We start from the raw sequence: 57,671 nt of genomic DNA on the forward strand, positions 1-57,671 counted from the left end.
GCATATTTTGAAATTCAGTATATCCTCCGAAAAGTTTTGATTGTATAATGTGTTTTGTTATATTATTTTAGATTTTTCGACAAAAAACAACAAAAAATAGAAGACGTATTGGGAGAATGCATTATGTACATAAAACTATTAAAATCAATTACATCATTATCACTTATTGGTAGCGCTTTATTATATACAAATGTTGGTGAGATGAAAGCTGCTGAAGCGGGTACTTTTTCCGATGTACCAACATCGCACTGGTCATATACTGCGATTAAAGACTTAGCGAGCAAAAATATTATTTCAGGTTATGGAAATGGGATGTTTGGTTTTGGTGATGTTGCGACGAGGGAGCAAGTTGCAGCTTTAATTTATCGTGTGTTAGTACCGAATAAGCAAGGCGGTACGTTTAGTAATGATGCTGCTCGTTATGTATTACAAGATGGGTCTACTTTAAATAATCCGTATGGAGATATTCGCTCAGGTTCTACAATGTTTCCGGAAGAGGTTTTAACGTTAACGAAATTGGGGATTTTTAAAGGTGATGGAAATGGCGGTTTTAGACCGAAAGATTCTGTTAGCCGCGCAGAAATGGCGCAAATTATTAAAAATGCGTTCCAAGTTTCAGCTAAACAAAAACATACATTTAATGATGTTCCAAATGGATTTTGGGCAGAAAATGCGATTAGTGCGGTGCAGTCAAACGGGATTGCATCTGGTACAGGAGACGGGAAATTTGAACCAGCTAAAACGGTAACGCGTGAACAGTATGCACAGTTTTTATATAATGCATTGAAATATAAAAAGCCTGAGGTTGCGGTGCAAGATACAGGAGATGCGGCATTATTAGCAGCATTCAAAAATGAAGTACAAACGCGTATTAATACGTATGAAACGAATATTACACTTCCATATAAAACGAAAAACAGTAATACAAAAGAATTGATGAATACACTTTTCACCGCATATAAAGAAGTCGCAAGTAAAAATGAGTATACAAATTATAATAGATCGAATGTTTCGTACTCACTATCTGGATCGCCAGGGAATTATACGTTTACGCTAAATATTACATATCGTGAAACGAAAGAACAAACAGAATATGTGATGAAACAAGCGAAAGCGATCGTTTCTTCTATTATTCAAGTCGGGATGGATGATCATGAAAAAGTGAAGGCGATTCATGATTATGTTGTAAAACATGTTTCTTACGATACGTCTTATAAAGCGTATACAGCATATGAGGCACTCGCGAATCGTTCTGCCGTTTGCCAAGGTTACACACTATTAACCTATCAATTATTAAAAGAAGCTGGAATTGAGAATCATTTTGTAGTAGGAACTGGAGACGGTCAGCCTCATGCTTGGAATTTAGTGAAAATCGATAACAAGTGGTACCATCTTGATACGACATTTGATGATCCAGTGCCAGATGAACAAGGCCGCGTAACATATTCTTATTTCAACTTATCTGACGAGCAAATTGCAAGAAATCATGAGTGGAACCGCGTGGACTATCCGCAAGCTACAACAAACTATTATAGTACATTAACAAATAAAATTGCGACAGGTGGTACGAAAGCACCTGCATATCAGCAAATATTGAAAGATACAAAGTTAAATTATTTAGGAAATGAATATATCGCAAATAACTATAATGAATTCAAAAATAAAATGCAGCAACGTTATGGCACAAAGTCAGCAAAGATTGAAATTCTTTATAAACAATCAATGAATGGCGCATTGCAAGATGTGAAAAAAGTAATTGGAGAAATCGGTTATCCGCAAGGAGCGAACCGTGTTTCTTATAAAGCGGAGCCGTTTAATGCAAAAGAAGGGTATTCTTTGGTGACGATTACGTTTATGTATTAAAAACAACCTAGATCCATGAAGGATCTAGGTTGTTTTTTTATACCTTAATTTGACATATACAGTCGGACTGTATAAAATGAAACTATACAGTTAAACTATATAGTTTGGCTATATATTCATCGTTACATTGGAGGTCTTTATGAATAGAGATAAAAATTTACCATTAACGGAAACAACGTATTACGTTCTTTTAGCTTTATTAGAGCCAGCACACGGATATTTAATTATGCAAAAGGTTGAGGAACTTAGTAATCATCAAGTGAAAATCGCAGCGGGTACATTGTATGGTGCGGTTGAAAATTTATTAAAACAAGGGTTAATAGAATCGGTAAAAAGTGAAGATAAACGAAGAAAAGTGTATGTCATTACGGAACGCGGGAAGGAAGTATTGCACTTAGACTTTATGAGAATGCAGCACATTATTGGGGTTACAAAAAGCTTATTAAATGTATAGTTAGGGGGAAGCGAAGATGTGGAGATTGAAATTCTTTTTGGACTTTGAGAAAGAGGAAAAATGGTTAGAAGAGATGGCTTGGAAAGGCTATCAACTAAAAAGTAATACATTCGGTTATAAATTTAGAATCGCAGAACCGGAAGATGCGACAATTAAAATAGATTATAGAATATTTAATAGAAGAAAAGATTTTATTAATTACTGTACGTTATTTGAAGATAGTGGCTGGAAGCATATAGCCGGTAAATGGTGGGCAGGCACGCAATATTTTAAAAAGATAGATGAGGAAAGTGAAGATGACATTTTTTCAGATCAAATGTCACGAGCAGGGAAGTATAAACGTTTATCTAAGACATTTTTAGAATTAGCAATATGTTATTTTCCTCTATTAATGCTATTTATGTTTAATAATACAATTGATTTAGGAGTGATGTTAAATCCGAAAGGTCTATACTATACACCAGGATTATGGGATATGCACGGCGCAGCATTTTTAGGATCATTTTTATTTGAAACACCATTTGCATTAATGAGGGGCATTTCATGGTTGTTTATCCCAGCTGCGATTGGTATGTTTTTCTTTTTCTCATATAAAGCAAATCGATTGTATGAAGAGAGAAAATACTAGGAGGACCCCCTTAAAGCTGATGCTTTGAGGGGGATTCTTTTGAATTTGTAAATGGTGTACTTGGTTAGCTTGATGGGCATGGGGTAGAGTCAGGAAAATGCGGATTTACAACACTAAGAAAGTTTCAATGGTCTTAGAGAATCTAATGAGACCACTTTCTCTGAATTAAAATGGTATTCTCCTAGTAAATTGATATGTTCCCCACCTAAAGGTGACATATGATGCAATAAGTTCTCATTAAAACTACCTATCCGTTTTTGACATTTAACTGCTTTTGTTAGATGTAAAGTATTCCAGATACTGATGGCATTGATAATTAGGTTTAAGGCACTGACCCTTTGCAATTGATGCTGTATGGTTTGTTCCCTAAGCTCACCTTGTTTTCCGAAGAAAATAGCTCTTGCAAGTCCATTCATGGCTTCTCCTTTAATTCGAATGGTGGCAGCACCTTTTATTAGCATTGTCCCCTTGGTGTAACAAATGTTTTTTTGTAAATAATATGTTTGTTAAACAATTAATTAAGGGGGACTTGTATGCCACAGGATCGAAAAGCAGAAGTTCAAAACGATGCATACGAAGGAAAAGAGATCATGCCAGATAATCCACAATATCTACCGCGTCACGTGCAAATGGAGCTGCCTCACGAATTTTCTGTAAATCCTCTGTTTGCCCGCGAAGGAGAATCAGTCGTTCCGCGCTTTCACATGCCTGATGAAGGCATGTTACCAGAAACAGCGTATCAAATCGTCCATGATGAAATTGCTCTTGATGGCAATGCACGCTTGAATCTTGCAACATTCGTTAGCACATGGATGGAGCCTGCCGCAGAGCACTTATATGCCAAATCATTCGACAAGAACATGATTGACAAGGATGAATATCCACAGACAGCCGAAATTGAGGAGCGGTGTGTCCGCATTTTAGCAAACCTCTGGCATTCGCCCACCCCCCTTACGACTATGGGCGTTTCAACAACTGGATCGTCGGAAGCATGTATGCTCGGGGGGCTTGCGTTAAAAAGACGCTGGCAAAATGCACGCAAAAGCGAAGGGAAGCCGGTGGATCGGCCCAATATTGTGTTTAGTTCTGCTGTTCAAGTCGTGTGGGAAAAATTCGCGAACTATTGGGAGGTTGAACCACGCTATGTGAAGGTTAGCCCAGAGCATCCCCGATTGGATCCTCAGGGGGTCCTCGCTGCCGTGGATGAAAATACGATTGGTGTGGTACCGATTCTCGGTGAGACTTATACCGGGATTTACGAACCGGTTGCCGCCATTGCGAAAGCGTTGGACGATTTGCAGGAGAGGACGGGCCTCGACATTCCCATGCATGTGGATGCGGCTTCGGGGGGATTTATAGCACCGTTTCTTCAGCCAGATTTAGTCTGGGATTTTCAATTACCGAGGGTGAAGTCCATTAATGTATCCGGACATAAATATGGATTAGTCTACCCTGGATTGGGTTGGATAATTTGGCGGGAAGCTGAAGATCTCCCTGAGGATCTAATCTTCCGTGTCTCCTATTTGGGCGGGAACATGCCGACTTTTGCCCTGAATTTCTCTCGTCCTGGCGCACAAGTGCTCCTGCAATATTACAATTACCTACGTTTGGGGAAAAGTGGGTACTATGATGTCCAAAGGGCTTCTCAGAAAGTCGCTCTTTTTCTTAGCAAGGCGATTCAGAAGATGGAACCGTTCGAACTTTTGTCCGATGGTTCGGATATTCCGGTTTTCGCTTGGCGACTGAAAGATGGTTACACATTAAACTGGAATCTTTATGATTTATCTCGACAATTGCGTGTGTTTGGCTGGCAAGTACCCGCCTATCCATTGCCTCCAGATATGGAAGCGGTGACGATTATGCGCGTTGTGGTTCGAAATGGATTTTCCATGGATCTCGCGCATTTATTTTTGAGGAACCTCAAACAGACCGTTGCCTTTCTGGATTCCCTGGACGGGCCTATGCCACATGATACGAAATGTGATAATGGGTTTCATCACTAAATGAAAAAAAGCCTAATTTCTTCATATTTAATTGAGAAATTAGGCTTTTTAATATTGAAATTTCCTTAACGTTGTAAATCGGCATTTTTCTGACGCTACCCCATAAAGAAAAGACACCCATATATGAGTGTCTTTTCTAATAGTTTGTTTAGCAGAAGCAGCTAGCTCCAACTATGATTAATAAAATAAATAATACAACTAATAAAGCAAAGCCACCGCCACAACTACTACAACTACCACCAAAGCCCATAATAGTTCTTCCTCCTTTAGATAAGAGGAGAAAACAAGGTGTCACTCATGTATTTTAACGGATTCAATTTACTGTATGTTTTTACGCATGAATTGAGCAGGTCCTTTTGAAAATAAAAAAAGACACCCTAAGGTGATTTTCTTATGTAGGGTGGGAAGACATTGGGTTGCCATCAAGGGATTCAGCCGAGTTACGTATAAATTACATCAAAAATGTAAATCAGCATTTATCTGTTGTTGTCCTTTATTAAGACTTTGTCTTATAAATAATTCTGCAATGATTAAATTTGGCACCCACGCTAACCAAGCAATAACAGCATAACTAAGTTCGAAATGCTTCAGTCCAAATAGCAATACAAATAAAGGTAGCCAAATTCTTAATGTAACTGCCGCAAAGGTTAAGGAATAATTTCTGATCATCCAATTCCGATGGTCTTGAATTTTTTTATTCTTAGCTCTGTTTAATGCTTGATATGCCGATGTTAGCCAAAATACGGATAACAAACCGAAACCAAGCTTTCCTACTAATCCTCCCGTAGCGTAAAAGGATAAATAAAGTCCTGAAACGCCGCCAAGTAATACACCAATCATATAGATTTTTCCAATCATTCGATGGCGACTGATATTCTTTTCTCTAAATTTTGTGGATAATGTAAAAGGACCAATTACTAATGCTACTACACTAGTTGCAATATGTAGAAATAACATAGTGTACCAAAACGCACTCATTTTAGATAGAAACATAAGCTTCATTTGAACAAACCCTGCTTGAAATCCATCCATAATAAAATATTGGAAAACAGCATAACCAGCTACTAAAATAGCTAAAAAAGTAAATATAAACCGAGTTTTTTTATTCATAATTTCACCACCTCCTTGCAATATTTAAGGGAGCTAGAACATATATTTCTGTGTATCTAGGGTTAAAAGAGAACTTAATTAACTTCTTTTACTTCTTTCGGCAGGGCATCATGCTCAATCCAGTTTTCGGCTAAGCTATTAAACAGTTCAGGATTTGCTAAAGAAATTCCGTGATTAATTTTAGAAATAATACCACCTAATTAATCATACAACAAAAAAGGAAGTTATGGTTAATTTATCCATATGCGCCATATTTGTTATTAGCAATTATTTTCTCAATAATCAATTTAGGAGTAGGTGTCACGGTTCCAGTAATGACCGCAATAGTTATGCAAGCAGCAGGCCCATCTTATGCAAATATGGCTGGGGCAACCTTAAATGTAAATTGACACCAGATAATTGCTCGTTTAGTAGGGGTACTACCCAAAATAACAATAAAATCCTTCGAAAATTAATATAGTTTTTTAAAAATAGAGATGATATTATGGATAATCATACCATTTTTTCGCTTCATATATGATTTTACAGTAGAATACCTCTATATTAAGATAAAGTAAATAAGGGGATATATTAGTAACAGGGGGAGAATAATGAAAAAGTTATTACAAGAAATTATAAATTGGATCAGTATGACCGATGAACAGATTGTTATTGGCATTTCAGGACACGGTGCTGCCGGAAAAACAACGTTCGCCAATAAGCTCATAAACCAATTAAATCAAAATAAAGTGAGTTATATTAATACAGATCCATACATTGTTAGTTCAAATGTACGAAAGTATACAAATATCCACTATACATATCAGAATGAAAATCATTATGATAAAATGACAGCTTGTCATCCATCAGCCCATCATTTGTCTGCATTAGAAAGAGATGTTCAAATGGTAAGAGCGGGTTTAGATTTTTATACAATGGATACACATTATATAAAAAGTGAGTTAATTTCTTCGAAAAATAAGGTGACGATTGTAGAAGGAATGAGTGTCGCATTTATTAATCCAAATTTATTTGATTTGAAAATTTACTTCTATACAGATGGAGAAACAGAATTAATGAGAAGGTCTAGCCGTGATATTATTGAAAGAGGAGCCGATATTAATTACTTAAGGAAGTCTCATGAAGAACGTCGGATTCAGTATGAAGTGTTTATGCATCCGTATAGTCAACGTTTTGATATTATTATTAAAAATTCCAATGAAACAATATGTTTAGAAAAAAATACATTTGAGTTTTATAAAGTTTAAATGCAAATACTTTATTTACTAAAATAGCAAGTTAGTGAATAAATTGTTCATATTTTTTCGGAAGGAGGTTAAGCAATGAGAGCACCGTATCAAGTATTGATATTTCCTTATATAAAAACTGACGATTCCATTCAATATGCCATTTTTAATCGAAGTGATTATGGTTATTGGCAAGGAATAGCTGGTGGTGGAGAAGATGGTGAGACTCCTATTGAATCAGCAAAACGAGAAGCGTTTGAAGAGGCTGGTATTACAAGAGAAAGTCCATATATAAAACTAGATTCTGTGTCTTCACTACCAGTAGAGGATGTAGTTGGTGAATTTCTTTGGGGCGAAGATGTTTATGTAATAAAAGAATTTTCTTTTGGAGTTAAAGTTCCTACAAAAAATATTAAATTATCTAAAGAACACTTCAATTATAAATGGTTGTGCTTTGAGGAAGCCGTAACGCTTTTAAAATGGGATAGTAACAAAACGGCTTTGTGGGAATTAAACAAAAGGCTGTTAAAATAATTAAAGTGTTAGTTAACAAAGCCGATCGTGGAGCGAGAATTAAACAACTTAAAAAAGCTTTGCTACATTACCTATGTAGCAAAGCTTTTTTCTTAGCGTACGAAATTGCGTTTTGTTGGCGGCACCCCATGCCCATCAAGCTAAGATTATATAAGTTTATTCTCACGTGAGATTATTTCTTTTTTCTAAAGGTCCAGTGTAAGTTCTTTAAATATTTGCATACTAAATAAACCCTATCGGGTTATAATTTTTTTAGATTACGCTACTTGATTGTGGGACATAGAAAAGTTGTATACGACGCCTAAGATATCAAAGACTGTTTTCTTCTCATACCTATGGGGTTTTCGCCCATTTTTCTGTAGAAGATTGAACAAACGAAGTAGTATCTTTGATATCTCTTGAGTGTCTTTTTGTAAAGCTTGATAAAGAAGTGGAAAATAATCTTTGATGATATAAATCGCTTTATATTCACTCAACTCTCGTTTCTTCTTGGTGAGGAGTAATTGGCGCATTTGAAACATAGTGGAGGAACAAAGGAGGATACTAATTAACTGTCCGTATAAATGACACTCTAATCGTTCTAATTTTACAGAATTACAGTGATGAATACGAAAAAATGATTTCCATGTTTTAAAGATAAGTTCAATTTGCCACCGTAAAGAGTAAAAATCGTATACTTGTTCTTTTGGTAGGTATTCCGAAGGGATATTTGTAATGTAAAAGTTAATCGCACTAAGCAGTTTACTGCGTTCTTTATAGGTAATTTGCTTTTTGTGTTCTTTAGATGCTAAATCCTTTTGTCTACGTTTCATTTGCGTTTCAGTTAATTTATACAAAATTAGTCTTGCAGGAAGCTTTTGATACATTCCAATATAAATCTCAGGAATTTCATATGTTTCACCTGACTGTAATTGGTCAATGAATTGCTCCATATCTAATTGGATGTACTCAGAGTGCTTTTTTATTGTTCCATTTTGAAAGTATTCAGGCTCTTTATTCTTCTGATATATACGTGTATTGAACTTTAATCTTGAAATAAAATAAGCATTACACTCTTTTATCGTATGTAAGTCTTTTAAATCGAAGTATCCTAAATCACGTATACATACATCGTTCGGTTGAAGGGACGTTAAACAAGTAGAACCATACGTTTTATCATTGTGCTTTCCTGATCCTACATGAACATGTAGAAACTGACCACTTAGTAAATCATACTCTAGTTGAATTTTCACGCCAGCATTTTGACCACTACCACCTGAACCTTGATATGTAGAAGTGAATTTATCTGGAATCTGAAAATGTGTAGAATCCAATACACGAATACGTCGAAAATAGTTTGTATACAAAGTTGGAATCTTGCTAGAAGAACCAACTTGTTGGTGAAGTAAATATGCTAAGAGCTGTTGTAAAAACAGAACAGCCTGGGAATTAAAACGTTGATTGAGTCCTTCTGGACTCATAGAAATGCCTGTGTTAGCTTCTAACTGACTACATAATTGTGTCAATGAAGTATGGGCTATGTTTCGACTTAACCAAATACATAGGGCCACTAAATCTTGTGCGCGGTATTTACTTTTTCGTTTCACAAATCCTACATTTTTAGCTAATTGCTCTAAAGCATCAGGTGACATATATCGCTGCAACTCTTTAGAAAACAATTCTAGTTCATTAGAAATAGATAAGTTCATATCAAAAACGCCATCCTTTCCTATGATTCTACAGAAAGAATAACGTTTTTTCGTTTTATGGATACAATTTCTCTTTAGCTTGATGGTGATGTGGCGAGACCCCATATCAAGCAATATTTAGCGAATTTTCACCACAAATTATCTTTGTCTTCCTATTGGGGAGACGGTACCACTTCTTTGAAAGAGAAAAAACAGAAAATCTTGAGGTCTTATGTAGGCTGATGAGGCTCTAGAACATGAAAAAGTTCATTCGATTGTGTTTGATGAGTTACCTCCTCATTCGATTGTGATGCAGTTGACTGCAATAGTGTTATCAAATGCAGCGCTGTTGATTGTTGGAGGCGAAGGTGGTCTCGAAGGTTACGTAAAAGGAGTAGGGGTTGGTTAGCGCCTTCACCTATCCCACCCGAATAAGGCGGGAAATGGTTTAGTCCTTTGTTACAGAAGGCGGCTTTTTTATGACATCCGCATCATCACCTGTAACGTAAACTTGTACTGTTTCTTTTTTTAGCTTTTCCTTTATTTGTTTTATTTCTTCTATTTGACGTTTTGTAACCAATACTTTATTTACTTGCACGGGGTGTTTGTTTATTTCAATTTCTTCTTCTTTCAGAGGAATTCGAAGTTCCTCCTCATTTCCTGCTTCTATTACTAATACTTCACGCTTAATAGGAACAGTGAACGTTTTCTGTTCTTCGACGACTTCTTTATGAACCTTTACCTCCCCTATTTGTACTCGTTTTTTTTTTATTTCCAGTTGCTCTTCTCGTAATTGAAGCGTTTTTTCTTTAATTTCATTTGTTTTTTTAGTCGGTTTGTCGATGTTCCTTCTCGAATTCATTGTATAACTAATGCCGCCTACGATTGCTCCTATAACGAGTCCTGTTACGATTGTAAAACCTGTTACCCAACCGATTATGCTACCGATTATCACACCAATAGTAATATACTTTCCCATAGGACCTCCTGAAGTTCTTTTTTATATATGAGGATGGAAAGAAACCTACTTAACTAGAAGTTAAGTAGGTAGGCACAATTAGTCCTCTTTGATAATATCTGTATTACCATGCGATTCAACATCTGCAACTTCTTTACGAAGTACGTCGCGTACTTGTTCTATTTCTTGAACCGAACGTTTATGAGCAGAGACTTCACCAGTGACGACCGTATGCTTTTCTACATCAATTTTTTCAGCAGTTACTGGAATGTGAATCGTTTCTTCTTCTGTAATTGGTTCATCTGTTGGTTCGTGATCAACGGCTCTTTGTTCAATAACGACTTGATCATGTAAAACAGGGACATTTACTGATTGTTCTTCCTCAACAATGTCCTTATGAAGCGTCACATCACCAGTCTCCACACGGTGTTTGTCGATCTCCAATTCTTCAGCACGAAGATCAAGATGTACGTCTTCTGCTGCAAATTCTGTATCGGCAGAGCGATCTACTTCACGTACCTTTTTTCGAGTTTCCTTTTGAGTTCCTTCTTCGTTAAATAAATCAAAAAAGCCCATGATGAAAACCTCCTAAGGGATGTGTTTGGATCTTACAAGTACTAATGTTACCTGTGTGAGTGAAAATATGCGCTTGATTTGGTGCTTGTTTCTAAAAAGGCTTTACTTAGCCATTTGGTATTTACATCCAATTTTTTTGTTAGGGATATTTAAAAAAAATCAGAGTCGTTAGCCTTCATGCCTTCATCCTCGATTAACGTGCCCTATCGTACTATAAGGGGTCACCATACATGCCCATCAACTTAAGAAAAATAAACGCCCTAAAACGAAAAAAATGAGCTGACTTCTCAAAGTAACTACCTATAGGGGTACCGTCACATCGCTATCAAGCTAAGGTTTTATTACACCATCAGAACGAAATTTTTAGGCTTTCCTGTAATGAAAAAGCTTATTTATCGTTTTGGGGGTGACTTGTTTTCTTAGGTTGATGGCAATGTTGGTGCTACCCCATGCCCATCAAGTCAAGAATTTGAGATTGCCCTAAAACGAAGATTTTGAGTAAACTGTGCAAACTCCTTATTTTAGCCTGTCTATACATTCTTTGTCTTAACTGGAACATAGTAGTATATTAAGAAAAGGAGTTTACATTTTTTTTGTCGAATTTATGTCAAGATAACTACAAGAAAGGTGATTTAATTGAATATTCTATGGGATTTTGACGGAACCTTATTTGATACATATCCTGCTTATACGAAAATGCTCTCTTTAGTGCTAGGAGAAGCGGTAGACAAACAGGAAATTTATGAAAAGTTGAAAATTTCATATTCCCACGCCGTGGACTACTATAATATCTCTAGCGATCAGAAAGAAAAGATTAAAAGATTAAAGAAAAAATTGTCTCCAAAAGATATGAAACCATTTCATGGTGTGGAAGAGATCTTAAAGTTCGCGGATAAGAATGTAATCATGACACATAAACATAAAGATGGCGTTTTAGAAATTTTAAAATACTATGGCTGGGACAAATACTTTGTAGATATGGTTACAATTGATGATGGTTTTCCTCGCAAACCTAATCCAGCATCTTATATTCACTTGCATCAGAAGCACAGAATTGACTTAGCTATTGGGGACAGGGAACTAGATTTGTTACCTGCAAAAGAATTAGGAATTGTAACCTGCATGTATCAAGGACAAAGTGATGTAGCAGATTACCATTTACACGACTACTTGGATTTCTTTAATACGGATATTCCATCATCAAGACAAGTGCATAATCAACAATAAATGATATAAAGGGGGCACTGACGCATCACTATCAACCTAAGATAAATTTATATCCATAATTCACAGAAAGCGTTATTCTTTTTGTAGAAATATACAGGAAGGATGGCGTTTTTTATGAATCTTTCGATTCAAGATGAATTTCATTTGTTTGCTGAAGAACTACAGCGACACTTATCTCCCGATACCCTTCAACAACTTGCACAGGAAACAGGTTTTGTAAAACGTAAAAGTAAATATGTGGCACAAGATTTGGCTGCTTTATGTAAATACAGCTACACTTATGAGTCCAGGAGGGCTTAATCAACGTTTTAACCGATGCGCTGTTTTATTTCTACAGTGTGTATTTTCTCTTTTAATCAAAAGTAAATTAAACGATTCGTCTCAAATCTCAAACCAATACACCTCTTATTTTCAACGTATACGTATTTTAGATGCTACTATTTTTCAAGTACCCAACCATTTAGCTTCTATTTATCCCGGTTCTGGAGGATGTGCACAGACAGCTGGTATTAAGATTCAACTAGAGTATGATTTATATAGTGGAAAATTCCTCAATTTTCAAATGGAACCAGGTAAAAATAATGATAAAACCTTTGGTACAGAGTGTTTGGATACCTTATGCCCAGGAGATTTATGTATTCGAGATTTAGGATACTTTTCTCTAAAAGATTTAGATCAGATGGATCAACGGGGAGTATTCTATGTTTCACGGTTAAAATTAAATAATAGAGTATATGTAAAAAATGAATCTCCAGAATTCTTTCGGAATGGGACAGTAAAAAAGCAATCTTTATATGTTTTGCTTGATCTTGAAGATATTATGCATCAGATAAAACCAGGAGATACTTATGAAATTCAAAATGCCTATATTGGACAACAAAAATTACCCTCACGAGTTGTAATATATAGACTCACATCAACTCAAATTCACAAACGTAGGAAACAACAAACTTATGTTGAAAAGAAAAAAGGAGTTACATACTCTGAAAAAAGTAAACGTTTAACAGAAATCAATGTTTATATTACCAACATCCCATGGGAAATTGTTCCGATGGAACATGTTCACGAGATTTACTCTCTACGTTGGCAAATAGAGATTGTATTTAAAACATGGAAATCTCTTTTTGGTATCAATCATTGTCACAATATTAAGCGAGAGCGTCTAGAATGTCATCTTTATGGACAGTTAATCGCTATTTTTCTTTGTTCTTCCACTATGTTCAAAATGCGACAGCTGTTACTACAAGAAAAACAAAAAGAATTAAGTGAATATAAAGCAATTTATATGATTCAAGATCATCTGTACTTAGTATATGAAGCTATACAACAAGACACCCAAGAAGTATCAAAAATTTTCCTTCGTCTGTTTGACCTCTTACAGAAAAACGGACGGAAATCCCATCGATAGGAGAAAAAGACAGTCTTTGATATTTTAGGCGTTGTTTATCACACTGTATCCAATCTAAAGCAGAAAACTGCATAACCTTTAAAAATACACCTTATCAAGGTTTATTTCGAATGCGTATTTTTAAAAACAAATAAACAAAATATCAAGCATGTAGGCAACAAGAACGGAAGTTCATGGAATACCCAACCTTAGCTTGAGGGGCATGTGGCGATACCCCCTCTAGAAAATTATCATAAATTTCCGTAAATAAGCCTAGATTCACTGATAAAAAGGATCAAAGGGGGAGGGAATTATTTTTATGGAACGATAGAGCATTTCAGATACTGTTACACATTCATAATCGTTTCTGTATAAATATCTCATGATACGTTCTAATGCTTCAACTGTCTGAGATGTCTGAGAAAATTCGCTCCCATTCCAATCATGGAGTAGAATGATATTTCCGGGTTTAACCCCTTTTGTTATATATCTAGAAATTTTGCTAGCTGCTGGATTTCTCCAATCCTGAGGATCCTGATGCCATGACCATAGAATAACAAGTTTCCCATTCTGTATAGCTGTATTAATAATTAAATCATTGTGAAGGCCTCCAACTGGACGATAGAGAGTTGGTTTATAGCCAGTGATTTGCTTGATAATTTTATCCGTTTGATCTAATTCGGCAGTTAATTTAGCGGCGGTAATATTTTTATCATAAATATGATTATAAGTATGATTAGCAATTTCGTGTCCTTCTTTTACTTGCCTTTTTAAAATAGCAGGAAACCTTTTAACTTTATTACCTGCTACGAAAAAGGTTGCTTTCGCATTGTATTTAGCTAAAATATCAAGTATTTGAGGGGTGAAAATAGGATGAGGCCCATCATCAAATGTTATTGCAACTATTTTTTCCTTTGTGTTTACTTCCCAAATTACCTTCCCTGTTTTTTCATATGCCTTACGACTATCTGTAAAAGCATATATGGGTGTTTGTGTGGAACAAAAGGAAATGATTAAAAGAATGAGGACTATCCAATTTTTTTTCACGAATAATACACTCCTATGAGATACAAGTACGTTTAGTTTATGGAGTTATTATCAAATTATTTAATAAGAAATTAAAAAAGTGGAGAGAGGAAAGTGACATGGGTTGAAGGTTAGAAATATCATGCTCTCCTCAGTTGAGGGTTCAATTTTATATTGACGCTATTCATCGTATACACTCTCCTTTAATGGCACACTTCTCATATTGTAAATCCTCTACATTTTTGATTAAACATTTTATCATATCTCGGTTGCCACAACTTAACGTATAGGGGATTATCTAAAATTGTGTCTAAACGTACAATTTTCTTTTTTTGATATGGTGACCCCATGCCCATCAACTTAAGAATTTGCTTTACCCCCAAGTGTAAAAAAAACGCCATCCTTTCCTATAAGTCTATAGAAAGAAAGCGTATTTTTTCATTTTAAGGGGTATTTTATTTTGTTAGCTTGATAGCGATGTGGCGGTACCCCATTGCCATCAAGCTAAGATTTTAAAGTACTCCCTAAATTGAATTTTTTTATAGCACCGAAGTTCATTTTTATGATTTTTGGGGAAGAATGTGCTTCTTAACTTGATACCGCAAAAAAACAAACAGGAATGACTATTAAGTCATTCCTGTTCCTTAAAGAAACCTTCTATGGTACTAGTAACTTCCTTGAATGCTTCACCTTGGACACTAGAAATTGATAATCTTCCAATTATATTTTTCCACTGTGAATTTAAACTATCCCAGTTATCATCCCAATTTTCAGTAATATGCTTATAAGCTTTAAAAGGTTTATCACGACTTGGTGAAACATATTTTAAAGCATCTATCAACTCTACAAACTCCAAAACACTTCAGGCCCTTCTTTTAGAATTGGAGTTACCTCTTCGTTTCGAGATAAAACTTCCATTTAGGTGGTGCTATTAAATTTAAAAAGCTAAAACAAGCATAACCCCGTTCTAAATTTAGGACGGGGTTAAAATATAGTTGTTTAATTTCCGATATAAGATACTTCACTGTACTCAAAAATATAACAATAAAGTCGATTGATAATCTAAGGTTTATTCAGCAATAGCGCCGGATTGCGGAAGACCAAGAAAATGATTATGATTGCTGCTTATAGCTTGTTGAACTAACGCACACGTTACTTTAAGTGAATTGATTCACAATCTTACTGGGAATTTACCTAAAAAAGCTGAATTAACTTAATAAAAAAAGGACTCCCTTTTTGGGAATCCAATTCATTCAGTGTCACTTTGGTTAAAGTCTAATCTTCTCGGTTCGCAACACTGTCATTAGCCTCATCGGCACCTTCGCCGACTTTGTTACCCATCGCTCCTCCTGCAACAGCTCCTGCAACGGTACCAAGTGGACCAAGAACAGAACCCAAGGCAGCTCCAGCGACAGCACCGACGCCAGTTCCTACCGCTTCGCCAGCATCATTATCAACACGGTTACGTTCGTTTTTATCAGCCACTCATCTCACTCCTTATTTAGAATAGGCAAGTGCATTCCAGCACAATACCTTACATATTTTGACCTATAAGGACAGATTTATGCGAAGTGTTAGAATCCTGAGGATTTAGCAAACGGGCGCTTTACATAGCGATGATCTTGTTCTATGTAATTATTGAAATGTTTGATTGTAGAATGAGTAGTACTTTTATAAAAGTCATTCACCTTTAATTTTTTGAGTGAACAAAGTAAAGAAAGGGCCTTATCTGTTGTCAGAACCGTTGGTTCTCCAAAAGTTTGAACGAGTCGTTTCATAAAAGCATACGCAGATTGTGTATTCCGTTTCTTAAGTTGATGGGCATATGGCGATACCCTTTAATCGTAATCAGCATTATGATAATCGTTATTTAAGCTGGGCACTCTTCCATGGGGACGATATTCTATGTGAAAGGTATTATGTTATTACTTGTACTGAGGCTCTTCATGTTCAATTTGTTGAAGACGAGGATTTAAAGATTCAATAATTTCTTGAGTTTGTTGTGCTGCACCTTTATATAATTGTTTTGCTTGCTTGTTATCAGTATCAAGAACAAATCCTTCTAGGCATGCTTGAGCACCCTTTAATCCAGCGATAGTTTGTTTAAGTTTAGTACTTACTGTCATGTAGTATTCCTCCTTGTAAATGTACTTCAAAATATAGAATGCCTATTTTGTTATCATAATACGATTTCCAATTTTAGGGGTGTGCGAATGAGAAATTTTATAGTTAATCATTCAAAGGAGAATTTTTAGCTAATAGATGTATGGAATAGTTTTGTCCCAATAACAAAAACTAACAGAAATCAAACGATAATATATAAAGGAGATTAAATATGCTGAAAAAGATAGGAAGAATTTTCCGAGTATTCCTCTTTATATTTATCGGTGGATGTTTAGTTCTGTTTGTTTGGGGGGAAATTGACAGAACAATAGCCGAAAAAAATGGGGTATTTAGCCAGAATTCTAGTCAATACCCTATGCGTCAAAGTGATATTACTATGTATACAGATGGGAAACAGTTAAACAATCAATTATTCTCAGATATAGAGAAAGCAAAGCATTACGTGCATATTAACTTTTTTTCTATTGCTGATGATAAAGTAAGTCATCAGTTTCTAGAGCTATTGCGGAAAAAAAGTCAGGAAGGTGTAGAAGTATACTATGCAGTGGACAGGTTAGGTGGAATTTTACTAAAGAAAAAGGAAAGAGAATTATTAGTTAAAAAAGGAGTTCATTTTACATATTACAATAAACCTGTTTTCCCTTATCTTTTTTCTTCTTTGGATCATCGGAATCATCGTCGTATTTCAATTATTGATGGAAAGGTTGGTTACATTGGCGGATTCAACATCGGAAAGAAGTATTTGGGGGAAAAAGAAAAACTTGGTTATTGGAGAGATTATCATCTTCAAATACGAGGAGAAGGAGTTCAAGATTTAGAACACCAATTTGTATTAGACTGGAATAAAAACTCAGAGAAACCGATTCCGATACACAATGCGGTAAAGGAAAAGGGAGCAACCTCGCAACGATTTACTGCATATTATAGTGGAGAAAAACTTGGGCAAGATTATGCAATGCTGTTTCAACAAGCAAAAGAATCCATCATTATATTAACACCTTATTTTATACCAAAAGACAGAACTATTTGGAACGCATTAGTAGATGCAAGAAAGAGGGGAGTCCGTGTCAAAATTCTATTCTCACCTCATTCGGATGCACTATTAGTTAAAGAAGCAGCATATCCATATATCCGAAAAGCATTAAAACAGGGGATGGAAGTATATGGTTATAAAAATGGGGTGTTACACGGTAAAGTATTTTTGATTGATGAAAAAGTATTGATGGTTGGGACCGTGAATTTTGATTCACGCTCGTTTCATTTAAATGAAGAAATGAACTGTTATATTCATGACCCTATCTATATTTCGAGAATAAAACCAGTGATTAATGCAGACTTACAAAATTCAAAGCAAGTAACATCCTCTGACGTCAATCAATTATCTATAAAAGAAAAAATGAAAGAAAAGGTTGCAAAAATGTTTGAGTATTATTTGTAAAGACAAAGTATTTTTATATTAGGGATAGTTTCACATTGCCATCAAGATAAGAAATGCAAATACCCCATATCCATCAAGCTAACAAGGACGAGTTACTCCAAAACGATAAAAACGATCAACATGCATCAAAAAAACCACGCTAAGCAAAAATACAATAAGCTGTCCATATGGACAGCTCATTTACATAATTACCGTTATTGGAAGCTAATTTTTAATATTACAGCAATCCCCTCTCTTATTCAGAGATAAGTGTAATCCACACTACTAATCATTCTCACCTGAATACACTTTTAAATCTTCCATTGCTATGGCTATAGCATGTTTTTCTGTATCAATTAACGATATTCCCTGTTTAATAGGAGCCCAATACTCATATCCGTAATCCTCAAACCAAGCAAAAACTTCTGTAGTGAAAAAGCCATTATTTCGTTTGATAACTTGAACCTTGTATCTTTTGTTTGGGGAAACAATCTCTTTAATGATTTCTTTCATTGTCTTTCTCCTTCTACCCTTTATCCAGATTGTACCACATCAAGAATATAGATAATGAAAGGTATTTTGATTGCATAACGTCTCATTATCAGTAGCAAGAATAAGGAGGAACCCTAATCTCATAAGTAAATCTCCTTTTTTTGTTCTATAGATCTATGCATTTTTTTATACATTCCTATCCTGGCATGGTTTTTAGGTTACTGGATTAGCAGAAAAACTGTATAAAATCTTGTATACTCTTAGCCTGGTTTTTTTCCGAAATGCTGGCGGTACCCCTAATACTAATAACTGAGTTTCTTCAATAAGCAAAAGAAAAACAACACAATATAAGCCGTAAGGGCAACAAAACCACCAAGTAAAATAAACTTGGTGGTTTTAATATTTTATGTAGTGTTTCCTTTACTTTTTGTAAAGTTTCATATACTTTTTGTAAATGTATATTTACATTTTTACTTAAATTGGATAAAATAAATGTAACAAATTTACAAAAAGGAGAATTAGTGAATTTGGTTATAAACAAAGTAAAACAATACCGTGTTATTAGAGACATCACCCAAGAGCAATTAGCTTCCTCTGTTAATATCACCAGGCAATCCCTCATCGCCATCGAGAAGAATAAATACAACCCCAGCTTAGAATTAGCCCTAAAATTATGTGAGTTTTTTGATTGTAAAGTGGAGGACTTATTTCAATTAGATAAAACTGGGGAGGAATAACAATGAGAAATAAAAATATGGAAAGAATGACGTCTTATACTGTTCTTTGTTTAATAGGAGCTGTACTTCTCTATTTTGAAGGCGGGATTGAATTGAGTCTTCAGTATGTAATAGGATTTATTATCTTCTCAGCAATTTTCGGGCTTATAGGAAGATTGTTTTTTAAGAAGAAAAATGAATCTGGTGCTTATCCACTACCAGAAACGGACGAACGAATTGAAAGTTTAACTTTTAGAATTGTTTCTCAAATTTTCGCCCTTAGTCTTTTTATCGCCTTTGTCGTACTGTTTGTTTTGTATTTTATGAATAGAGAAGCTGTAATCCGAGTAGATTATGTTCTTGGTTATGTGTTCCTAGTTTTCTTTGTCGGGTTAACTTTTGGTCCAAGAATCGCAAAGAAAAGGGATCAATGATTAAAAAAAGGAATTATTCTTTTTATAATGATTCAAATAGTGAGGTGTTGATATTATGACTAAAATTCAAATAAGCGAACTTCCTAAATCTGTTCAGCGCGTACTTAGAGTAATGCGTGGCGAAGAAAAATTAACACAATGACAACGGATTAAGCCAGTAGACTTTCACTCTTATAAAGCTGAAGAGATATTTCCAAATAGTCCCGAAATGCAAAAATTCTTTAATAAACAAAAGAAAATAACCGCAAAATTATAAAGAAAAAGGGACCTGCTCAATTAATGCCTAAAAACATAAGGTAAAGTAACCTGTTAAAATACATGAATGACCCCGTGTTTTCCCCTCCTATCTAAAGGAGGAACTATTATGGGATTTGGTGGTAGTTGTGGTGGCTTTGCTTTATTAGTTGTATTATTTATTTTATTAATCATCGTTGGAGCTAGCTGCTTCTGCTAAAAAACTATTGGGAAAGACACTCTTATATGGGTGTCTTTTCTTTATGCGTTAAAAAGCCCACCTATTTCCGTAGGTGGGCTTTATCTTTATTACACAATACCAAAGTATACTCTCATTTTCTTGTAAACTTAATGCAATTATACATATTCGGTAAAATTACACCAAATAAATATTACATGTAGTAAAATATAACTTGTGGACACGTTCTATAAAGCAGATTCTTCGATTAGAAGGCGTAACACATCTCAACCATATAGATGTGGCGTTGCTTTAATCTAGCCAAACAAATGATCTCGATTCTCTTGTATTTGTACACTAACAATCTGATGAAAATAAATGATTCTGTTTTATAGGACGTGTTTGCTTAATGTCCAATACATATTATTAAAATTAAAGTGGTTCAAGTCGGAGGAAGGCACCTTAGGGTGTCTTTTCTTTATTACTTCAATTTGTAAATTAATAAAAAAAGACTAGCAGCATATACTAGTCATTCTAAATGAGGTATCGCCACACCGCTATCAAGTTAAGAAATACATTCTTCCCCAAAATGGACTAAATTTCTATGGACAACTATGAAAAGATGAAATTTTCGTTTTTTGGGTAGTTTTATTTTCTTAGCTTGATTGCGATGAGCGGTACCCCATAAAGGCCCCTGATACATAATTGATGTTCTGCCATTTGTAGAAAACAATCCACTTATACCATTTTAACAAGAAGAAATATCTCGTCCATGTTGTAATATTGGCTTACGTTAAGTTTGTGAAAAAAACATATTCATGTATAATACAATTGATGTATGATACATTAATTGTAGGAGGGTGACCTTTTTGAAAAGAGAAGATGCCTTAAAACTAAGAACAGATATTAAGAAAATGATTATAATAACTGGGGTTTTTGAATCTCAAAATTTGCCCAATGGACCATTTGAAAAACCTTTACCAACTTCTCAAATGATGGCGTTAGAGGAACTAGAGGTGGAAAAATTAACTGTTTGGCAACTATCCAATAAACTTAGATTAGAGACTTCAACTGTAAGTAGATTGGTAGATAAGTTAGTAAAAAAGGGGCTTATTTATCGTGAAGTAAATGAAAAAAATAGAAGAGAACTTTTTCTGCACCTCACAGAAAAAGGTCACATAACTGTTAATTGCTTAAGAGAGCAATCTATTACATTTTATCAAAGTATTCTCAATAATTTATCAGAATCAGAACAAAAAATAGTTGTGGATGGTTTTGAATTATTTATTGATTCTATTTCTAAGCCTTTTGATTAGAGTGAGGTAAATCATAACATTTGGAGGGTAAAATGAGTTTGGATTTTGAACGTCCTATTATTGAATTAAAAGAGAAATTTGATGAATTAAAGAAAATCATGAAAGAAAATAATGTAGATTTATCGCCAGAAATTCATGTATTAGAAAAACGTTTAAATAAAATGCAAGATAAAATTTATTCTAATATTACACCTTTTCAACGAGTTCAAATTGCAAGGCTACGTAACCGGCCCACGACATTGGACTATATACCTTTATTGTTTACAAACTTTCTCGAACTTCATGGTGATCGATTATATGGTGATGATAAAGCAATGATAGGTGGTATTGCAAAATTTAAAGGGATGCCCGTTACGGTTATTGGTCATCAAAGAGGTAGAAATACAAAGGAAAATATAGAAAGAAATTTTGGAATGGCACATCCAGAAGGTTATAGAAAAGCGCTAAGACTTATGAAACAAGCTGATAAATTTAATCGCCCTATTATTACATTTATTGATACAATAGGCGCCTATCCAGGAAAAGGGTCTGAAGAACGTGGAATTTCTGAAGCGATAGCTCGAAATCTATTTGAAATGGCTACACTTAAAGTGCCAATTGTTTGTATTGTAATTGGAGAGGCATCAAGTGGTGGAGCTCTTGGCATTAGTGTCGGTAACCATATCCATATGTTAGAATATTCATGGTACTCAGTAATTTCGCCAGAAGGAGCAGCATCTATCCTATGGAAGGATGCTAAGTATGCTCCAGAAGCTGCTGAACATATGAAAATTTCAGCAAAAGATTTAAAACATTTAGGAATTATTGATGAAATCATTCCTGAAATTAAAGGTGGAGCACAAAATGATATAAAATCACAGGCAAAAGTGATTGAATCTGTAATCGAATCATCTCTAAAAAAATTGATACTATTATCCTCGGAAGAGCTTATACAACAGCGGTATGAAAAGTATAGACAAATAGAGAATTATAAATGAAAATATTTAAAGTCCGTATTACATTTCGGAGGATTCTCGCAAAAAAAATTCTAAATATTTTGTAAGTAACCTCTTAAACTGGGATATGCTGATACTATTACTCTACAAAAGGTGTGTGATTGGTATGGAAAAGGAAAATTTGTTCAAATGGAAGCATTATCACATACCCATCAACTTAAGAAATTGATTGTTCCCCAAAACGAAAAAATGAGCTGAATTCTCATAAATAACTGTAAAAAGGTGAAAATTTCGTTATGGGGGGTATCTCAAAAGCTTAGGTTGATGGCAATGTGGTGCTCCCCCTGTTAGTAGTAATTTTAATATCACTATGGATAAATTACTTTTAAAACTTTACTTCCGAGAACGATAATTATGTAAATAAGCTGTCCATATGGGCAGCTTATTTTATTTTTTGTTTAGCACGGGGATCTTTTCCGATAGTTTTTTAGCAGAAGCAAGCAGCTCCAACGATGATTAATAAAATAAGCAATACAACTAATAAAGCAAATCCTCCAGCGAAGCCACAGCGGCCACAACTACCACCAAAGCCCATAACAGTTCCTCCTTTAGATAGGAGGGGGAAGACAAAGGTTCACTCATGTGTTTTAACGGATTCAATTTACTTTATGCATTTATGAATGGAGCAGGTCCTTTTGTAAATAAAGAAAAGACACCTTATAAGGTGTCTTCCTTCGATTTGAAACATTTTAAGTTTAATAATATACGGTCTCGCCACTTACCTATTAGGCTGAAATTTTATAGTGTTTCTGAACAAAATTTTGTGCTAAATTTGAATCCTTAAGTTGATGGGGATTCTTTTATGTTTTATCATTTTTAAAAAAATCCTTCATTATCTTAGCGCCTTTAATATTCACCGTCACAGCTTCTACTTTATCTTTCTTCTCATCTTTAGCAATCGTAATTTGTTCCTTATTATCAACCCACACAAGAAACTCTTCTTTTGAGTCATCTTTATATGTAACGGTTATAGTAGAATGTGCAGATTGTTTCTTTTTTTGATCTAGTGTGATTGTTTTCGGTGTTCCGTTTTGGACTGCTGAAGCGATTGATTGTACCATTTCCTCGTTATCTGTTTGAGATTTGGAACTAGTATTACTTGTTGTTCTAAGCATCTCAATGTTGGTAATGTCTGCAGAGTTTAATTGAATGGCATTTTTCGTATTTTCTTGCTTAGTTTTTGGAGTATTATTTGTAGTAGAAGTGCTTGTACAACCTATTAAAGTGAAAGATAGAACACTTAGAGCACATATGTAAGTGATTTTTTTCATTTTATCTCCTCCTCTAATTTAATTATAACAATATTCTGTTAATTTAGGTAGTTATTGTAAGGAAAAGGTATAATAATATTTCATCCTTACAAAATTGTCACACTCCTGTAAGGTAATTCAATAGATTAGATACTTTTTCCATGTCATAATAAAGACATAAGAAAGCTTATTAAAACTACAACTTATTAGGAGAGTGTCAGTCATGATTGTAACAACAACGTCTGGAATCCAAGGTAAAGAAATTATTGAGTATATTGATATTGTAAATGGTGAAGCTATTATGGGTGCAAATATTGTTCGTGATTTATTTGCTTCAGTTCGTGATGTTGTCGGTGGCCGTGCTGGTTCTTATGAAAGCAAGCTAAAAGAAGCTCGTGATATCGCGATGGATGAAATGAAAGAACTTGCAAAACAAAAAGGTGCGAACGCTATCGTTGGTATTGACGTAGATTATGAAGTTGTTCGTGATGGAATGTTAATGGTTGCTGTAAGTGGTACAGCTGTACGTATATAAGTAAGTAAAAATACAGGCTCACCCCTTGAAGCTTATGCTTTGAGGGGATTTTTTTGTCTTCGCTTATTCCGCAAGCGCGTCTGTTTTTGGATTATGAATAATTGTTTCCTGTCTTGCTATAAATTTCATAAGCAAAAAATCCAAATAAATAGCCTATTCCAGCCCCTAAACCAACTGTAAACAGTGAATGATCCGGGAAAAATATGTCGACAATTATACCGATTAAACACCCCAAAAGCATTCCCATTGGTATTAAACTATCTAATAAAACTTGAGCGTTTTTTGATTTTTTCTTACCTAAATTACCGTTGTTATATTTATGTTTAAGCCTTCCAATTACATATAATACGATTCCTCCGACTATTACAACAGGCGCAATTGCCGTAATTAACCACATGTTAGAATCTCCTTTCACCTTTTAAAAGGATTATACCAGATAATTACAAATGGGTACTCCTAAACGTACCATCTAGTCTATTTAAAAGGTCAATCAAAAAGACTTCTTCAATTGTAGTTAATAACTCGTCAAAAACACTTTCCCTTTCGTTTTTTCAGCAGACTGCACAACATCAACCGCAGTTTTCACATCTGCTAAGTCATATGTAGAATGTACCGGCATAAAACGTAATTGTTTATTTTCTACTAAGCGAATGAAGTGACGAAACGTTTCTTGCCATTTATATGGTGATACTTCTTTATTCCAATGTCGTAAATGAAATATATTCGCGTGCACTTTTGCTTTCGTGACAATCTCTGCCCAGTTTACTTGTATGCCTGATAGAAGGCCGATAGTTAAAAAGCGCCCGTTTGGACGTAAGGAGAAAGCTAATTCATTTCCATCTGGTCCTCCAATAGAATCAATCGCAGCATCTGCACCGATCCCGTTTGTTAACTCCATAACTGTTTCATAAAGCGGGGCAGTGGAAGTATCAATTACATATTCGGCACCGAGGCGCAGTAATTCTTCTGTATGCTTATTATTTCTCGTAACTGCAATTAATCGGAAGTTTAAAATTTGTGATAATTGAGCAAAAAGATGACCAATAGCGGATCCGCAAGCGTTCACTAATAAAACATCATTCTGTTTTAAGTTTAGAGTTTCTGTGCATGTGACCCACGCTGTAAGGGGGTTAATATACATTTGTGCCGCTGTAAAATCATCGATTGAATCAGGAATAGGGACTACAAAATCAGCTGATGTCTTCACAAACTCTTGCCAAGTACCTTCTCCGCGTAACGGTAAAACACGTTTACCGATAAGGTCTCTAGAAACGAAAGAGCCAACATCTTCTACAATACCAACACTTTCATAACCAGGTATGTTAGGTAAAGGGATTCTATGGGCGTATGCTCCGCTTACGGGAATTAAGTCAGATGGATTAATCGGTCTAACTAACATACGAACTAAAACTTCATTATCTTTTAATGGTTCTATATTTTTATATTCAACCTGTAACACATCTTTCGGATTGCCAAACTCATGAAATTGAATGCATTTTCCAAGCAAAATAATTGTTCCCCCTTAGTGTGATTGGGTCAATTATAGCATTTTTGGTTTAAATGATTATTTCATTAGCACTAAATAAAAGGGAACAGAAAGTCGTCGTTTATACATCTGATAAAATCGTAGAAAAAGGTATTGCTGTATGTACAAAATTTAATGAAAAGTAGGATCGCCCCTTGAAGTTTATGCTTTGAGGGGATTTTTATTGTGCAAATTTTAAAAAGATACATTAATTATGTAACATTGTATGAATTGTAGAATTGATTTTCTAAATAAGTTATTAGGTATATAGTAATATAAAAACAGACGCCCTTGTGAGCGCCTGTTTCCAACTTGAGATAGATGTATCATTATTGTTCTGCTAGGGTACATAATTCTCGTTTAAAGTTTTATCACACAAATGATCTGTGTATCAATTTTTTTGATATACAGATCATTTGTATGATAATTCTTATAGATAATTGCTGAATAATAATTTTACATAAATGCTTTTAAAAGTTCTTGAACCAATGGAATTACTCCACCTACAAATTTTAAAACTGCCATTGCGATTTCCATAAGATTGCCTCCTTTTTGAAATAGTAAGATGTAAGGAATCTTTATACCCTCATTATAGTAAGCGTTTACAAATACATCAATGCATTTCGATATGCAATATTTCATATTTGTATTCGGTAATGAAGATAAAGAGGAATCAATAACTTATCCCGCTATTTGTGGGAGTCGGGCTGCCCGTAAAAGCCCGATTGGTGTGGGTTAATAATCAGTGGGGATGGACCACCCCCACTGATTAAAATTTCACTTTATCAAAATGTAAGCTGCATCTTGTATAATATAATGGTGGAGGTCGAATATGAAAAAAATAAATTCAAATATAGATTTGGATACAAATGTATTGGAAGTGGTATTTATTCCAAGAAGGTTTATTATTTTATGGGTTACACTCGTATATATAGCTTCAATGCTTTTAGAATTTCGTAATAATATTTTCTCTATGGATAGTTTTTTCTTTACAATAGTCATTGTTATTCATACTATTTTTCATTGGTATGCGAGTTCATTAAAAAATAGGCAATTGTTGTACTTCTTTTTTGTACAACTTTTCATTGTGTTTTTGGCTGCATTTATTGCAACAAATGCTTCGATAGCGATTTTTGTTGGATTAACTCCTATTTTAATCGCCCAAAGTTTATATGTTTATAACAATATATTTAAAGTAATGGCAGTTTTTACTCTTATGTATGCAATATTTTGTGCTGCAATTAGTATCAATTATGGTGTGAATAAATTAGCTATTCTTATCTCTATGTTTCTTTTAGTGTTAGCAATTATTATTCCTTTTTCTTATATTAATAAGCAGCAATTTGATGCACGTAATCGTATACAGAGCTATATTCAAGAGTTAGAGTCTGCATATATGAGAGTGGAAGAATTGACATTAGCTAATGAAAGGCAGCGTATGGCAAGAGATTTACATGATACGTTAGCGCAAGGTTTAGCAAGCTTAATTATGCAATTGGAAGCGATAGATGCCCATATGCAAAAAGGGAATACAGGACGATCTCAAGAGATTATGAAACAAACTATGATAAGAGCGAGACAAACTTTACATGATGCAAGGTTGGTTATTGATGATTTGCGTCATACTACTAATTCATTTAATGGAGCAGTAAAAGAAGAGATTCAACGTTTTTCTGAAGCTACGTCTATACATGTGAGATTTACTATCCAAAGTCCACCGTATATTTCAAGCGTAGTAAAAGAGCACTGCTTATATGTAATTAGTGAATGCTTAACGAATATCGCAAAACATTCACAGGCAGCAGATGTAAATTTAAATGTTGAATATATCGATGATCTTGAAAAACTTACTATTGAAGTTGAAGATAATGGAATTGGTTTTGACACTAGATATATCGGTAAGAATCCTGGACATTATGGTTTAATTGGTCTAAATGAGCGTGTTCGATTGATTAAGGGAGAAATACATATATTGAGTGAAAAGATGAAAGGTACGAAAGTGTATATTCAAGTGCCTATAAATAAAGAAGGAGATAGCCATGAAACATAACGTATTAATTGTAGATGATCATTTCGTTGTAAGAGAAGGTCTGAAATTAATAATAGAAACGAGTGATTCATTTCAAATTATAGGTGAGGCTGCAAACGGAGAAGAAGCCCTTTCTTTCATAGAAAAGAAGAAACCTGATGTCATTTTAATGGATTTGAATATGCCTAAAATGAGTGGTTTAGAAACAATTGAGGCTTTGAATGAAAAACAAAACCATACGCCGATTATTATATTAACTACTTATAACGAAGATGAATTAATGTTAAAGGGAATTGAGTTAGGGGCAAAAGGATATTTGCTAAAAGATACGGATCGAGAGAATTTGTTTCGAACATTGGAAGCGGCTATTCGAGGTGAGATTTTACTACAACCAAATATTATGGAAAAGATAGTGAAGTATAAAAGGAAAGAAGTACATGCTGATAAGGTTGCAGAAAATAACTTAACGGTTAAAGAATTGTTTGTGCTGAAAGCTATTGCGCGCGGATATAAGAATAAAGAAATTGCATTTGATATGGGAATAGCTGAGCGAACGGTAAAAGCATATTTAACAAATATATACAATAAATTAGGTGTTAATTCACGGTCAGAAGCAGTAGCTGTATCTATTGAAAGGAAGTTAATTCATTTTTAAAATATTATATATGCCCAATCGTACATTATAGGCTTGCCCTTTTGTACGATTTTTTTATTTCTTTCTCATGTTATGCTTCAGAAAGTATGAGAGATTTAAGAACAATCTAATTGCATTACAATTATAGACGTTTCTAATGTAGGAAAGGAAGAAGAATAAGTAAATGGAAACTTTGCTTTTAATTCCTGTATTAATTTTCTTTATTTGGCTGCAAAGCAAACAAAGAAAATTAAACTGGATAGATATTATAACTTTTCTCATGATGATAGGGATTATTACTTATACGGCACCGCAACCAATGACTAGGGATTTACAAGCAGAGTTACTGGCAGTTACGCTTATTTCTTTCGCTATTGGTGTTTGGCAAGGTGGGGGAATAACAGTCTGTTATGAGGATGAAATTTTATATATTACAAATGGAAAACAGTATTCCATTTCATGGATTCTCTTAATAATTGGCAACATAATTATTATTAATATATTTGAAGGTGGATTTACATTTAATGGACCGTGGTTTCTTTTGTGTAGTGTTGTCATTACATCTGGGGTGAAAACCAGTATTCTATGTGTTCTGTACAAATTAACAGTGCGAAATTGAATGGAAAACCAAAGCTGTTTTCTTTTATCCCAACATAAAACGTATTGCTGTAAGTTCATTAAAAGACCGTAGTTGATAAAAAATGAGATGGAAGTATTGGAAGAATGGGGGAGTTAACGTAGATGTTTCTACCTATTACTACATTTGATAGGTTTAGTTGGCTGGGGAATGTTGCTTTCTCTTCAGAAAAGACTAGCAGGAATCGAGCGCTTTCGAGGGCAGAAGAAAGCAATGTTAATTTGTGTGAAAATAAATGTAGAGATTCAGTTAATAATATTCATCAAAAAATAAATGTGGATGCTTTGGACTATAGTAATAATCGTATATTGGGCCGTGCAGAACCCCATTCAACAATTGTCATAACAAGTAGTGATATGTATGTTGGAAGCGGACGAGTTAATAAGTATGGAGAATTTAAAATATATACAAATGATTATCTGGAAGAGTATTTGGTACTAGAAATTCAGTTGATAATGGGCGGTTTCTATCAAGGAAGTATAACGGTAAAGTTAAGGTATGATGATTTCCTTTTTATTTAGTAAATAAAAAGGAAGCAACCGTAGTCGCTTCCTACATCTATTAAGCCGAAGTTTTCTTCATTCTCTCAAGTAAACTAGATAAAATATGTGTACGATAAGATTCTAGTTTTTTACCTTCGTAAGTACGAATCCCTAATTTTTTAAGTTCTTTTACATACCAACCTTTGCTTCCGAAATACATGTGATCGCTCCCCTTCAACTTTGTTTATTTGTCCTGATTGTACTTGGAGGTACGGGTAATATAATGAAGGAAATGAATTTCGCGCGAAAATGGTTAACTTTGTTGCAAAAGACATATATACTAAGGGTAGTATATAACGAGGTGGGCAAGACGTGATTATAGAGAAGCACGAAATTCAAATTGACCAAATTACGAGCGGTAAAGTGAATATCTTTACTTTCTATAGAAATAGAAAGCAAGTGGATGATCATTTTTTACGATTGCAAGAACCATCGCTTACAGCAAACTACTTCTTCCATTTTCATTTTGATGCAGAGAGCTTGCATCTTCTGCAGGAAGAGTTTCCAGGCGTATATCCGTACGACCGTAGTGACACGATTCACGACTGGACGGAAAAGATGAAAGCGGAATTGCAACATCAGATCCAAACAGGAAAATGGAATAAGCGCGTACGTATCGGTAATCGTATTCTAGATGTGGCGTTTACGTGGTGTGACGAAGATATAGTAGAGTGAAAAAGAAGCGGATGACGCTTCTTTTTTTTAGCGCTGGAATAAAACGAGCTTACCTGCAGAAGATGTGCAGCGATGTGTTTTTTCATACAATCCTTTTTCTTGTAAAATAGATTCACCTTTTGCTTTCGCTTCTTTTTCAGTTGCTGCCTCGAATGATTCGTCTAATGCTTTTGAACCATCTTTTTCAAAGACTGTTAGAACGTATACTCCCATGAAAATTCCCTCCAATAATTAAAATCAGAATCTTATAACTATTTTGTCATAAATCACTAGAATATGCAAAGAAATATATGACATTGCGTGTTACAATAAAGTGAAACTTTAACTAGTGGGGAGTCTTTTCATCCCCACTAGTTATTAGTTGAACCAATCGGGTATTTATGGGCAGTTTACTTTCAGATTGGCTTCTTTGCCTACTGCCCGTTAATACGGGGTAAAGTGAAACTTTAATTAGTGGGGGATTTTTTATTTCCTGCTTATTACTAGTTTTCAACAATTGAGCATTTATTGTTTGTGTTCATGCGGATAAGATGAAACTTTTGAACTATAGAAAGGATCGTTATTTGTGAAACAAGTGAAGTTTATACATGCGGCTGATTTGCATTTGGATAGTCCGTTTAAAGGGATGGAGATGAATGTTGCACAGTCTGTTTGGGAGAGAATGAAGCAGAGTACGTTTGAATCGTTCGAGCGTATTGTTGATAAAGTGATTCAAGAGCGCGTTGATTTCGTATTGCTAGCCGGGGATTTGTATGATGCGGAGACGAGAAGTTTGAGGGCGCAAGTGTTTGTGCGCGAGCAAATGAAGAGACTTTCGCAGTACGATATCCCTGTTTTTATTGTTCATGGTAACCATGATCATTTAGGGGGAAGCTGGGCAGCAATTGAGTTTCCGGAAAATGTTCATGTGTTTACAGAGCCTTATGTAGAAGAGAAATCATTTTATAAAAATGGTGAGCTGTTAGCTTCTATTTATGGGTTTAGTTATTTGCAGCAAGCGGTAACGGATAATATGACAGTGCAGTATACGAAAATGAGTGATGCACCTTTTCATATTGGAATGCTTCACGGAAGTGTGGAAGGGGATGCAGAACATAATCGCTATGCACCGTTTCAAATTCGTGAGCTGAAAGAAAAGCAGTTTGATTATTGGGCTCTTGGCCATATACATAAACGTGAAATTCTATCAGAAGAGCCATGCATTATTTATCCGGGTAATATACAAGGGCGTCATCGTAAGGAAACAGGGGAGAAAGGTGCGTACCTGATTGAACTTACGAAACAAGGAACGCATTGTTCATTTTTCCATACGGCGGATGTTGTGTGGGATGAGATAGAAGTGAATATTGATGGACTTGAAACTGTTGATGATCTTATGACGAGCGCGTCAAGTGCGATGAATGAATGCAGAAGAGAAGAGGAAGGTACGCTTTTAACTGTCGTATTTACAGGACAGGGGCCACTTTCTCCTTATTTGCGTGAAGACAAGCGCGTGGAAGAGATTTTTCATATTTTAGCAGCTGGCGAAGAGCGAAAAGACTTTGTGTATGCGATGAAGTGGAAAAATGAGACGGTTTCTTTTGCGGAAATTGAACGTTTGAAAGAAGAAAATCATTTCGTCGGTAGTGTGCTGAAAGAGTTAGAAGCTTTCACAAATATGGACGGAGTATTGCGCACCATTTGGACATCTCCTGTAGCACGTAATAGCATTGAAGCTTTTACGGAAGAAGAGAAGAAAGAGATTCAAAAGGAAGCGGAAAATATTATTTTAGAGCAATTATTCCAGCAAGAGAGGGATAAAAAATGAGAATTGAAAAACTCCATATTTATGGCTATGGAAAACTAGAAAATGTGGAAATGGATCTGTCAATGCTGACGGTACTGTACGGTGAAAATGAAGCGGGAAAATCGACAATTCGCTCGTTTATGAAAAGTATTTTATTCGGTTTTCCGACGAGAGGACAGCGCCGTTATGAACCGAAAGAAGGCGGGAAGTATGGCGGAGCGGTCACTGTTCAAACAGAAAAGTACGGCCGTTTGAAAATTGAACGATTGCCAAAGACGGCAGTAGGCGCGGTGACCGTTTATTTTGAGGACGGGAAAACTGGCAGCGAAGATATTTTAAACGATATATTAAGCGGTGTGAATGAAAGCTTATTTGATTCTGTTTTTTCATTTGATATGCATGGTCTTCAAAATATTCATCAGCTCGGCGAAGCGGATATCGGCAATTATTTATTTTCGGCCAGCGCAGTCGGAAGTGATGCGTTATTGCAGTTAGATAAAAAATTAGAAAAAGAAATGAATCAGCGCTTTAAGCCGAGTGGTCGTAATCCTGAAATTAACGTGTCACTGCAAGAGATGAAGAAAATTGAGGAAAAGATGAAAGAGTGGCAAGGGAAGATTGGCACGTATGAAAAACAGGTCGAGCAGTTAAAAGAAAGTGAAGAGAAACTTGCTTCTGTTCGTGCGGAAAAAGAGTCAGCCGAAAGACGAAAGCAAGATTATGAAATATTAGCGGCGCTTGAGCCTCTCGTTATTGAAAAGAGTGCGCACGAGAAAGTGTTGAAAAGCGAGAACGGGCAGTTTCCTGTAAACGGAATGGCGCGCTATGAGGCGGTAAAGGCAAAGATAGAACCGCTGCAAGTACAAGTAGATTCACTTCAAAAAAAGATAGAAACAGTGCAATCAGAAATTGATTCCACAGAAATAGATGAAGCATTTTTACAAAAAGAAAGTTACGTAGAAGAACTTCGTATGCAGCATATGTCTTATGAAAATGCACGCCAAGAAATGCGTGATATGACGGGAAGTATTGCGAATATAAAAGAAGAAATCGCAGAACTACAGCAACAAATTGGCGCTACTTTTGAACAAGAGACTGTTCTTTCATTTGATATAAGTTTAGCGACGAAAGAATTAATTACACAAACGGTGCAAAAAGCGAGAGAGTTAGAAACGCAAAAAACGCAGCTTGATGAACGTTTCAAAACGGCTCAGGAGCAATTAGAAGAGCAAGAAGAAAATATAAGACAAATAAGTAAGCAAATGTTAGCTGATGAAGAACGAAATACGTTAGTTGAGAGAGAAAAATCATTTCAAGATGCGGCGTTTATCGGTATGGGCGCAGAGAGAATGAAGCGTAAGTATGAAGAGAAAGCAGGGGCAGCTCAGCAAAAGAAAAAACAGTGGCAAAGAATTTGTCTTCTGTTACTTCTTATTAACACGCTTGTTTTATTCACGAGTCTATTTATAGATAACCGCGTGCTGTTATTTATTAGTGTGATTGTTTTTGTAGGGATTGTTTTAGCACTCGTTTTATATAAAGATCCTTCGGGTGGATTACAAGAAGAGCTTCTTACTCTTCAGCAAAGTGCTGGCGGACGACAAAGTGAAGAAGCGATGTCTGTTCGTTATCAGTTAGAAAAAGATGAAGAGATTCGTAAGCTATTTGAGCGTGAGTCGTATAAGTTGCAGCAAATGGAGCGAGCGTATGATAAAGTCGTTTCATCTTATGAGGAATGGGAGAGAGAAACGTTCCAAATAGGAGAACAAGTAGATGCGTATAAAACGCGTTATATGTTCCCAGAATTTTATACGTATGCGCACATATTGCCGGCGTTTGAGCGTATTGAAAAAATGCAACAATTATATCGTGATTTAGAGAAGCAAAGTAAGCGGAAATCTTCATTGTATGAAATGATTTCGCACTTTGAGCATAAACTAGAAACTGTTATCGGTAGCACGGAGTATAGCAATTTGCATGAGGCGCAAAGTCGTATGCAAAATGAAAAAGAGAAGCGCCAAACTTGTAAGCAGCTGAAAGAGAAGCTGGCGGAATGGCAAGAAGAATATGAGTTCATGCAAGAGCAATTAAAACAACTACTAGTAGAGCGAGATGGGTTATGGCATATCGCAGAATCTACAGATGAAGAGATGTTTTTAGAAGCTGGAAAATTGGCAGAGAAACGTGAAGACGCGGATAAGCAAGTGGGGCGTTTATTACCTCAAATTGATTTGTTAGAGCAGCGCTTAACGAGTTTGTCATTAGCTGAGCATTATGAGGCTGACGGTTATGATGAAAAATTAAAGCAAGAAATTACAGCCGCGCAAAGCTGTCTGGCGCAAGAGAAAGAACTGACAGAGCGTATTGCGAAGCATCGAATAGAAATTGCGAATTTAGAAGAAGGCAGTACGTATGGTGATTTACTACATGAGTGGGAAATGAAAAAAGCGCAAGTGCGTGAACAAGTGAAGAAGTGGGCTGCATATGCGGCCGCAAAGACAGTATTAACGAAAACGAAGCAATATTATCATGAAGTGCATTTGCCGCGTATTTTACAAAAATCCGAAGAGTATTTCGTGTATTTAACAGGCGGAAGATATAGTAAAATATTCTCACCGTCAGAAGCGGAACCTTTCATTGTCGAACGTAACGATGGTATGCGTTTTTACAGTCATGAACTAAGCCAAGCGACAGCGGAGCAGTTATATTTATCGTTACGATTTGCGCTAGCGAAAACGTTTGAGCATGACTATCCATTTATTATTGATGATAGCTTCGTACATTTTGACGCGGTAAGGACGAATCGAACGATTGAACTTATAAAAGAAATTGCGAAAGATAGACAAGTTATCTTCTTTACATGTCATGCGCATTTATTAACGTATTTTACAGAAAATGAGATTATAAAATTAACACGTAAGCGTAAAGAAAATGAGTTGTAGTATGCTATACTAAAAGTAACTGATTTGGTGGAGGAATTCGAATGAAAAAGAAAATTGTAGAATATGAAGTTGGTGAACAAGTCGATGTTTTCTTGTTAATTAAAACAGCGACAAAAGGTCTCGCAAGCAATGGCAAGCCGTTTTTAACAGTAATCTTACAAGATCCAAGTGGAGATATTGAAGCAAAGCTATGGGACGTATCGCCAGAAGTTGAGAAACAATATGTAGCGGAAACAATCGTTAAAGTAGCTGGAGATATTCTAAACTATAAAGGACGTATTCAATTACGTGTGAAACAAATTCGTGTTGCGAATGAGAATGAAGTAACAGACATCTCAGACTTTGTAGAAAAAGCTCCAATAAAAAAAGAAGATATGGTTGAGAAAATTACGCAATACATATTTGAAATGAGAAACCCGAACATACAGCGTCTAACAAGACATTTGTTAAATAAGCATCAAAACGAATTTTTAGAATATCCAGCAGCGACAAAGAACCATCACGAGTTCGTATCTGGACTAGCTTACCATGTTGTATCAATGTTAGATTTGGCGAAAGCTATCTCGGCTCTGTACCCATCGTTAGATAAAGACTTACTATATGCGGGCGTTATTTTACACGATCTTGGTAAAGTATTTGAGCTATCTGGACCAATTTCTACGACGTATACGTTAGAAGGAAATTTACTAGGCCACATTTCTATCATGGTGAACGAAATTGGTAAAGCAGCAGAGGAACTACAAATCGATGCAGAGGAAGTATTAATCCTTCAGCACATCGTCCTTTCCCATCACGGAAAAGCAGAATGGGGTAGCCCAAAACCACCATTAGTGAAAGAAGCAGAAATTCTGCACTACATCGATAACTTAGATGCAAAAATGAACATGATGGACCGCGCATTAGGACGCACAAAACCAGGCGAATACACAGAACGTGTCTTTGCGCTTGATAATCGTTCGTTCTATAAACCGACGTTCCATAATTAATAATGTGAATCAAATGGCCTCATTAAGTGTTAAAAGCTTAGTGGGGCTGTTTTCTTTATTAAAAATGAAATAATTGAAGAAGAAGCATTGAAAAGGGTAGGTTCTAAACATGCGAAAAAATGAGTTAGAACAGAAATTATTACAAGAAGAGGTGCCAAAGGATTTATATAGTTTAAAGGGTGGATTACCAAACGAATCGTATTGTTTTAATGAACAGAATGGAGTATGGAAAGTATATTATAATGAGCGAGGAACAAAGAGTAACCTTAAGACATTTAATTCTGAGACAGAAGCATGTGAATACTTCTATACTAGTTTAATTGAGATGTTAAAAGGAATGGGTGTAATTTAAAACTGAAATAAAAGGGCATTTCCGTTTGGGGGTGCTCTTTTATTTTACTAACTTTATTTCACATATAAATTGGCTTCATTTTCTGTTAGACAAGTTTTATTTTATATGTTTACATTTTTTATCTCATAATTTCAATTAGGAAAGGGAGGAAGAAACATGAAATATATGGCGTATGTAGAAAAAGCCAATAAGTTAATCGAAGAGGAAGTTACAATAAATATTAACGGTGTAGTGTTTACGGGATTCTCCACTGTTTGTTCATATAAAATTGAAGAAGGAAAAAGTTATCCTGCTATTCTCGACATTACAGTTTTCGATAATATTGAAGTTTCTTTTCTCCACTAATGTTTTTAATATTTACCAAACCATTCTCCAGTCCAAAATGTTATGCAATAAAAAAATATCTCGAATTTGAGATAAATTACTTGCTTTTTAATCACTTGAGTTGTAAAGTGATAGTAACGAAAGCGATTGAGTCATATGAAAAACATACACTCACTTGCTTTCGATTAAAAAGCAAAGTAACTTATTCAGTAAAAACTAAGATGAATTTACAAAAATATAATGAGAATAAATTAAAAAGCTAAGAAGCATATTATTTTTTAGTTATCACTTGACTAGTAAAACGAAGCGGAGGAATGACCCATGTATGAAATTAAAGGGCATCATCACATTTCAATGGTTACAAAAAACGGAAGTGAGAATAACCATTTTTATAAAAATGTGCTAGGTTTACGTCGTGTGAAAATGACGGTAAACCAAGATGATCCATCCATGTATCATTTATTTTACGGAGATAAAACAGGAAGTCCAGGTACAGAATTATCATTTTTTGAAATGCCTTTAGTAGGGAAAACGTACCGTGGTACAAATGCAATTACTCGAATTGGATTACTCGTTCCGTCGGAGGAAAGCTTACATTACTGGAAAGAACGATTTGAGAAATTTGATGTGAAACATAGTGAAATGACAACATATGCAAATCGTCCTGCTTTGCAATTTGAGGATGCGGAAGGTCTTCGTCTCGTGCTACTCGTTTCAAACGGAGAAAAAGTGGAGCACTGGGAAACGTGGGAGAAATCCGAAGTTCCAGCTGAACATCAAATTCAAGGAATGGGTTCAGTGGAAATGACAGTGCGTAGACTTGATAAACTAGCGAATACATTAACAGATATATTTGGTTATAAAGAAGTTAGCCGAAGCGACGAAGAAGCGATTTTCCAGTCTATTAAAGGAGAAGCCTTCGGAGAAATCGTCGTGAAATATTTAGATGGTCCTACTGAAAAGCCAGGCCGCGGTAGCATTCACCATTTAGCGATTCGCGTGAAAAACAGTGAAGAGCTAGCTTATTGGGAAGAACAGGTGATACAAAAAGGTTTCCATTCTTCAGGCATTATCGACCGTTTCTACTTTAAAAGCTTATACTTCCGTGAATCAAACGGAATCCTATTTGAAATTGCGACAGATGGACCAGGATTTACAGTTGATGGAGATGTAGAGCATTTAGGAGAAAAACTTGATTTACCGCCGTTCTTAGAAGAACAGCGAGCAGAAATTGAAGCGAAATTAGCACCTATTGAAGAGAAATAATAGAAGAGAAAATATAAAATTTAAAACCATTGGAGAAATATAAAATGAACCAATTAAAAGGAATTCACCACGTTACAGCAATTACAAGTAGTGCAGAAAAGAACTATGAGTTTTTCACTCACGTTTTAGGAATGCGTTTAGTTAAAAAAACAGTAAACCAAGATGATATTCAAACGTATCATTTATTCTTTGCAGATGATAAAGGTAGTGCAGGAACAGATATGACATTCTTTGACTTCCCAGGTGTTCCAAAAGGAGTACACGGTACAAATGAAATTTCAAAAACTTCATTCCGCGTTCCAACTGATGCAGCGTTAGCATATTGGGTGAAACGTTTTGACCGTCTTGAAGTAGAACATACAGGAATTAAAGAACAATTCGGTAAGAAAACCCTTTCGTTCGTTGACTTCGATGATCAACACTATCAATTGATCTCAGATGAATTTGATAAAGGCGTGGAATCAGGTACACCTTGGCAAGACGGGCCAGTCCCATTAGAATATGCAATTACTGGCTTAGGACCTGTATTTATTCGTATCGCGAACTTTAGTTATTTCAAAGAAGTACTAGAAAAAGTTCTATTATTTAAAGAGATTGCTCAAGAAGGAGAATTCTACTTGTTTGAAGTAAACGAAGGTGGAAATGGTGCCTCTGTCATTGTAGAACATAATACAGTTCTTCCTGAAGCACAACAAGGTTTTGGTACAGTGCATCATGCAGCATTCCGTGTAGAGGATCGCGCTGTATTAGAAGAGTGGATTGAGCGACTAAGTCGAGTTGGACTCCCTTCATCTGGTTATGTAAATCGTCACTTCTTTGAGTCATTATACGCAAGAGTTGCGCCGCAAATTTTATTCGAGTTTGCAACAGACGGCCCAGGGTTTATGGGAGATGAGCCTTATGAAACGCTTGGAGAGAAATTATCTTTACCTCCGTTTTTAGAGCCAAAGCGTGAAGAAATCGAAAAATTAGTTCGTCCGATTGATACAGTGAGAAGTACTAAGGAATTTATTAAAGAGTAAAGATAGGAATAATAAGTAGAAGAGCAAGTAGTTTTAGCGAATCGCTGGAATTGCTTGCTTTTTTATTTGGTCTATAAAATTTTCTGAAAAATGTTTCTCAAGTTTTTAAAATAGAAATATTTGGTATAATTCATTTAAATTATAAATTTTCTGACAATTATTTTTCAATACATAGAAAAGGGGTGATAATATACAATTTGAATAATTGTATAAATATCCTAATTTTGTAATTTTGGAGAAAAGGGGATGCGAAGGTATGGGAACAGATGTAGTAACGAAGGAGCAAATGAAACATTCTTTAGATAATTGGTATCGTGTAATGTTGCAGCAAAACATAGAGAAAGCTACGGAAATGAAAGAAGAAATTGATAGTACGATTAGTGGGTTGGACGTGGATCAGGATGTATTGCTTTATCATACATTATTGAATTTTAGATATGATGCATTAGTTGATTGGATTTCAATTAGAGAAGATAGTTTTGATAAAGTGGAATCTTTCGAAATTCCGGAAGAAGGCTTTCTAGCGTATTACTATCACTTTTTCAAAGGGTTTCATTGCACATTAATTTCAAATTATAACGAAGCGAAACAACAGTACGAACAAGCTGAGAAGTTATTGAAATATATTGCAGATCCGATAGAACATGCGGAGTTTAATTATCGGATGGGGAATTTCTATTATCATTCCTATCAACAAATCAATGCGATTGATTATTTGAAAAAAGCAAAAGAAGATTTTACGAAGCAACAAGGATATGAGATTAATTTTGCTTTATGTGAAAATATTTTAGGGTTATGTTGTATAGACTTAAGACAATTTGAATTAGCAGAGGAAAACTTTAATGATGCATTAAATATTTTCCAACAAGCTAATCATGAAAAGTATACTTTAATGGTTAGAAATAATTTAGGATGGCTATATGGTAGTCAAGATTTATCTGATTTAGCGATTAGACATTTAAGTGAAGTTACTCAAAAAATGCCTGGAAATTTTAAAGCGATTTTTACTGAAGCAGAGGAAAATTATAAATTAGGTAGGATAGAAACTGCTAATGAGTTAATAGAATTAGGCTTAAGAATTTGTAATGAATTACAAAATAAAGAATTCCAATATCGATTTATAATTTTAAACGAGCTGAATATTAAATCCAGTGCTAGTCAATTAGAGAAAGTAATTTTAGAAAGTATTTTATATTTTGAAGAACATTCTCTTTTAGAGTGTGTTAAAGAATACATGGAGATATTAGCTTATAAGTTTTATCAGGAAGAAAATCATGAAAAAGCTAGTAAGTACTTTTTTATTAGTAGTCAAGCTCAAAAAAGAATTTTAAAAAAAGGAGCGTTAAAATAAATGAAAAAGACTAGTTTGTTCATTACTGGTTTAGTAGTTACACTGTCAATTGGATTGAATTCTTTTGCTGGATTTCAAGAGCAATCGTTAAATAGAGGAGATACAGGCGGAGCACCGGCAAGACCAGACTATGTTAGCTTTAATAAGGGGGATACTGGTGGAGCGCCAGCAAAACCAGACTATGCTAGTTTTAATAGAGGAGACACGGGCGGAGCACCAGCAAGACCAGAGTACGTTAACATTGGTGAAACAGGCGGAGCACCAGCAAGACCAGACTACGTTAGCTTTAATAAAGGCGATGGTGGAGGAGCGCCAGCCAATTTCAATAAAGGAGATGGCGGAGCACCAGCAGATAATAGAGGCGACGGTGGCGGAGTAAGCCAACTATAATAACAAAGAAAAGGACTTCAACATGAAGTCCCTTTCTTTGTTATTAGGACATGTAGAGAAAAGAATTGACTTACTTTAAATATGTAACTATAATAGTTACAAAATGAACATCATTAATAGAAATGAGTTATATTTTTTTAATATAATTGTAACTAAAGTGGTTACAATTAAAAAAGAACATAAAACAACCAAATAATGTAAAACCTTTAAATAGCAACAAGAGAAAGGAGACGGGAATTTTGAAACGGTTTAAATTTTATTTTATTAGCGGTATTGTGCTCGTTTTGTTAATCGTATGTAACTTCGTTGATAAGCCGATTGCGAAGGTTGGAGAAGTGAAAGATACTGTGATGATGAGGATGAATACGAAAGAGAGTATGGCGCAGATTGATGGGCAGACGATATACTTTAAGCAAATTGGTGAGGGGAAACCGCCTTTACTTATGCTTCACGGGTTCGGTGGTTCTTCAGATGGGTTTAATGATATTTATCCGGAACTTGTAAAGGATCATACGATTATTGCGGTTGATATTTTAGGGTTTGGGCGTTCTTCTAAGCCGATTGATTTTCAGTATTCGTTTCCCACGCAAGTGAATTTATATTATAAGTTAATGAAGAAACTCGGATACGATCAATTCGCAGTACTTGGTCATTCGATGGGCGGAGAGATGTCTCTAAATTTAGCGTATTTATATCCGGATGCAGTAACGCATCTCGTTTTAGCGGATTCTACAGGAATAGAGTCTTTCCAGCAAAAAGAAAGTTATGAAGTACCGCCACTATCGACAGACTTACAAACTGTAACAGAGATTACAGATTATAATAAAAATGAAGTGAAAAATAGTCGTGATGATAAAGAGCATTACGATCAGCTTACGAAAATGAGAGAGCGCCGCATTGCGATGGAAGCCGATAAAATTAAGGTACCGACTTTAATTATATGGGGACGACACGACAAGAGTGTTTCTTGGAAAAATGGTGAACTGTATCACGAGCTATTTGCAAATAGTACGTTCCATATCATTGAAAAAGGATACCACGCACCGTTTCGCCAGGAACCAATAGAGTTTATGGAATATGTACAAGCGTTCTTCGCGAAGAATCCACAATAAAATTTTAAGCATAAATCCACTTCTTTCCCCATAAAGTGAAACTAATAAGGCTTGTCTAAGGAAAGGGATGAACGAAAGTGGAAACTTTACCATGGTGGATTTATCTTGTAATCATTGGGATTGTACTAAGTGGCTACATGGTTTTATATACTTCGAAAAAAGAGCAAGAGATGGATAATGATTTTATCGAAAAAGAAGGCGAAGTATATATGAAGCGCTTAGAAGAAGAACGAGAGAAACGGAATCAGGATAGTGATAAGGATTCGGTGTTGCTTTAATAGAAATTTTGAAAGGCTATCAACTAGGAGAACTTTATATCTACTAGGTGGTAGCCTTTTTCTTCTGGGGGAGCAGGTTATATAAGTTTAACTTTACATGTATACGAGATTCATCATGAACTTTTATTAATGGTATTTATATATATGTTTCCTCATAAGAATGGAACTAGCGCAGTATCTACAGGGGGGATTAACAATGCATAGGGATGAAACATCATTACATCCTGATACAGGTGTTACATCTGTAATGTTTGTTGAGCGTTCATTAAATGAAATTCGTTTTTGGTCTAGAATCATGAAGGAGCATTCTTTTTTTCTTCGCTTAGGGTTTAGATGTGAGGATACTCAACTAATCGAAGAGGCTAATCAATTTTATCGATTGTTTGAACATATCGAACAAATAGCGCATTCCTATACAAATGAAACAGATCCTGAGCAAATAAAAAGATTTAATTCAGAAGTACAACAAGCCGCAACTAATATTTGGGGATTTAAAAGAAAAATTTTAGGATTAATTCTCACATGTAAATTGCCAGGACAAAATAACTTTCCACTGTTAGTTGACCATACAAGTAGGGAAGCTGATTATTTTAGAAAACGTTTAATACAATTAAATGAAGGTAAATTAGATGCTCTTCCTGATGCTATTATTAAAGAAAATGTTTTCTTTTTAAGGATTATGGCAGACCATGCTAAATTTATTGGTCATCTTCTTGATCCATCGGAAAGAAAGCTTGTAGACACAGCACGGAATTTTAGCAATGATTTTGATGAATTGATGTATCAAGCAATTGACTTAGAATCTATGAAGCCACAATCCCAAACAGTCCCTCTTTTAGATCAATTTTTAGATCAAAATCGTGTGTCCGTTACATCTCTTCGGGATTTTAAGAAAACAGCACGTGATTTAATTGAGCAATGTAAAATAAAGAGTATCATTCATCCGTTATTAGCAGACCATGTTTTCCGTGAAGCTGATAGATTTCTTGAAATCATTGATATGTTTGATGTTCATCTTACAAATATTCAATCACAACCTAGATATTAGAAGATAATATTTTACTTTCAGCTGAGAAGTTAACAATTTATTGTTAGCTTCTTTTCTTTGTGAATAAAATTTCTTTTCGTTTAGTAAATTTCCCTGTGAAGACTTCATAAATCCCTTTGACCAAATATGTAATTCTCTGTAAAATAATATATATGGAAAGATTATGAATATACAGGAAATCTATGGATAGTAGATTCTAATAAATTATTCGGGGGGAATTTATTAGTTAAGTATATTAACTTGTTTGCACTGAATTTTACAAATAAAGGGGTATTAGTAATCATGAAAGCAAAGAAATTAGTAAGTTTAGCGTTACCAGTTATGTTATTGAGTGGTTGTATTACAATTGAAACTGATGGTAAGAAAGCCGAACCAAAGAAAGAAGAAACGCAAAAGGTAGAGAAAGAGAGTAAGGCTGCTGAAAAAGAGAGTAAGTCAACTGATAGCAAGAAAGAAGATAGCTTATCTGTAGCGAAAGGTGAAGATACAAACAGTAGTTCATCAAGTAGTCAACAAAGTTCTTCTTCAAATAATTCTACTGCTTCTAATTCTTCAACTGGTAAGGTAACTGGTTCAGATGTTGAAAGGTACAAGGCAGATATTATAAACAGTGCCACTCAAATTGAAGATACAATGAAATTAATTGAAGGAATAGCAGATTCAGACGTGAAATCATACAAACAAAAGAAAAGTGAAGTACAACTGAGTTTAGGTGGAGCAAAGGCAACTGCAACGAAATTGAAGAATCTACAAGCGCCTCCTGAATTACAGGGAGAACAGGCGAAGATAAAGCAATCGATGGAACTGTATGCGGATTGTTTTCAACTTCTCTTTGATGCATTAGACCAAGAAGACGAGAGTAAAATGCATCAATCATTAAGTAAAGCACAAGAAGGTTCAAAACTGTTTGAAGAAGCAGCGAAGAGTATCGGTAGCAAAACCAACTAAGAATAAATGACTTAAAGGGGTATGAGGTATGAAAGTGAAAAAACTAATAGCTGCTGCAGTTCCAGTTGCCATATTATTAAGTGGTTGTGTTACAGTAAAAGATTCGGCAAATAAAGAAGAAAAGACAGAAGAAACAAGTAAATCTAAGGCTGCTGAAACGAAAGAAAAATCAACTAATTCGAAAGAAGAAAGTAAAGATGTTCAAAAGGTTCGAGTTTTAGATGAAGATTATGCACAATATTTATTAGACATTGAACAGGATATGTTAAGACGATTTGATTACTATGATGCTTCTGTAAGAGATTTGAGAAATGGAAGTAAATCAAAAGCTGAGGTATTAGATAGTATTAAAGACATCTATAAAGTATTTGATAAGATAGAGAAGATTTACGCACCGCAAAAACATAAAGAAGAACAAAAAGAGATTGAAAAAGCGACAGGTAAACTAAGAGAAACATTCGGTGAAATAGAGAAGTTATTCAACGATAAAGGCTTCAGCTTAGAGACCGATAAGGAAATCTTAAATAAAGCAAATGCAAAACTAGAGGAAGCAAAACGTATTTGGAAACCTACATTCGATAAGTTAAGATCCGAGATAAAAGGTGATACAGCCACAGAAAAATCTACTAGTACAACAAGTAGTTCTATATCGACAAACCCAACTACTGATAGTCAGGCTCAAACAGATAAAAGCCAAGCTAAAACGGGGGTATTTGTAGGTACAGTTGGTACAAGTGAAGAGTTAGGAATTAGTTATGGAAACATGGAGAAGAACATCAAAGATGGGACTGAGATTATTGGTAACTGGGGTATTGATTACGGTAGTGGCATAAAAACTACGTTAGTACTAAAAGGTGATAAAACATTTGAGTCCTATGCGAACGGTTCTTATCCGAATAAAGATAACTACTTAACAGGAACATATGCGGTAGATGTTCCATCATTCCAGTTATCTTTAAAAGTAACAAAAGCAGTTAAAGACGGTCAAGAAGTAAAGCTAACAAATGATAGTATGATGTATAAATTACAAAACTATGATGGAAACACATTACAAATTTATCATATGGACGATAACGTTCGTATTCGTTATGCAAAACAATAAATAGTTGGCAAAAAACTCTGTAATAAATTTTACAGGGTTTTTTGTTAGTTCTAATTGTATTTCTTCATTAATTTCCCTGGCGCTATCCATATTAGTATAAGTTGAGAAATCAACAAAACGATTTTCTTTTTGGAGAATGATAAGGATTCGGTTTTATTATAATTAGGGGAGAGTGGATAACGTATTGTTATCCACTTTTTTTATTTCCTAAAATATATCAACGATTTTTTCAATATATCGACTTACTGACACAAAGCGACAATGTTAAGAAGCACGATTATTGTTCGGGAAATTATTATAGAAGAAAAGCATATGAAATCGACATGATACATAGCGTCATTTTTAGATGTAACGCACAAGTTGCACAGGCTATGCAACGATAACTAGCTTTACTCTTCATCATTTATTTGACCATACTAGACATAGAGAGGTGATAAACACAGTATGATTTTTAGTGAACGTTTAAAAGAAGAAAGGGAAAAAAGAAATTGGTCGCAAAATGATTTGGCTGAAAAAATTCATGTAAGTAGGCAGTCTGTTTCGAAATGGGAGACGGGAAAGAACTATCCGAGCATTGAAATTATTATTCATTTAAGTGATCTGTTCGGTATTACAATTGATGAGTTATTGAGGAGTGATGAAGAGTTGACGCAAAAAGTAATTGAAGATAGTAAACAATTAGCGTATCCGAAATGGAAGGTGTTTTTCGATAGTCTATTTATGATGGGCGTATTTTTATTTATTACAAAAATCGTTGTATGGGCGTTAAATAAGTTTGCAGGAGCAAGCATTACAATTGTCGCAGATGCACCATATGTAATGAATTTTTTACCGCTCCTATTAATGATTATAGGTGGTACGGTTTCTGATAAGTTGAAGAAAATATATAGATAAGAGAAAGATTTGTAAGAAATCCCCTACACTAGCTGTTCTTTTCACCCAAATTGTGTACTATAAAGGATAGATAGGAAGGGGACGTTTAGAATGGAATTTCATGAGCAAAAGATTTTGCCGGCAGTGAGGCAAATTAAAGATTTGGAGAAGCTATTACATAGTTCGTATGAGTATATTGTTATTTTAGATATTCATGTCGGTCAATTGAAGAGTGTTGTGTCGCTCGCGAAGCAGCATAATAAAAAAGTATTTTTACATGTGGATTTGATCCATGGATTACAAAGTGATGGGCATGCGACGGAGTTTTTATGCCAAGAATATAAACCGTACGGGTTATTATCGACAAAGGCGAGCGTAATTATGAAGGCGAAGCAAAAAGGTGTCGTCTCCATTCAACGCATCTTTTTAATTGATTCTAGCGCAATGGAAAAGAGCTGTAATTTGCTAGAAAAGACGAAGCCGGATTATATAGAGGTGCTTCCGGGTGCGTTAACGGGTGTCATTGCTGAGGTGAAAGAGCGTACAGGTGTACCAATTTTAGCAGGTGGTTTTATTCGAACGGTAGAAGACGTTGAAAGAGCGTTAAATGCTGGTGCGACAGCAATTACGACATCGAAAAAAGAACTATGGAAACATTACCAAAAAAAGTGACGAAAATGTGAAAAAATTCTGTTGACACCGCTTTCATTAAGGGTTAACATTATAGACAAGTTAATAAACGTGACGGAGAAAAGAAGAGATCCACATTTTATTGTTTCTATATATATTATATAGAAGCATGTAAGCTGTGGATCTTTTTCTTTTGAAAAAACGAATGGCCATTCATTTTACCTCTATCACTTTTCGAAAGCATTTAAATTGATTGTGGAGGGATTTTATGTCAGCATTTTTAGGGGAATTAATAGGGACTGCGTTGTTAATCTTACTTGGTGGCGGTGTTTGCGCTGGTGTAAGTTTAAAGAAATCGTTTGCGAAAGATTCTGGTTGGATTGTAATTACAATGGGTTGGGGTCTAGCGGTTGCTATGGCAGCGTATGCAGTTGGATCAATTAGTGGGGCACATTTGAATCCGGCTTTAACGATAGGACTTGCTTTTAAGGGAGCGTTCCCATGGAGTGATGTACCTATGTATATCGCAGCACAAATGATTGGGGCAATTATCGGGGCAGTTCTTGTATATTTACATTACTTACCACACTGGAAAGAAACAGAAGATCCAGGAACAAAGTTAGGTGTATTTGCAACAGGTCCAGCAATTCCGAACACATTTACAAACCTTTTAAGTGAAATGATTGGAACATTCGTTTTAGTATTTGGTATATTAGCAATTGGAGCAAATAAATTTGCAGATGGTTTAAATCCATTTATCGTAGGTTTCTTAATTGTAAGTATTGGTTTATCATTAGGTGGAACAACAGGATACGCAATCAACCCGGCTCGTGATTTGGGTCCGCGTATTGCACACTTCTTCCTTCCGATTGCAGGAAAGGGCGGTTCAAACTGGAAGTATGCATGGATCCCAGTAGTTGGTCCAATTCTAGGTGGATCACTTGCAGGATTATTCCATCAAGTTGTATTTGAAGGAAAACAAAATTCAGCACTTATTTATGTGATTATTACAACTGTGATTGTACTAACAATCTCTTATATGACAAGTAAAAAAAGTGAAGCTACTACAAATAGTAGAAAAGTAGCATAGGGGGAAACTGATATGAAAAAATATATTCTTTCATTAGACCAAGGAACAACAAGCTCACGCGCAATTCTTTTCAATAAAGAAGGAAAAATCGTTCATTCAGCTCAAAAAGAGTTTACACAACATTTTCCAAAGCCAGGCTGGGTTGAGCATAATGCACAAGAAATTTGGGGATCTATTTTAGCAGTTATCGCAACTTGCTTAAGCGAAGCAGATGTGAAGCCAGAACAAATCGCTGGTATCGGTATTACGAACCAACGTGAAACAGCGGTTGTATGGGATAAAACGACTGGAAAACCAATTTATAACGCAATCGTATGGCAATCTCGTCAAACAGTTGAAATTTGTGATGAGTTAAAAGAAAAAGGTTATAGCGAGATGGTTCGCGAAAAAACAGGTCTTTTAATTGATGCATACTTCTCTGGTACGAAAGTAAAATGGATTTTAGATAACGTTGAAGGTGCAAGAGAAAAAGCAGAAAACGGCGAGTTATTATTCGGAACAATTGATACATGGCTTGTATGGAAATTGTCTGGCGGGAAAGCGCACATAACAGATTACTCAAATGCATCACGTACATTAATGTTTAACATTCACGACTTACAGTGGGATGATGAGCTTCTAGACATGTTAACAGTACCAAAGAGCATGCTTCCAGAAGTACGTCAATCATCTGAAATATATGGAGAAACAATTGATTACCACTTCTTCGGTCAAAATGTACCGATCGCAGGTGTAGCTGGTGACCAGCAAGCAGCATTATTTGGACAAGCTTGTTTCGGTGAAGGTATGGCGAAGAACACTTACGGAACTGGTTGCTTTATGTTAATGAACACAGGCGAAAAAGCAGTAGCTTCTGAGCATGGCCTATTAACAACAATTGCATGGGGTTTAGATGGTAAAGTGAATTACGCATTAGAAGGAAGTATTTTCGTAGCTGGTTCTGCAATTCAGTGGTTACGTGACGGACTGCGTATGTTTAAAGATGCGAGCGAGAGCGAAGTGTACGCTAGCCGTGTTGAATCAACTGAAGGTGTATACATAGTACCGGCATTCGTAGGACTAGGTACACCGTATTGGGATAGTGAAGTACGCGGCGCTATGTTTGGTGTAACACGCGGTACGACGAAAGAGCATTTCATTCGTGCAACGCTAGAATCTTTAGCATACCAAACGAAAGATGTACTATGCGCAATGGAAGCAGATTCAGGTATTGAACTAAATACATTACGCGTTGATGGCGGAGCAGTTAAAAATAACTTCTTAATGAAGTTCCAAAGTGATATTTTAGACGTTCCTGTAGAGCGTCCAGTGATCAATGAAACGACAGCTTTAGGTGCAGCATACTTAGCTGGTCTTGCGGTTGGATACTGGAAAAACCAAGATGAAATTAAAGCACAGTGGCATATGGACAAACGCTTTGAACCAACGATGGAAGCGGAAACAAGCGAAGAGCTATATGCTGGATGGAAAAAAGCAATTGAAGCAACTAAAGCTTTCAAATAATCATAAACAGTGTTATAATGATGACAAGTTAATAATTCGGTAGGAGATTTGGAGAGACCACAACACGCTATAGAGGCGAAATCTATAGCGGAGCTTGTGGTCTCTTTTTTCGTTATCAAAGGGAGGAATTACCATGAAATTTTCAAGTAAACAACGTAAAGACGTATTAAACGGAGTAAATAAACAAGAGTTAGATGTGATCGTAATTGGTGGAGGTATTACTGGTTCTGGTATTGCATTAGATGGGGCAACACGCGGTTTATCAGCAATTGTGTTTGAAATGCAGGACTTTGCAGCAGGTACATCAAGTCGTTCAACGAAACTTGTACACGGTGGTTTACGTTATTTAAAACAACTTGAAGTGAAAATGGTAGCAGAGGTGGGGAAAGAGCGTGCGATCGTATATGAGAACGGTCCCCATGTAACAACACCAGAGTGGATGTTACTTCCGTTCCATACAGGCGGCACGTTCGGGTCATTCAGTACATCAATTGGTCTTCGTGTATACGACTTCTTAGCAGGTGTAAAAAGAAGCGAGCGCAGAAAGATGTTTAACCGTGAAGAAACGCTAAATAAAGAGCCTCTTGTAAAACAAGAAGGATTAAAAGGCGGCGGTTACTACGTAGAATATCGTACAGACGATGCGCGTCTTACAATTGAAGTAATGAAAGAAGCGATTGAACATGGTGCGAAAGCTGTTAACTACGCAAAAGTAGACAGTTTCTTATATAAAGATGGAAAAGTATGCGGTGTACGTGTAATTGATTTACTAGACGGAGAAGTGTATGAAGTTTACGGTAAGAAAATTGTAAACGCAGCTGGTCCTTGGGTAGATACACTTCGTGAAAAAGATAACTCTAAAAAAGGGAAAGTACTTCAGTTATCAAAAGGTGTGCATTTAGTAATTGACCAAAAACGTTTCCCATTAGGGCAAGCAATTTACTTTGATACACCAGATAAACGTATGGTGTTCGCGATTCCTCGCGAAGGAAAAACGTACGTAGGTACAACAGATACGTTCTATGATAAAGACGCAGCTGTACCGCACATGACAACAGAAGATCGCACATATATCATTAATGCGATTAATTACATGTTCCCAAGCGTGAAAATTACAGAAAAAGATGTGGAATCAAGCTGGGCTGGTGTACGTCCGCTAATTTATGAAGAAGGTAAGAATGCATCTGAAATTTCTCGTAAAGATGAAATTTGGACTTCTGAATCTGGTTTAATTACAATCGCGGGCGGTAAATTAACAGGATACCGCAAAATGGCTGAAATGGTAGTAGACTACGTAACGAATCTATTACAAAAAGAAGGCCATAGCGCATATAAGAAGAGCGATACGAAACATATGCCAATCTCTGGTGGTCATGTAAGTGGTTCACACGGATTCCCGGCATTTGTTGCGAAAAAAGCAGGCGAAGGTACGAAATATGGTTTAACGACAGCACAAGCGGAAAAATTCGCGAAATTCTACGGCTCTAACGTTGACGTACTGTTTGACTTAGCGAAAAAACATAAAGACGAAGCGAAAGAATACAACATGCCGCTAGACGTTCTGATCCCGCTTGTATACGCAATGGATTACGAAATGACAGCGAAACCAGTTGACTTCTTCGTACGCCGCAGAGGCGCTGTATTCTTCAACATCCACTGGGTATACGAGTGGAAAGAAGCAGTAATCAACTACATGGCTGCGAAACTAGGCTGGAGCAAAGAAGAGCAAATGAAATACACAGCTGAATTAGAAAAAGCGTTAAGAGACGCTGTAATTCCTGTAGATCAACAAGAGCAGGCAGCTGCGTTAGCGTAAAATAGAGAACCACCTGAAGGGGAGCCTTTAGGTGGTTTTTTGTTTTATTATGAATGTGCTAAAATCTCAACTAAAGTGTTGTATCATAATAAAAGGTTTACTCTTCGTAAAGAGAATTAAGTTTGAAATAAAGGTTTAACAAAACGGTATGGACATTTCCAACCGTTTTTTTATGAATTTATAAAACTTTTCCATACAGTGCGTCGTCTAATATATGGGAAGGAGGAAATGATGTGGATGAATTAACGGTAGAAGCGTTTGAAATAGAAGATAAGGAACTCCTTATCGATGAAATAATGAACAAGTATGGACAAGAAGTCTTACAGCTTGTGTATTCATATGTGAATAATAAAGAGGTCGCTGAGGATTTAACGCAGGATATATTTGTGAAATGTTATAAATCTCTTCATACATACAAAGGGAAGTCGAATGTGAAAACGTGGTTGTGGAGAATTGCGATTAATCAATGTAAGGACTACATAAAAAGTTGGTATAACAAAAAAGTGATCGTGACAGAGGATGAAGCTGCTTATATTGGGGTTCAAAATGATAGTGTCGAACAAACTGTTATTCAAAATGCGAAGGACCGTGAACTGGCTTCTGCAGTAATGAATTTACCGATAAAATATAGAGAAGTCATTTATCTATTTTATTATGAAGAACTATCAATTAAAGAGATTGCTATTGTAATAGAAGTGAAAGAAAACACGATAAAAACGAGACTGAAAAAAGCGAAGGAGCTTTTGAAGAAAGGATTGGAGGAATAATCAAATGGAAGATCGATTAAAAGGCCTGCGAAAATCAATGGAGAATACAACGTTTAAACATTTGAGTTTTTCTGATCAACACCGAAAGCGGGTGCGCGAAAAAATCAATGCATCACACGAAAAGGAAGAGGACATCTCGTTAGCGATTTTACAACTCCTCAGTAATGAAAAAACAGGATACGAATTGTCACAGCTACTACGAGGGAGAGGGATTCGAAAATTCGAAGGAAATGAAGGATTTTTATATACCGTATTACATCGGCTAGAACAGAATCGTTTAATCCAATCAAGTTGGGATCATTCAGGAGCTAAATATTATCAATTAAATGATAAAGGAAACAAGATGCTGCGAAAGGCAGAAAAAGATTCTACGAAGGCACGGTTTATATTAAAAGGATTAGTACAGGAGTGAGGCGAAATTGAACAAAAAAGGGGAGCGTTTTTTAAGCGAAGTTACGAATCATATCAAATCAAAAGAAGCAAAGAGCTTTGTAGCAACTGAACTAGATTTTCACTTAAAACAGGCGAAGAACACGTGGATAGAAAAAGGATTAAGTGAGGAAATTGCTGAAAATAAAGCTGTGGAACAAATGGGAAGTCCGATCAAGCTTGGCAGGGAACTTAACAAACTTCATAAGCCAAAGGTGGATTGGTTCTTAATTATTTTATTAGTGGCTGCTATGGGGCTAGGGTTTTTACCAATAATCGCTCTTGGGCATACGAATGATTTATTAATGAACAAAGTAATTTTTGTTATTCTTGGCATTGCAACAGCTATTGGAATGATGTTGCTTGATTACCGGAAGTTAGAAAGAATCGGGTGGCTGTTTTATACAATTGGAATACTTATCTTGTTAGCTATAAAATGTTTTCCGACTATTTCTGTGAATGGAGAAGCATTAATAAAGATTGGTCCTCTCACAATTGACTGTTTAATGACGATACCATTCTTCTTTCTAGCTTGGGCTTCTTTTTTCAATAATAGTAGGTTAAAGTTTATGCACCTTCTCATGTTGTACGTATTTTCTTTATATCTATTTTCAACTACATCAATTCTGGTGCCAATTTTTATTTATATTACGATGGTATTCGTTATGCTTTGGTGGAGTAAGCTAGGAAAGAAAACGGCATGGCTCATTACAATTTTACCAATTTTACCCTTTGTTATTAAGGATCTATTTTCCTGGTCTGCCGTAAAAGAATACCGGATAGCTAGAATTTTAGGTTTTTTAAACCCAGAGCATGATCTATGGTATTTACGTTTAAAAGGGGCAATGTCGTCGGCAGGTTGGTTTGGTACATATGGAAATATAAAGTCTATCCCTGCTGCCCATACTGATTTTGTATTCGCGAGTTTGACTTACTATTATGGATATGTGCTTGCGCTAGTTCTTGTCTTGATTCTTTCTCTTTTTGCAGTGAGAATAATGACCATATCGTATAGAATAAATCATGGTTATGGTAAATTGCTACTCGTTGGTGGAGTAACTCTTTTTGTAGTCCATTTCATTTGTAACGTTGGCATGATCCTCGGGATATTACCACGTGTTTCTATATCATTACCCTTTATTAGCTACGGATTGATACCAACTCTGTTTCATGCATTTATAATGGGGATTGTGCTGAGTGTATATCGACGTAAAGATATGTCGTTTAGAATGAAAAAAACACCTTGATAAAAATCAAGGTGTTTTCGTTATACATTTAAAACTCTCCGTATCAGCCCCCGTCACAAAAGGACTAACATCCCCAACGCTATAAAGCTGCAATTCATGCATTGCGCGCGTACAAGCAGTGTAGAACAATCTACGTAGGCTCTCATCGCTGTACACATCTTTAGAAGCATCGTAAATAATAACAGCATCAAATTCGATACCTTTCGCTAAGTAAGCAGGGATCACGACAATTCCTTGCTCATACTCGGCTGAGTTACTTTTCACAAGTTTAATATTCTCGATATGACTGAGTGCCTCGTATGCAGCGGCACTTTCAGCTGCGGATTTACATATAATTGCGATCGTATTATGCTGCTCTTTTTGTAGTTCAGCAACTTTAAAAGTGATACGATCATGCAGTTCCCTGTAATCAGAAACTTTAGTCACTGTAGGTTTCTCGCCGTCACGTTCAAAGGCGTTAATATTCTTTCCTTCCGGTACGAGATAGCGTGTGAATTCAATAATCGGTTTTGTTGAACGATAGCTACGAGTTAAGTTAATGCCGTTCGTTTCATCTGGTCCGTACAAGCTAGTAAGTGTATTGAAATTCACTGCTTCACTCGCATGGGCAAATATCGCTTGGTTAAAGTCCCCGAGTACAGTCATTTTTGCGGCAGGGAATAAGCGTTTTAAAAACTCGAACTGAAACGGAGAATAATCTTGTGCTTCGTCTACAAGTACGTGTTTAATTGATCTGTTCGTTTGGAAGCCTTCAATTAATTCTTTTAAAAGTAAAAATGGAGTCGCATCCTCGTAATGTAGCTTTCCTTCATCAAGCATGTTCACAGTTAATGAGCAAATTTCGTCCCATTCTTTAGGCTTTTCGCCAGTAACCCATGATGCATCTGTGAAGAGTTGTTTATATATTCCTGTGAAATTGATGAAACGTAGCGTTTGAACGCCTTTACGCAACGGTTTTAATTTTTTGCGGACAATCATACGTCCAAGTACTTTCGTTTCTTTCTCATAATCATTAAAGGAGTTGTCATCAAACTCGCCTTTTTTCTGTAAGTATTTATAAGCTTTTTGATACTCATCTTTACTAAGTAGTTCAATTTCTTCTTCTACCCAAGGCTTTTTCAGTTCTGTTTTTTCAATTGTGTCTATTTGTTTGTTTAGCCAATCCGTTAACTTCTCAATTCGATTATGGAAGCGGAGGGAGGAATCAGTATTATAAAATTGCTCTGTAATTTCTTTAGCAGAGGCAATCAGTTTTCCTCTAAATTTCATTCCTCTAAATAGCATGCCTGAAGATTCAAGAGATTGTCTGTACGTTCTAATCATATCGAAAAATTGAGTAGATGCTTTAAATCGAATGCTCGCATTTCGAGTTTTATAAGCAGGGCTATTCGTTTCAGTTAGCATATATTCTAATTGCTCGTAAGGATCCTCAACATCAAATGACTTACTTAGTCTATGGTTTAAATATTCTTGGAATGTAACTTGCTGCATATTTTCTTCGCCGAGTTCTGGCAGTACGTTAGATACGTAGCTGTTGAACATGGAGTTAGGGGAGAAGAGAATGATTTGATCTGCTTTTAGCCATTCGCGATATTTATATAGTAAGTAGGCGATTCGCTGCAGGGCAGCTGACGTTTTACCACTACCAGCAGCTCCTTGAACGATAAGTAGTCGCCCTTCATCGTGACGGATAATTTCATTTTGCTCGCGCTGGATAGTAGCAACGATACTTTGCATATGTTTGTTTGTTCCTTTTCCGAGCGCTTGTTGCAGAATTTCATCTCCAATTGTGAGGCTCGTATCGAACATGGAATCAATCTCGCCATTCTGAATAATATATTGTAATTTTTTCTCCACATTACCGCAGATTACGCCTCCTGGTGTGCTGTATTCAGCCGGTCCTGGTGGATAATCGTAGTAAACACTTGAAATGGGTGCGCGCCAATCGTATATAAGAAAGTTTTCTCCACTTGCATCGGTAAGTGTAGCAACGCCGATATAAATTTGTTCTGCGCCAGATTCGCCTTCTTCTTTGAAATCAATTCGTCCGAAGTAAGGTGCTTTATGCATACGGCGTAGTGCGGCAAGTCGATTAAAGGTGTGCTTATGGGTAATTTGTGTGACAGCTAGTGATTGAGCTTGTTGTCTTAAGTTGATAACTGTTTCAAGATAATCATCAAAAGTATCAGTATTCACTTTCACGTCATCCCAAAAGTGTTTACGAATATGGATTACTTCCGCCCGGCGTCTACCAGTTTCGTTTTCCAGTTTATCAATTTGCTCCGTAATCGTTTCTATTACGGTATCCAATCGTTTTTGCTCTTGATCAAGTTTTTTGTTCATACGTAAGCACTCCTTTAAAAGTGAAAAATAGAGGTTGACTGAAGATGTGTTTTGGTGTACAATTAAGATACGGATAAATACGTTCTTTGTATTTTGTAAAACGTGTTTCTGTACTAATTTAACATAGTTTTTTCATTTAATCAATGATTAATGAGACAAGACTCTAATTTCCTGTATAGTTTGAGGAGGTTAGGGTCTTTTTTGTTTTTTAGTGGTTGTATTCTGCATTAAATGCACGTACAATCCTGATTGGTGCTGCTAATGATGAGGGGACAAAGCTCACCTGATTCAAGGGTCACTTTATTGTATGTTCGAGTACTTAGTTATATTTTTTTGTAAATAACATTTTATATTCTTTATATACGGAAAAATAGTTTTGTTGTTAAAAATATAAAAAAATAGCTTATTAAAATTAAATTCCTATTATATACTAAAATATGTATGGAAATGTAATATTTATTTTATACAAGGCTTGCCTTGGGAGGAGAGAGAGAAGTGAAAGAATGTCCAATATGTTTAGATGGGGTGGAATATCCTAAAAATGTTGGGGAATGTCCGAAGTGTAAAAACTTTTTAAGGATGAAAACAAAATCAGCGAATACTACGGTAAATGATGATTTTGCGGATGTATTTGATAATACTTTTTATGAAGAAAAGAAGCCCACACCCCCTAATAAAACAACTGACCCATTTGAATCTACATATACGGAGCAGCAAACAAGTGCAGCGAGAGAAACAATAAAAGTAAGTAAGGCTAAAAAGAATGGATCGATAAAAGGGCAGGTAAGTAATTTTCAGGAAGATGTAATACCAGGTAAAACGCTTGGAAGATGGTTTGATGCATGTATAAAAGGAATTCCATTTATGAAGGATGGATATATGAATACATTCCAAGTGTATGATCAAGATGGTGAAGGACATGAAGTAGTTGTATATGGAAAAATTGTAAGAGGGAAGATTGGAGATCATAATTTAGTTCAAGTGTTTGGAAAGCGAGATCGTCATGGGACAGTAGTAGCTAAGCATATTGAAAATTTAAATAGCAACACGACAGTTTCAGTCAATAGTGGTATGTCAGCAAATAGTGTAAGATTTTTGACGGCAATTATTATGTTTTTATTATATTCTATTATTAATTTTGTTATTTCTTTTGACTGGATTGGGCTTGTTAATTTAGTTGTATCTGTCATTTTGACTTTCTTATCAAATATATTTGTTGCCATATTACCGTTAATCATTGCTCTTTTTGGAATTTGGATAATGATTAAAAAGGTTTTTCGTTAAATAGATTATGAAAATGAGCACTCAAAAGTATGAGTGCTTTTTTATGCAATCTTTAGTTTATTAATGGGGGAATTTCTTTGCGCTTACATAACATAGATACAGTAGAAATAAGAGAAAAAGATCATTTACTGAGAAAGTCTTACTTGGATAAATCGAATTTAAATCCGGATTTAAATATGGAATCATTGGGACAACTTAGTTTCGTTAAAATAAAAGGTCTTGCAAATTTTTGGGAGGGAAAGGACGAAAAGGATTTTGACTTTGATGCCATTATGAGCGATGTGCTTAGTGGTTTCTCATCTTTACAGTCAACATTTACATTTTTACTGATTGGTAGTCCGAAAGAAATAGGCGTTTATGTTGGAACGGATCAATTCAATCAGTCCATTT

General features: G+C 35.5%; 61 protein-coding genes and 4 pseudogenes (1 of these 65 cut by a window edge). 44 read left to right on the top strand and 21 right to left on the bottom strand.

The features are described 5' to 3' along the window. The first annotated feature begins 123 nt into the window (after positions 1-123). The 3 genes from MR066_RS18915 to MR066_RS18925 all read left to right on the top strand — a co-directional run bounded on the left by MR066_RS18915 (position 124) and on the right by MR066_RS18925 (position 2,945). Positions 124-1,863, top strand: coding sequence for an S-layer homology domain-containing protein (locus tag MR066_RS18915; protein WP_242248179.1), 1,740 nt, complete (start codon positions 124-126; stop codon positions 1,861-1,863). 139 nt (positions 1,864-2,002) lie between these two features. Continuing rightward, positions 2,003-2,317, top strand: coding sequence for a PadR family transcriptional regulator (locus tag MR066_RS18920; RefSeq protein ID WP_001078068.1), 315 nt, complete (start codon positions 2,003-2,005; stop codon positions 2,315-2,317). Between the two features lie 16 nt (positions 2,318-2,333). Next, entirely contained in the window at positions 2,334-2,945 is a 612-nt protein-coding gene (locus MR066_RS18925) for a DUF2812 domain-containing protein (protein ID WP_242248181.1), read from the top strand. A gap of 113 nt (positions 2,946-3,058) precedes the next feature. Here the strand turns inward: MR066_RS18925 and MR066_RS18930 are convergent. Then, positions 3,059-3,373: pseudogene (locus MR066_RS18930) on the bottom strand (Tn3 family transposase); the annotation flags it as partial. A gap of 105 nt (positions 3,374-3,478) precedes the next feature. Between MR066_RS18930 and MR066_RS18935 the strand changes: the two are divergent. Then, a complete protein-coding gene (locus tag MR066_RS18935) occupies positions 3,479-4,948 on the top strand; it encodes a glutamate decarboxylase (RefSeq protein WP_001135424.1) in 1,470 nt (489 codons plus the stop codon). Between the two features lie 148 nt (positions 4,949-5,096). Here the strand turns inward: MR066_RS18935 and MR066_RS18940 are convergent, their stop codons facing one another. The 3 genes and pseudogenes from MR066_RS18940 to MR066_RS18950 all read right to left on the bottom strand — a co-directional run. After that, positions 5,097-5,198 carry a YjcZ family sporulation protein gene (locus MR066_RS18940; RefSeq protein WP_000505688.1) on the bottom strand — a complete coding sequence of 34 codons (102 nt, stop codon included), beginning with the start codon at positions 5,196-5,198 and terminating at the stop codon, positions 5,097-5,099. 206 nt (positions 5,199-5,404) lie between these two features. Beyond that, positions 5,405-6,058: a DUF2306 domain-containing protein gene (locus MR066_RS18945; protein ID WP_242248182.1), complete on the bottom strand. Its 654-nt coding sequence runs from the start codon at positions 6,056-6,058 to the stop codon at positions 5,405-5,407. Between the two features lie 74 nt (positions 6,059-6,132). Continuing rightward, positions 6,133-6,255: pseudogene (locus tag MR066_RS18950) on the bottom strand (alpha/beta hydrolase); the annotation flags it as partial. A gap of 393 nt (positions 6,256-6,648) precedes the next feature. Between MR066_RS18950 and MR066_RS18955 the strand changes: the two are divergent. Together MR066_RS18955 and MR066_RS18960 are read left to right on the top strand one after the other, a co-directional pair. After that, positions 6,649-7,305 carry a uridine kinase family protein gene (locus MR066_RS18955; RefSeq protein WP_002202909.1) on the top strand — a complete coding sequence of 219 codons (657 nt, stop codon included), beginning with the start codon at positions 6,649-6,651 and terminating at the stop codon, positions 7,303-7,305. A gap of 75 nt (positions 7,306-7,380) precedes the next feature. After that, positions 7,381-7,818: an NUDIX hydrolase gene (locus tag MR066_RS18960; protein WP_001202613.1), complete on the top strand. Its 438-nt coding sequence runs from the start codon at positions 7,381-7,383 to the stop codon at positions 7,816-7,818. Positions 7,819-8,075: 257 nt separating this feature from the next. Here MR066_RS18960 and MR066_RS18965 read toward each other — a convergent pair whose 3' ends face one another. The 3 genes from MR066_RS18965 to MR066_RS18975 form a co-directional block, all read right to left on the bottom strand. After that, entirely contained in the window at positions 8,076-9,506 is a 1,431-nt protein-coding gene (locus MR066_RS18965; protein ID WP_242248184.1) for an IS4 family transposase, read from the bottom strand. 427 nt (positions 9,507-9,933) lie between these two features. Then, positions 9,934-10,464 (bottom strand): YsnF/AvaK domain-containing protein, encoded by a 531-nt coding sequence (locus tag MR066_RS18970; RefSeq protein ID WP_242248186.1) that lies wholly within the window; start codon positions 10,462-10,464, stop codon positions 9,934-9,936. A 78-nt stretch (positions 10,465-10,542) separates the two neighbouring features. Continuing rightward, positions 10,543-11,019, bottom strand: a complete 477-nt coding sequence (locus tag MR066_RS18975; protein WP_016119337.1) for a YsnF/AvaK domain-containing protein — start codon at positions 11,017-11,019, stop codon at positions 10,543-10,545. A gap of 636 nt (positions 11,020-11,655) precedes the next feature. Here MR066_RS18975 and MR066_RS18980 point away from each other — a divergent pair. Together MR066_RS18980 and MR066_RS18985 are read left to right on the top strand one after the other, a co-directional pair. After that, positions 11,656-12,246, top strand: a complete 591-nt coding sequence (locus tag MR066_RS18980) for an HAD-IA family hydrolase (RefSeq protein ID WP_242248188.1) — start codon at positions 11,656-11,658, stop codon at positions 12,244-12,246. Between the two features lie 114 nt (positions 12,247-12,360). Further along, positions 12,361-13,729 (top strand): annotated as a pseudogene (locus MR066_RS18985) (IS4 family transposase). A 183-nt stretch (positions 13,730-13,912) separates the two neighbouring features. On the opposite strand, the gene MR066_RS18990 reads toward MR066_RS18985, so the two are convergent. The 5 genes and pseudogenes from MR066_RS18990 to MR066_RS19010 form a co-directional block, all read right to left on the bottom strand. Next, the gene (locus MR066_RS18990; protein ID WP_088032069.1) at positions 13,913-14,680 is read right to left on the bottom strand and encodes a polysaccharide deacetylase family protein; all 768 of its coding nucleotides are present in this window, start codon (positions 14,678-14,680) and stop codon (positions 13,913-13,915) included. A 610-nt stretch (positions 14,681-15,290) separates the two neighbouring features. After that, complete coding sequence (locus MR066_RS18995; RefSeq protein WP_242248190.1) at positions 15,291-15,515, bottom strand: hypothetical protein; 225 nt, start codon at positions 15,513-15,515, stop codon at positions 15,291-15,293. 419 nt (positions 15,516-15,934) lie between these two features. Beyond that, positions 15,935-16,144 carry a glycine zipper domain-containing protein gene (locus tag MR066_RS19000; RefSeq protein WP_000764044.1) on the bottom strand — a complete coding sequence of 70 codons (210 nt, stop codon included), beginning with the start codon at positions 16,142-16,144 and terminating at the stop codon, positions 15,935-15,937. Between the two features lie 92 nt (positions 16,145-16,236). Further along, positions 16,237-16,470, bottom strand: a pseudogene (locus MR066_RS19005) (DDE-type integrase/transposase/recombinase); the annotation flags it as partial. A 114-nt stretch (positions 16,471-16,584) separates the two neighbouring features. Beyond that, complete coding sequence (locus tag MR066_RS19010) at positions 16,585-16,785, bottom strand: DUF1657 domain-containing protein (protein ID WP_088030966.1); 201 nt, start codon at positions 16,783-16,785, stop codon at positions 16,585-16,587. Positions 16,786-16,994: 209 nt separating this feature from the next. Here MR066_RS19010 and MR066_RS19015 point away from each other — a divergent pair, with 209 nt between their 5' ends. Then, positions 16,995-18,221 (top strand): phospholipase D-like domain-containing protein, encoded by a 1,227-nt coding sequence (locus MR066_RS19015; protein ID WP_242248192.1) that lies wholly within the window; start codon positions 16,995-16,997, stop codon positions 18,219-18,221. A 264-nt stretch (positions 18,222-18,485) separates the two neighbouring features. On the opposite strand, the gene MR066_RS19020 is transcribed toward MR066_RS19015, so the two are convergent. Then, entirely contained in the window at positions 18,486-18,713 is a 228-nt protein-coding gene (locus MR066_RS19020; protein ID WP_193663883.1) for a hypothetical protein, read from the bottom strand. Positions 18,714-19,171: 458 nt separating this feature from the next. Between MR066_RS19020 and MR066_RS19025 the strand changes: the two genes are divergently transcribed. The 5 genes from MR066_RS19025 (at position 19,172) to MR066_RS19045 (ending at position 22,547) form a co-directional block, all read left to right on the top strand. Beyond that, entirely contained in the window at positions 19,172-19,429 is a 258-nt protein-coding gene (locus tag MR066_RS19025) for a helix-turn-helix transcriptional regulator (RefSeq protein ID WP_033670057.1), read from the top strand. 2 nt (positions 19,430-19,431) lie between these two features. After that, entirely contained in the window at positions 19,432-19,842 is a 411-nt protein-coding gene (locus tag MR066_RS19030; protein WP_002188570.1) for a hypothetical protein, read from the top strand. A 364-nt stretch (positions 19,843-20,206) separates the two neighbouring features. Next, positions 20,207-20,296 (top strand): YjcZ family sporulation protein, encoded by a 90-nt coding sequence (locus MR066_RS19035; protein ID WP_100248506.1) that lies wholly within the window; start codon positions 20,207-20,209, stop codon positions 20,294-20,296. Positions 20,297-21,123: 827 nt separating this feature from the next. Then, the gene (locus MR066_RS19040) at positions 21,124-21,570 is read left to right on the top strand and encodes a MarR family winged helix-turn-helix transcriptional regulator (RefSeq protein WP_000817662.1); all 447 of its coding nucleotides are present in this window, start codon (positions 21,124-21,126) and stop codon (positions 21,568-21,570) included. A gap of 32 nt (positions 21,571-21,602) precedes the next feature. Further along, positions 21,603-22,547: an acetyl-CoA carboxylase carboxyltransferase subunit alpha gene (locus MR066_RS19045; RefSeq protein ID WP_000050726.1), complete on the top strand. Its 945-nt coding sequence runs from the start codon at positions 21,603-21,605 to the stop codon at positions 22,545-22,547. 445 nt (positions 22,548-22,992) lie between these two features. Here the strand turns inward: MR066_RS19045 and MR066_RS19050 are convergent, their stop codons facing one another. Both MR066_RS19050 and MR066_RS19055 read right to left on the bottom strand, forming a co-directional pair. Continuing rightward, positions 22,993-23,100, bottom strand: coding sequence for a YjcZ family sporulation protein (locus tag MR066_RS19050; RefSeq protein ID WP_080020870.1), 108 nt, complete (start codon positions 23,098-23,100; stop codon positions 22,993-22,995). 265 nt (positions 23,101-23,365) lie between these two features. Then, a complete protein-coding gene (locus MR066_RS19055) occupies positions 23,366-23,836 on the bottom strand; it encodes a hypothetical protein (protein WP_242248193.1) in 471 nt (156 codons plus the stop codon). Between the two features lie 202 nt (positions 23,837-24,038). Here MR066_RS19055 and MR066_RS19060 point away from each other — a divergent pair, with 202 nt between their 5' ends. Then, positions 24,039-24,350, top strand: a complete 312-nt coding sequence (locus tag MR066_RS19060) for a YbjQ family protein (protein ID WP_000637510.1) — start codon at positions 24,039-24,041, stop codon at positions 24,348-24,350. A gap of 91 nt (positions 24,351-24,441) precedes the next feature. Here MR066_RS19060 and MR066_RS19065 read toward each other — a convergent pair whose 3' ends face one another. From MR066_RS19065 to MR066_RS27320, 3 genes are all read right to left on the bottom strand, one after another. Then, positions 24,442-24,747, bottom strand: coding sequence for a hypothetical protein (locus tag MR066_RS19065; protein WP_242248194.1), 306 nt, complete (start codon positions 24,745-24,747; stop codon positions 24,442-24,444). A gap of 117 nt (positions 24,748-24,864) precedes the next feature. Continuing rightward, positions 24,865-25,857, bottom strand: coding sequence for a zinc-dependent alcohol dehydrogenase family protein (locus MR066_RS19070; protein WP_242248195.1), 993 nt, complete (start codon positions 25,855-25,857; stop codon positions 24,865-24,867). 474 nt (positions 25,858-26,331) lie between these two features. After that, a complete protein-coding gene (locus MR066_RS27320; protein WP_313954353.1) occupies positions 26,332-26,517 on the bottom strand; it encodes a hypothetical protein in 186 nt (61 codons plus the stop codon). A gap of 190 nt (positions 26,518-26,707) precedes the next feature. Here MR066_RS27320 and MR066_RS19075 point away from each other — a divergent pair, with 190 nt between their 5' ends. From MR066_RS19075 to MR066_RS19090, 4 genes are all read left to right on the top strand, one after another. Then, positions 26,708-27,925 carry a sensor histidine kinase gene (locus tag MR066_RS19075; protein ID WP_242248196.1) on the top strand — a complete coding sequence of 406 codons (1,218 nt, stop codon included), beginning with the start codon at positions 26,708-26,710 and terminating at the stop codon, positions 27,923-27,925. Continuing rightward, complete coding sequence (locus MR066_RS19080) at positions 27,915-28,559, top strand: response regulator (protein WP_002087211.1); 645 nt, start codon at positions 27,915-27,917, stop codon at positions 28,557-28,559. The genes MR066_RS19075 and MR066_RS19080 overlap by 11 nt, the downstream gene beginning before the upstream one ends. Before the next feature lie 163 nt (positions 28,560-28,722). Further along, complete coding sequence (locus MR066_RS19085; protein ID WP_002064089.1) at positions 28,723-29,157, top strand: hypothetical protein; 435 nt, start codon at positions 28,723-28,725, stop codon at positions 29,155-29,157. A gap of 122 nt (positions 29,158-29,279) precedes the next feature. Continuing rightward, on the top strand, positions 29,280-29,696 hold the full coding sequence (locus MR066_RS19090; protein ID WP_002188599.1) for a hypothetical protein: 417 nt from the start codon (positions 29,280-29,282) through the stop codon (positions 29,694-29,696). A 40-nt stretch (positions 29,697-29,736) separates the two neighbouring features. On the opposite strand, the gene MR066_RS19095 is transcribed toward MR066_RS19090, so the two are convergent. Beyond that, a complete protein-coding gene (locus tag MR066_RS19095) occupies positions 29,737-29,877 on the bottom strand; it encodes a YflJ family protein (protein WP_242248198.1) in 141 nt (46 codons plus the stop codon). 152 nt (positions 29,878-30,029) lie between these two features. On the opposite strand from MR066_RS19095, the gene MR066_RS19100 reads away from it, so the two are divergent. Then, positions 30,030-30,392, top strand: a complete 363-nt coding sequence (locus tag MR066_RS19100; protein WP_002011092.1) for a hypothetical protein — start codon at positions 30,030-30,032, stop codon at positions 30,390-30,392. A 27-nt stretch (positions 30,393-30,419) separates the two neighbouring features. Here MR066_RS19100 and MR066_RS19105 read toward each other — a convergent pair whose 3' ends face one another. Then, a complete protein-coding gene (locus MR066_RS19105; protein ID WP_000539551.1) occupies positions 30,420-30,605 on the bottom strand; it encodes a YhzD family protein in 186 nt (61 codons plus the stop codon). A 352-nt stretch (positions 30,606-30,957) separates the two neighbouring features. Here MR066_RS19105 and MR066_RS19110 point away from each other — a divergent pair, with 352 nt between their 5' ends. The 22 genes from MR066_RS19110 (at position 30,958) to MR066_RS19215 (ending at position 53,654) form a co-directional block, all read left to right on the top strand. Further along, positions 30,958-32,199, top strand: coding sequence for a metallophosphoesterase family protein (locus MR066_RS19110; protein WP_242248200.1), 1,242 nt, complete (start codon positions 30,958-30,960; stop codon positions 32,197-32,199). Next, complete coding sequence (locus MR066_RS19115) at positions 32,196-35,120, top strand: ATP-binding protein (RefSeq protein WP_242248201.1); 2,925 nt, start codon at positions 32,196-32,198, stop codon at positions 35,118-35,120. Before MR066_RS19110 ends, MR066_RS19115 begins: the two co-directional genes overlap by 4 nt. Positions 35,121-35,161: 41 nt before the next feature. Continuing rightward, positions 35,162-36,106, top strand: a complete 945-nt coding sequence (gene yhaM, locus MR066_RS19120) for a 3'-5' exoribonuclease YhaM (RefSeq protein WP_002030183.1) — start codon at positions 35,162-35,164, stop codon at positions 36,104-36,106. A 109-nt stretch (positions 36,107-36,215) separates the two neighbouring features. Next, a complete protein-coding gene (locus tag MR066_RS19125) occupies positions 36,216-36,458 on the top strand; it encodes a hypothetical protein (RefSeq protein ID WP_098169104.1) in 243 nt (80 codons plus the stop codon). A gap of 156 nt (positions 36,459-36,614) precedes the next feature. After that, positions 36,615-36,803: a hypothetical protein gene (locus MR066_RS19130; protein WP_012260497.1), complete on the top strand. Its 189-nt coding sequence runs from the start codon at positions 36,615-36,617 to the stop codon at positions 36,801-36,803. Between the two features lie 300 nt (positions 36,804-37,103). After that, positions 37,104-38,048 carry a ring-cleaving dioxygenase gene (locus tag MR066_RS19135; protein ID WP_002064094.1) on the top strand — a complete coding sequence of 315 codons (945 nt, stop codon included), beginning with the start codon at positions 37,104-37,106 and terminating at the stop codon, positions 38,046-38,048. A 44-nt stretch (positions 38,049-38,092) separates the two neighbouring features. Continuing rightward, positions 38,093-39,070, top strand: coding sequence for a ring-cleaving dioxygenase (locus MR066_RS19140; protein WP_061674050.1), 978 nt, complete (start codon positions 38,093-38,095; stop codon positions 39,068-39,070). 256 nt (positions 39,071-39,326) lie between these two features. Next, a complete protein-coding gene (locus MR066_RS19145; RefSeq protein WP_061674049.1) occupies positions 39,327-40,421 on the top strand; it encodes a response regulator aspartate phosphatase in 1,095 nt (364 codons plus the stop codon). Continuing rightward, on the top strand, positions 40,422-40,811 hold the full coding sequence (locus MR066_RS19150; protein ID WP_242248202.1) for a hypothetical protein: 390 nt from the start codon (positions 40,422-40,424) through the stop codon (positions 40,809-40,811). It abuts the gene before it with no gap. A gap of 239 nt (positions 40,812-41,050) precedes the next feature. Next, the gene (locus MR066_RS19155; RefSeq protein WP_002188611.1) at positions 41,051-41,923 is read left to right on the top strand and encodes an alpha/beta fold hydrolase; all 873 of its coding nucleotides are present in this window, start codon (positions 41,051-41,053) and stop codon (positions 41,921-41,923) included. 77 nt (positions 41,924-42,000) lie between these two features. Next, complete coding sequence (locus tag MR066_RS19160; protein WP_002087191.1) at positions 42,001-42,201, top strand: sporulation YhaL family protein; 201 nt, start codon at positions 42,001-42,003, stop codon at positions 42,199-42,201. Positions 42,202-42,397: 196 nt separating this feature from the next. Further along, complete coding sequence (locus tag MR066_RS19165; protein WP_000554485.1) at positions 42,398-43,249, top strand: DUF2935 domain-containing protein; 852 nt, start codon at positions 42,398-42,400, stop codon at positions 43,247-43,249. 282 nt (positions 43,250-43,531) lie between these two features. Further along, the gene (locus tag MR066_RS19170; RefSeq protein ID WP_002064100.1) at positions 43,532-44,197 is read left to right on the top strand and encodes a DUF7018 domain-containing (lipo)protein; all 666 of its coding nucleotides are present in this window, start codon (positions 43,532-43,534) and stop codon (positions 44,195-44,197) included. Between the two features lie 28 nt (positions 44,198-44,225). Next, positions 44,226-45,299, top strand: a complete 1,074-nt coding sequence (locus MR066_RS19175) for a DUF3994 domain-containing protein (RefSeq protein ID WP_242248203.1) — start codon at positions 44,226-44,228, stop codon at positions 45,297-45,299. A 444-nt stretch (positions 45,300-45,743) separates the two neighbouring features. Next, positions 45,744-46,193 (top strand): helix-turn-helix domain-containing protein, encoded by a 450-nt coding sequence (locus tag MR066_RS19180; protein WP_002087188.1) that lies wholly within the window; start codon positions 45,744-45,746, stop codon positions 46,191-46,193. A gap of 90 nt (positions 46,194-46,283) precedes the next feature. Further along, on the top strand, positions 46,284-46,844 hold the full coding sequence (gene glpP / locus MR066_RS19185; RefSeq protein ID WP_000394293.1) for a glycerol uptake operon antiterminator GlpP: 561 nt from the start codon (positions 46,284-46,286) through the stop codon (positions 46,842-46,844). Positions 46,845-47,070: 226 nt separating this feature from the next. After that, positions 47,071-47,892 (top strand): glycerol uptake facilitator protein GlpF, encoded by an 822-nt coding sequence (glpF, locus tag MR066_RS19190; protein WP_002188616.1) that lies wholly within the window; start codon positions 47,071-47,073, stop codon positions 47,890-47,892. A gap of 12 nt (positions 47,893-47,904) precedes the next feature. Next, complete coding sequence (glpK, locus tag MR066_RS19195; RefSeq protein WP_002011107.1) at positions 47,905-49,395, top strand: glycerol kinase GlpK; 1,491 nt, start codon at positions 47,905-47,907, stop codon at positions 49,393-49,395. A 133-nt stretch (positions 49,396-49,528) separates the two neighbouring features. After that, positions 49,529-51,211, top strand: coding sequence for an aerobic glycerol-3-phosphate dehydrogenase (gene glpD / locus MR066_RS19200; RefSeq protein WP_242248204.1), 1,683 nt, complete (start codon positions 49,529-49,531; stop codon positions 51,209-51,211). 233 nt (positions 51,212-51,444) lie between these two features. After that, complete coding sequence (locus MR066_RS19205; RefSeq protein WP_002011110.1) at positions 51,445-51,978, top strand: sigma-70 family RNA polymerase sigma factor; 534 nt, start codon at positions 51,445-51,447, stop codon at positions 51,976-51,978. Positions 51,979-51,982: 4 nt separating this feature from the next. Continuing rightward, a complete protein-coding gene (locus MR066_RS19210; RefSeq protein ID WP_242248205.1) occupies positions 51,983-52,390 on the top strand; it encodes a PadR family transcriptional regulator in 408 nt (135 codons plus the stop codon). A 7-nt stretch (positions 52,391-52,397) separates the two neighbouring features. Then, entirely contained in the window at positions 52,398-53,654 is a 1,257-nt protein-coding gene (locus MR066_RS19215) for an FtsW/RodA/SpoVE family cell cycle protein (RefSeq protein WP_242248206.1), read from the top strand. Between the two features lie 6 nt (positions 53,655-53,660). On the opposite strand, the gene helD is transcribed toward MR066_RS19215, so the two are convergent. After that, the gene (gene helD / locus MR066_RS19220; RefSeq protein WP_242248207.1) at positions 53,661-55,997 is read right to left on the bottom strand and encodes an RNA polymerase recycling motor HelD; all 2,337 of its coding nucleotides are present in this window, start codon (positions 55,995-55,997) and stop codon (positions 53,661-53,663) included. Positions 55,998-56,492: 495 nt separating this feature from the next. On the opposite strand from helD, the gene MR066_RS19225 reads away from it, so the two are divergent. Then, complete coding sequence (locus tag MR066_RS19225; RefSeq protein WP_071722031.1) at positions 56,493-57,281, top strand: SLC41A family transporter; 789 nt, start codon at positions 56,493-56,495, stop codon at positions 57,279-57,281. A gap of 77 nt (positions 57,282-57,358) precedes the next feature. Then, a protein-coding gene (locus MR066_RS19230) for an ATP-binding protein (RefSeq protein ID WP_242248209.1) crosses the window boundary here: on the top strand, positions 57,359-57,671 show its start. 2,396 nt of this gene lie beyond the right edge of the window; the window shows 313 of its 2,709 coding nt (coding positions 1-313); the start codon lies at positions 57,359-57,361; its stop codon lies beyond the right edge, outside the window.

It is taken from the genome of Bacillus cereus group sp. BfR-BA-01523, assembly GCF_022662615.1.
In the GTDB taxonomy this organism is placed as follows: domain Bacteria; phylum Bacillota; class Bacilli; order Bacillales; family Bacillaceae_G; genus Bacillus_A; species Bacillus_A mycoides.

Coding starts and splice junctions, on each gene's coding strand:
- MR066_RS18915 (WP_242248179.1), top strand. CDS start 124: ATGTACATAAAACTATTAAAATCAATTACATCATTATCACTTATTGGT.
- MR066_RS18920 (WP_001078068.1), top strand. CDS start 2,003: ATGAATAGAGATAAAAATTTACCATTAACGGAAACAACGTATTACGTT.
- MR066_RS18925 (WP_242248181.1), top strand. CDS start 2,334: ATGTGGAGATTGAAATTCTTTTTGGACTTTGAGAAAGAGGAAAAATGG.
- MR066_RS18935 (WP_001135424.1), top strand. CDS start 3,479: ATGCCACAGGATCGAAAAGCAGAAGTTCAAAACGATGCATACGAAGGA.
- MR066_RS18940 (WP_000505688.1), bottom strand. CDS start 5,198: ATGGGCTTTGGTGGTAGTTGTAGTAGTTGTGGCGGTGGCTTTGCTTTA.
- MR066_RS18945 (WP_242248182.1), bottom strand. CDS start 6,058: ATGAATAAAAAAACTCGGTTTATATTTACTTTTTTAGCTATTTTAGTA.
- MR066_RS18955 (WP_002202909.1), top strand. CDS start 6,649: ATGAAAAAGTTATTACAAGAAATTATAAATTGGATCAGTATGACCGAT.
- MR066_RS18960 (WP_001202613.1), top strand. CDS start 7,381: ATGAGAGCACCGTATCAAGTATTGATATTTCCTTATATAAAAACTGAC.
- MR066_RS18965 (WP_242248184.1), bottom strand. CDS start 9,506: ATGAACTTATCTATTTCTAATGAACTAGAATTGTTTTCTAAAGAGTTG.
- MR066_RS18970 (WP_242248186.1), bottom strand. CDS start 10,464: ATGGGAAAGTATATTACTATTGGTGTGATAATCGGTAGCATAATCGGT.
- MR066_RS18975 (WP_016119337.1), bottom strand. CDS start 11,019: ATGGGCTTTTTTGATTTATTTAACGAAGAAGGAACTCAAAAGGAAACT.
- MR066_RS19010 (WP_088030966.1), bottom strand. CDS start 16,785: ATGACAGTAAGTACTAAACTTAAACAAACTATCGCTGGATTAAAGGGT.
- MR066_RS19015 (WP_242248192.1), top strand. CDS start 16,995: ATGCTGAAAAAGATAGGAAGAATTTTCCGAGTATTCCTCTTTATATTT.
- MR066_RS19020 (WP_193663883.1), bottom strand. CDS start 18,713: ATGAAAGAAATCATTAAAGAGATTGTTTCCCCAAACAAAAGATACAAG.
- MR066_RS19030 (WP_002188570.1), top strand. CDS start 19,432: ATGAGAAATAAAAATATGGAAAGAATGACGTCTTATACTGTTCTTTGT.
- MR066_RS19035 (WP_100248506.1), top strand. CDS start 20,207: ATGGGATTTGGTGGTAGTTGTGGTGGCTTTGCTTTATTAGTTGTATTA.
- MR066_RS19045 (WP_000050726.1), top strand. CDS start 21,603: ATGAGTTTGGATTTTGAACGTCCTATTATTGAATTAAAAGAGAAATTT.
- MR066_RS19050 (WP_080020870.1), bottom strand. CDS start 23,100: ATGGGCTTTGGTGGTAGTTGTGGCCGCTGTGGCTTCGCTGGAGGATTT.
- MR066_RS19055 (WP_242248193.1), bottom strand. CDS start 23,836: ATGAAAAAAATCACTTACATATGTGCTCTAAGTGTTCTATCTTTCACT.
- MR066_RS19060 (WP_000637510.1), top strand. CDS start 24,039: ATGATTGTAACAACAACGTCTGGAATCCAAGGTAAAGAAATTATTGAG.
- MR066_RS19065 (WP_242248194.1), bottom strand. CDS start 24,747: ATGTGGTTAATTACGGCAATTGCGCCTGTTGTAATAGTCGGAGGAATC.
- MR066_RS27320 (WP_313954353.1), bottom strand. CDS start 26,517: ATGAAATATTGCATATCGAAATGCATTGATGTATTTGTAAACGCTTAC.
- MR066_RS19075 (WP_242248196.1), top strand. CDS start 26,708: ATGAAAAAAATAAATTCAAATATAGATTTGGATACAAATGTATTGGAA.
- MR066_RS19080 (WP_002087211.1), top strand. CDS start 27,915: ATGAAACATAACGTATTAATTGTAGATGATCATTTCGTTGTAAGAGAA.
- MR066_RS19085 (WP_002064089.1), top strand. CDS start 28,723: ATGGAAACTTTGCTTTTAATTCCTGTATTAATTTTCTTTATTTGGCTG.
- MR066_RS19090 (WP_002188599.1), top strand. CDS start 29,280: ATGTTTCTACCTATTACTACATTTGATAGGTTTAGTTGGCTGGGGAAT.
- MR066_RS19095 (WP_242248198.1), bottom strand. CDS start 29,877: ATGTATTTCGGAAGCAAAGGTTGGTATGTAAAAGAACTTAAAAAATTA.
- MR066_RS19105 (WP_000539551.1), bottom strand. CDS start 30,605: ATGGGAGTATACGTTCTAACAGTCTTTGAAAAAGATGGTTCAAAAGCA.
- MR066_RS19115 (WP_242248201.1), top strand. CDS start 32,196: ATGAGAATTGAAAAACTCCATATTTATGGCTATGGAAAACTAGAAAAT.
- yhaM (WP_002030183.1), top strand. CDS start 35,162: ATGAAAAAGAAAATTGTAGAATATGAAGTTGGTGAACAAGTCGATGTT.
- MR066_RS19125 (WP_098169104.1), top strand. CDS start 36,216: ATGCGAAAAAATGAGTTAGAACAGAAATTATTACAAGAAGAGGTGCCA.
- MR066_RS19130 (WP_012260497.1), top strand. CDS start 36,615: ATGAAATATATGGCGTATGTAGAAAAAGCCAATAAGTTAATCGAAGAG.
- MR066_RS19135 (WP_002064094.1), top strand. CDS start 37,104: ATGTATGAAATTAAAGGGCATCATCACATTTCAATGGTTACAAAAAAC.
- MR066_RS19140 (WP_061674050.1), top strand. CDS start 38,093: ATGAACCAATTAAAAGGAATTCACCACGTTACAGCAATTACAAGTAGT.
- MR066_RS19145 (WP_061674049.1), top strand. CDS start 39,327: ATGGGAACAGATGTAGTAACGAAGGAGCAAATGAAACATTCTTTAGAT.
- MR066_RS19150 (WP_242248202.1), top strand. CDS start 40,422: ATGAAAAAGACTAGTTTGTTCATTACTGGTTTAGTAGTTACACTGTCA.
- MR066_RS19165 (WP_000554485.1), top strand. CDS start 42,398: ATGCATAGGGATGAAACATCATTACATCCTGATACAGGTGTTACATCT.
- MR066_RS19170 (WP_002064100.1), top strand. CDS start 43,532: ATGAAAGCAAAGAAATTAGTAAGTTTAGCGTTACCAGTTATGTTATTG.
- MR066_RS19175 (WP_242248203.1), top strand. CDS start 44,226: ATGAAAGTGAAAAAACTAATAGCTGCTGCAGTTCCAGTTGCCATATTA.
- MR066_RS19180 (WP_002087188.1), top strand. CDS start 45,744: ATGATTTTTAGTGAACGTTTAAAAGAAGAAAGGGAAAAAAGAAATTGG.
- glpP (WP_000394293.1), top strand. CDS start 46,284: ATGGAATTTCATGAGCAAAAGATTTTGCCGGCAGTGAGGCAAATTAAA.
- glpF (WP_002188616.1), top strand. CDS start 47,071: ATGTCAGCATTTTTAGGGGAATTAATAGGGACTGCGTTGTTAATCTTA.
- glpK (WP_002011107.1), top strand. CDS start 47,905: ATGAAAAAATATATTCTTTCATTAGACCAAGGAACAACAAGCTCACGC.
- glpD (WP_242248204.1), top strand. CDS start 49,529: ATGAAATTTTCAAGTAAACAACGTAAAGACGTATTAAACGGAGTAAAT.
- MR066_RS19210 (WP_242248205.1), top strand. CDS start 51,983: ATGGAAGATCGATTAAAAGGCCTGCGAAAATCAATGGAGAATACAACG.
- helD (WP_242248207.1), bottom strand. CDS start 55,997: ATGAACAAAAAACTTGATCAAGAGCAAAAACGATTGGATACCGTAATA.